Origin of the sequence: Streptomyces sp. NPDC046465 (genome assembly GCF_040646035.1) — a bacterium.
GTDB lineage: Bacteria > Actinomycetota > Actinomycetes > Streptomycetales > Streptomycetaceae > Streptomyces.
In genome coordinates this window covers 115344-171385 of the sequence record NZ_JBEYZK010000010.1, presented here as the reverse complement: position 1 = coordinate 171385, position 56042 = coordinate 115344, and the positions used below count along the sequence as shown (strand labels likewise).

The 56042-nt window shown below is 70.9% G+C and carries 52 protein-coding genes and 1 tRNA gene (1 of these 53 only partly in view); 24 read left to right on the top strand and 29 right to left on the bottom strand.

Going from position 1 to position 56042, the window contains the following annotated elements; all coding sequences use genetic code 11:
• Positions 1-299: 299 nt before the first annotated feature.
• Both ABZ953_RS17525 and clpS read right to left on the bottom strand, forming a co-directional pair.
• Positions 300-902, bottom strand: coding sequence for a DUF2017 domain-containing protein (locus ABZ953_RS17525; RefSeq protein ID WP_361723953.1), 603 nt, complete (start codon positions 900-902; stop codon positions 300-302).
• A gap of 11 nt (positions 903-913) precedes the next feature.
• Positions 914-1228 (bottom strand): ATP-dependent Clp protease adapter ClpS, encoded by a 315-nt coding sequence (clpS, locus tag ABZ953_RS17520; RefSeq protein WP_361723951.1) that lies wholly within the window; start codon positions 1226-1228, stop codon positions 914-916.
• A 91-nt stretch (positions 1229-1319) separates the two neighbouring features.
• Between clpS and ABZ953_RS17515 the strand changes: the two genes are divergently transcribed.
• Both ABZ953_RS17515 and ABZ953_RS17510 read left to right on the top strand, forming a co-directional pair.
• The gene (locus tag ABZ953_RS17515) at positions 1320-2648 is read left to right on the top strand and encodes a nicotinate phosphoribosyltransferase (protein WP_361723948.1); all 1329 of its coding nucleotides are present in this window, start codon (positions 1320-1322) and stop codon (positions 2646-2648) included.
• Between the two features lie 148 nt (positions 2649-2796).
• Positions 2797-3381 carry an isochorismatase family protein gene (locus ABZ953_RS17510; protein ID WP_361723945.1) on the top strand — a complete coding sequence of 195 codons (585 nt, stop codon included), beginning with the start codon at positions 2797-2799 and terminating at the stop codon, positions 3379-3381.
• A gap of 161 nt (positions 3382-3542) precedes the next feature.
• Here ABZ953_RS17510 and ABZ953_RS17505 read toward each other — a convergent pair whose 3' ends face one another.
• Positions 3543-3887, bottom strand: coding sequence for a hypothetical protein (locus ABZ953_RS17505; protein WP_361723942.1), 345 nt, complete (start codon positions 3885-3887; stop codon positions 3543-3545).
• 156 nt (positions 3888-4043) lie between these two features.
• Entirely contained in the window at positions 4044-6455 is a 2412-nt protein-coding gene (locus tag ABZ953_RS17500; RefSeq protein WP_361723939.1) for an immune inhibitor A domain-containing protein, read from the bottom strand.
• A 490-nt stretch (positions 6456-6945) separates the two neighbouring features.
• On the opposite strand from ABZ953_RS17500, the gene ABZ953_RS17495 reads away from it, so the two are divergent.
• Positions 6946-7266: a hypothetical protein gene (locus ABZ953_RS17495; protein ID WP_361723936.1), complete on the top strand. Its 321-nt coding sequence runs from the start codon at positions 6946-6948 to the stop codon at positions 7264-7266.
• Positions 7267-7355: 89 nt separating this feature from the next.
• On the opposite strand, the gene ABZ953_RS17490 is transcribed toward ABZ953_RS17495, so the two are convergent.
• Positions 7356-8042 (bottom strand): RDD family protein, encoded by a 687-nt coding sequence (locus ABZ953_RS17490; RefSeq protein ID WP_361723933.1) that lies wholly within the window; start codon positions 8040-8042, stop codon positions 7356-7358.
• Between the two features lie 66 nt (positions 8043-8108).
• The gene (locus ABZ953_RS17485) at positions 8109-9581 is read right to left on the bottom strand and encodes an RDD family protein (RefSeq protein ID WP_361723930.1); all 1473 of its coding nucleotides are present in this window, start codon (positions 9579-9581) and stop codon (positions 8109-8111) included.
• Positions 9582-9859: 278 nt separating this feature from the next.
• On the opposite strand from ABZ953_RS17485, the gene ABZ953_RS17480 reads away from it, so the two are divergent.
• Complete coding sequence (locus ABZ953_RS17480) at positions 9860-10339, top strand: SsgA family sporulation/cell division regulator (RefSeq protein ID WP_361723928.1); 480 nt, start codon at positions 9860-9862, stop codon at positions 10337-10339.
• 88 nt (positions 10340-10427) lie between these two features.
• Here ABZ953_RS17480 and ABZ953_RS17475 read toward each other — a convergent pair whose 3' ends face one another.
• Positions 10428-11798: an FAD-linked oxidase C-terminal domain-containing protein gene (locus ABZ953_RS17475; RefSeq protein ID WP_361723925.1), complete on the bottom strand. Its 1371-nt coding sequence runs from the start codon at positions 11796-11798 to the stop codon at positions 10428-10430.
• Positions 11799-11896: 98 nt separating this feature from the next.
• Here ABZ953_RS17475 and ABZ953_RS17470 point away from each other — a divergent pair, with 98 nt between their 5' ends.
• The gene (locus ABZ953_RS17470; RefSeq protein WP_361723922.1) at positions 11897-13465 is read left to right on the top strand and encodes a hypothetical protein; all 1569 of its coding nucleotides are present in this window, start codon (positions 11897-11899) and stop codon (positions 13463-13465) included.
• On the opposite strand, the gene ABZ953_RS17465 is transcribed toward ABZ953_RS17470, so the two are convergent.
• Positions 13445-13924: a MarR family winged helix-turn-helix transcriptional regulator gene (locus ABZ953_RS17465; protein ID WP_361723919.1), complete on the bottom strand. Its 480-nt coding sequence runs from the start codon at positions 13922-13924 to the stop codon at positions 13445-13447. The genes ABZ953_RS17470 and ABZ953_RS17465 overlap by 21 nt on opposite strands.
• A 36-nt stretch (positions 13925-13960) precedes the next feature.
• Here ABZ953_RS17465 and ABZ953_RS17460 point away from each other — a divergent pair, with 36 nt between their 5' ends.
• Complete coding sequence (locus ABZ953_RS17460; RefSeq protein WP_361723917.1) at positions 13961-14518, top strand: quercetin 2,3-dioxygenase; 558 nt, start codon at positions 13961-13963, stop codon at positions 14516-14518.
• 161 nt (positions 14519-14679) lie between these two features.
• Here the strand turns inward: ABZ953_RS17460 and hppD are convergent, their stop codons facing one another.
• Positions 14680-15828 carry a 4-hydroxyphenylpyruvate dioxygenase gene (gene hppD, locus ABZ953_RS17455; RefSeq protein WP_361723914.1) on the bottom strand — a complete coding sequence of 383 codons (1149 nt, stop codon included), beginning with the start codon at positions 15826-15828 and terminating at the stop codon, positions 14680-14682.
• A gap of 121 nt (positions 15829-15949) precedes the next feature.
• On the opposite strand from hppD, the gene ABZ953_RS17450 reads away from it, so the two are divergent.
• The 7 genes from ABZ953_RS17450 (at position 15950) to ABZ953_RS17420 (ending at position 21248) form a co-directional block, all read left to right on the top strand.
• Positions 15950-16420, top strand: a complete 471-nt coding sequence (locus ABZ953_RS17450) for an Lrp/AsnC family transcriptional regulator (RefSeq protein WP_361723912.1) — start codon at positions 15950-15952, stop codon at positions 16418-16420.
• Between the two features lie 60 nt (positions 16421-16480).
• A complete protein-coding gene (locus tag ABZ953_RS17445) occupies positions 16481-17128 on the top strand; it encodes an ABC transporter permease (RefSeq protein ID WP_361724347.1) in 648 nt (215 codons plus the stop codon).
• A gap of 145 nt (positions 17129-17273) precedes the next feature.
• Positions 17274-18482 carry a betaine/proline/choline family ABC transporter ATP-binding protein gene (locus ABZ953_RS17440; protein WP_361724344.1) on the top strand — a complete coding sequence of 403 codons (1209 nt, stop codon included), beginning with the start codon at positions 17274-17276 and terminating at the stop codon, positions 18480-18482.
• Positions 18479-19381, top strand: a complete 903-nt coding sequence (locus ABZ953_RS17435) for an ABC transporter permease (RefSeq protein WP_361723909.1) — start codon at positions 18479-18481, stop codon at positions 19379-19381. Before ABZ953_RS17440 ends, ABZ953_RS17435 begins: the two co-directional genes overlap by 4 nt.
• Positions 19378-20355 (top strand): glycine betaine ABC transporter substrate-binding protein, encoded by a 978-nt coding sequence (locus ABZ953_RS17430; RefSeq protein WP_361723906.1) that lies wholly within the window; start codon positions 19378-19380, stop codon positions 20353-20355. Before ABZ953_RS17435 ends, ABZ953_RS17430 begins: the two co-directional genes overlap by 4 nt.
• Positions 20356-20437: 82 nt before the next feature.
• Positions 20438-21028, top strand: coding sequence for a helix-turn-helix domain-containing protein (locus ABZ953_RS17425; protein WP_361723903.1), 591 nt, complete (start codon positions 20438-20440; stop codon positions 21026-21028).
• Positions 21029-21041: 13 nt separating this feature from the next.
• Positions 21042-21248, top strand: coding sequence for a hypothetical protein (locus tag ABZ953_RS17420; protein ID WP_361723900.1), 207 nt, complete (start codon positions 21042-21044; stop codon positions 21246-21248).
• On the opposite strand, the gene ABZ953_RS17415 is transcribed toward ABZ953_RS17420, so the two are convergent.
• From ABZ953_RS17415 to ABZ953_RS17390, 6 genes are all read right to left on the bottom strand, one after another.
• Positions 21178-21984 (bottom strand): S16 family serine protease, encoded by an 807-nt coding sequence (locus ABZ953_RS17415; RefSeq protein ID WP_361723897.1) that lies wholly within the window; start codon positions 21982-21984, stop codon positions 21178-21180. The genes ABZ953_RS17420 and ABZ953_RS17415 overlap by 71 nt on opposite strands.
• A 110-nt stretch (positions 21985-22094) precedes the next feature.
• Complete coding sequence (locus tag ABZ953_RS17410) at positions 22095-22736, bottom strand: helix-turn-helix domain-containing protein (RefSeq protein ID WP_361723894.1); 642 nt, start codon at positions 22734-22736, stop codon at positions 22095-22097.
• 316 nt (positions 22737-23052) lie between these two features.
• Positions 23053-24852 (bottom strand): DEAD/DEAH box helicase, encoded by a 1800-nt coding sequence (locus tag ABZ953_RS17405; RefSeq protein WP_361723891.1) that lies wholly within the window; start codon positions 24850-24852, stop codon positions 23053-23055.
• A 192-nt stretch (positions 24853-25044) separates the two neighbouring features.
• Positions 25045-26553, bottom strand: coding sequence for an MFS transporter (locus tag ABZ953_RS17400; RefSeq protein ID WP_361723888.1), 1509 nt, complete (start codon positions 26551-26553; stop codon positions 25045-25047).
• Between the two features lie 80 nt (positions 26554-26633).
• Positions 26634-26906, bottom strand: a complete 273-nt coding sequence (locus ABZ953_RS17395) for a DUF397 domain-containing protein (protein ID WP_361723885.1) — start codon at positions 26904-26906, stop codon at positions 26634-26636.
• The gene (locus tag ABZ953_RS17390) at positions 26903-27754 is read right to left on the bottom strand and encodes a helix-turn-helix transcriptional regulator (protein WP_361723882.1); all 852 of its coding nucleotides are present in this window, start codon (positions 27752-27754) and stop codon (positions 26903-26905) included. Before ABZ953_RS17390 ends, ABZ953_RS17395 begins: the two co-directional genes overlap by 4 nt.
• 157 nt (positions 27755-27911) lie before the next feature.
• Between ABZ953_RS17390 and ABZ953_RS17385 the strand changes: the two genes are divergently transcribed.
• Complete coding sequence (locus ABZ953_RS17385) at positions 27912-28361, top strand: ATP-binding protein (protein ID WP_361723879.1); 450 nt, start codon at positions 27912-27914, stop codon at positions 28359-28361.
• A 1059-nt stretch (positions 28362-29420) separates the two neighbouring features.
• Here ABZ953_RS17385 and ABZ953_RS17380 read toward each other — a convergent pair.
• Positions 29421-30434 (bottom strand): NADP-dependent oxidoreductase, encoded by a 1014-nt coding sequence (locus ABZ953_RS17380; protein ID WP_361723876.1) that lies wholly within the window; start codon positions 30432-30434, stop codon positions 29421-29423.
• A gap of 133 nt (positions 30435-30567) precedes the next feature.
• On the opposite strand from ABZ953_RS17380, the gene ABZ953_RS17375 reads away from it, so the two are divergent.
• Positions 30568-31128 (top strand): TetR/AcrR family transcriptional regulator, encoded by a 561-nt coding sequence (locus tag ABZ953_RS17375; protein WP_361723873.1) that lies wholly within the window; start codon positions 30568-30570, stop codon positions 31126-31128.
• On the opposite strand, the gene ABZ953_RS17370 is transcribed toward ABZ953_RS17375, so the two are convergent.
• Positions 31115-31657: a DinB family protein gene (locus ABZ953_RS17370; protein WP_361723870.1), complete on the bottom strand. Its 543-nt coding sequence runs from the start codon at positions 31655-31657 to the stop codon at positions 31115-31117. The genes ABZ953_RS17375 and ABZ953_RS17370 overlap by 14 nt on opposite strands.
• Before the next feature lie 252 nt (positions 31658-31909).
• Here ABZ953_RS17370 and ABZ953_RS17365 point away from each other — a divergent pair, with 252 nt between their 5' ends.
• Entirely contained in the window at positions 31910-32572 is a 663-nt protein-coding gene (locus ABZ953_RS17365) for a hypothetical protein (RefSeq protein WP_361723867.1), read from the top strand.
• 97 nt (positions 32573-32669) lie between these two features.
• Here ABZ953_RS17365 and ABZ953_RS17360 read toward each other — a convergent pair whose 3' ends face one another.
• Positions 32670-33332 carry a class I SAM-dependent methyltransferase gene (locus tag ABZ953_RS17360; RefSeq protein WP_361723864.1) on the bottom strand — a complete coding sequence of 221 codons (663 nt, stop codon included), beginning with the start codon at positions 33330-33332 and terminating at the stop codon, positions 32670-32672.
• A gap of 86 nt (positions 33333-33418) precedes the next feature.
• On the opposite strand from ABZ953_RS17360, the gene ABZ953_RS17355 reads away from it, so the two are divergent.
• The 6 genes from ABZ953_RS17355 (at position 33419) to ABZ953_RS17330 (ending at position 39082) form a co-directional block, all read left to right on the top strand.
• The gene (locus ABZ953_RS17355) at positions 33419-33790 is read left to right on the top strand and encodes a hypothetical protein (protein ID WP_361723861.1); all 372 of its coding nucleotides are present in this window, start codon (positions 33419-33421) and stop codon (positions 33788-33790) included.
• Between the two features lie 120 nt (positions 33791-33910).
• Positions 33911-33982 (top strand) — tRNA-Cys (locus ABZ953_RS17350).
• A gap of 200 nt (positions 33983-34182) precedes the next feature.
• The gene (locus ABZ953_RS17345; RefSeq protein WP_361724341.1) at positions 34183-37434 is read left to right on the top strand and encodes a S8 family serine peptidase; all 3252 of its coding nucleotides are present in this window, start codon (positions 34183-34185) and stop codon (positions 37432-37434) included.
• Positions 37435-37590: 156 nt separating this feature from the next.
• Entirely contained in the window at positions 37591-37830 is a 240-nt protein-coding gene (locus ABZ953_RS17340; protein WP_361723858.1) for a hypothetical protein, read from the top strand.
• A complete protein-coding gene (locus ABZ953_RS17335) occupies positions 37827-38414 on the top strand; it encodes a sigma-70 family RNA polymerase sigma factor (protein ID WP_361723855.1) in 588 nt (195 codons plus the stop codon). The genes ABZ953_RS17340 and ABZ953_RS17335 overlap by 4 nt, the downstream gene beginning before the upstream one ends.
• Positions 38411-39082, top strand: coding sequence for a hypothetical protein (locus tag ABZ953_RS17330; RefSeq protein WP_361723852.1), 672 nt, complete (start codon positions 38411-38413; stop codon positions 39080-39082). Before ABZ953_RS17335 ends, ABZ953_RS17330 begins: the two co-directional genes overlap by 4 nt.
• 66 nt (positions 39083-39148) lie before the next feature.
• On the opposite strand, the gene ABZ953_RS17325 is transcribed toward ABZ953_RS17330, so the two are convergent.
• From ABZ953_RS17325 to ABZ953_RS17300, 6 genes are all read right to left on the bottom strand, one after another.
• A complete protein-coding gene (locus ABZ953_RS17325; RefSeq protein WP_361723849.1) occupies positions 39149-41449 on the bottom strand; it encodes a molybdopterin cofactor-binding domain-containing protein in 2301 nt (766 codons plus the stop codon).
• Entirely contained in the window at positions 41446-43236 is a 1791-nt protein-coding gene (locus ABZ953_RS17320; RefSeq protein ID WP_361723846.1) for a (2Fe-2S)-binding protein, read from the bottom strand. Before ABZ953_RS17320 ends, ABZ953_RS17325 begins: the two co-directional genes overlap by 4 nt.
• Positions 43233-44138, bottom strand: a complete 906-nt coding sequence (locus ABZ953_RS17315; protein WP_361723843.1) for an FAD binding domain-containing protein — start codon at positions 44136-44138, stop codon at positions 43233-43235. The genes ABZ953_RS17320 and ABZ953_RS17315 overlap by 4 nt, the downstream gene beginning before the upstream one ends.
• Before the next feature lie 278 nt (positions 44139-44416).
• A complete protein-coding gene (locus ABZ953_RS17310; RefSeq protein ID WP_361723840.1) occupies positions 44417-46042 on the bottom strand; it encodes a beta-N-acetylhexosaminidase in 1626 nt (541 codons plus the stop codon).
• 120 nt (positions 46043-46162) lie between these two features.
• Positions 46163-46468, bottom strand: coding sequence for a DUF3039 domain-containing protein (locus ABZ953_RS17305; RefSeq protein WP_361723837.1), 306 nt, complete (start codon positions 46466-46468; stop codon positions 46163-46165).
• Positions 46469-46483: 15 nt separating this feature from the next.
• On the bottom strand, positions 46484-47689 hold the full coding sequence (locus tag ABZ953_RS17300) for an MFS transporter (protein WP_361723834.1): 1206 nt from the start codon (positions 47687-47689) through the stop codon (positions 46484-46486).
• 100 nt (positions 47690-47789) lie between these two features.
• On the opposite strand from ABZ953_RS17300, the gene ABZ953_RS17295 reads away from it, so the two are divergent.
• Complete coding sequence (locus tag ABZ953_RS17295; RefSeq protein WP_361723831.1) at positions 47790-48734, top strand: LysR family transcriptional regulator; 945 nt, start codon at positions 47790-47792, stop codon at positions 48732-48734.
• Here ABZ953_RS17295 and ABZ953_RS17290 read toward each other — a convergent pair.
• Positions 48707-49315: a YqgE/AlgH family protein gene (locus ABZ953_RS17290; protein ID WP_361723828.1), complete on the bottom strand. Its 609-nt coding sequence runs from the start codon at positions 49313-49315 to the stop codon at positions 48707-48709. The two genes, ABZ953_RS17295 and ABZ953_RS17290, sit on opposite strands and share 28 nt — an antisense overlap.
• 256 nt (positions 49316-49571) lie before the next feature.
• Between ABZ953_RS17290 and murA the strand changes: the two genes are divergently transcribed.
• Complete coding sequence (gene murA, locus ABZ953_RS17285) at positions 49572-50921, top strand: UDP-N-acetylglucosamine 1-carboxyvinyltransferase (protein WP_361723825.1); 1350 nt, start codon at positions 49572-49574, stop codon at positions 50919-50921.
• A 72-nt stretch (positions 50922-50993) separates the two neighbouring features.
• Here the strand turns inward: murA and ABZ953_RS17280 are convergent, their stop codons facing one another.
• From ABZ953_RS17280 to ABZ953_RS17265, 4 genes are all read right to left on the bottom strand, one after another.
• Positions 50994-51275, bottom strand: coding sequence for an HU family DNA-binding protein (locus ABZ953_RS17280; protein ID WP_016645140.1), 282 nt, complete (start codon positions 51273-51275; stop codon positions 50994-50996).
• 298 nt (positions 51276-51573) lie between these two features.
• Positions 51574-53004: an NAD-dependent malic enzyme gene (locus ABZ953_RS17275; RefSeq protein ID WP_361723822.1), complete on the bottom strand. Its 1431-nt coding sequence runs from the start codon at positions 53002-53004 to the stop codon at positions 51574-51576.
• 415 nt (positions 53005-53419) lie between these two features.
• Positions 53420-55822, bottom strand: a complete 2403-nt coding sequence (locus tag ABZ953_RS17270) for a UvrD-helicase domain-containing protein (protein ID WP_361723819.1) — start codon at positions 55820-55822, stop codon at positions 53420-53422.
• Between the two features lie 108 nt (positions 55823-55930).
• Positions 55931-56042, bottom strand: the end of a protein-coding gene (locus tag ABZ953_RS17265) for a zf-HC2 domain-containing protein (protein WP_361723817.1). The gene runs 683 nt beyond the window's last position; 112 of the gene's 795 nt are visible here — the last part of the coding sequence; the start codon falls outside the window, past its right edge — the gene reads right to left on this strand; it ends in the stop codon at positions 55931-55933.

Sequence of the window (56042 nt, the reverse complement as noted above, 5' to 3'; positions counted from 1 at the left end):
CGGATATGGATGGAGTGCTACCGGCGGTCTGCCGGCTGAAGCGCCCTCGGCGACATGGGTGGCGTCACCGAGCGGTCGTGAAGATTTATCACGGTGGCAACAGTGAGGGAATGAGCCACCTGTGGTGCAGACCACAGGAAGAAGCGGACAAAGCGCCCTTGACACCGCAAAAGCAGGCAACGCCTTGACGCGATCGTTATCCGGATTTGAGCATCCGCTGAGCGAACGGCCCATTCGGCGAACGGAACCTGTCTACTACATCAAACTTCGCTGCCGTCTGCACCGATTCTTGCCCGGAATCAGTCCAGCAACGTCCCGACCAGCGTTTCCTGTAGTCCGCCCAGCCAGAGGTAGGCCATCACCATTGGCTTGCGGGGGTCGGAGTCGGGGAGGCGGTAGAGCAGATCGGCGTCGTCCTCGTCGCTGACCTCCAGGCGCGTGCCGATCGCGAGCCGCAGGTCATTGAGGGCCGCCAGCCACTGCTGGGACTCCTCGACCGACAGTTTCAGGACAGCTCCGCCGTCGCCCGACGCCGCCATCGCGTCCAGCGAACGGATCACGACCAGCGCGTCGTCACGCTTCTTGGCCCGCAGGTCGTTCTCCGTGAAGCGCCGGAATTCCGCCGAATACGCCCGCGTCTCTTCGGGGTCGCCCGGCCCCTGCTCGCTCCCCGGGCCGCCGTAGGCGTCGGGCAGCAGGCGCTTCATCACCGGATCGGCGGGCGGCTCACTGGGCCCCTCGGCGAAAAGCTCCGCGAGCGGGTCGTCGGAGACCTCGCCGCCCGGCCCGGGGCCGATCAGCTCCAGGAGCTGCACGGCGAGGGAACGGATGATCGAGATCTCGACCTCGTCGAGTGCGACGGCGGCGCCGCCCCCGGGGATCGCTTCGAATTGTCCTGGCATCAGATGCGTCGCTACTTCCGGTCCTGCTGAAGGGTGGCCCACAGCCCGTACCCGTGCATGGCCTGCACGTCGCGCTCCATCTCTTCGCGGCTGCCGTTGGAGACGACCGCGCGGCCCTTCTGATGGACGTCCATCATCAGCTTCGTGGCCTTCTCCTTCGAGTACCCGAAGTAGCTCTGGAACACATACGTCACATAACTCATCAGATTGACCGGGTCGTTGTGCACGAGCGTGATCCAGGGGACGTCCGGTTCGGGGACGACGAGCGCCTCTTCGGCCGATTCCGGGCGGGTGATCTCTGCGGGAGCGGTACTCACTCGCCCCATGCTGCCACCCCGGAAGGGCCCCCGCACAAATGGCCTCCCGCGCGCCTCGCGAAATCGTCAGAGTGACGAGATAGGGGGTAGCATCCTTCATATGAACACAGCGGACCTTGGCCTGCCGGTGGATGTTCCGTCGACAGCGCTCTTCACGGACCAGTACGAGCTGACGATGTTGCAGGCCGCGCTGAAGGCGGGCACCGGCGACCGGCGTTCGGTCTTCGAGGTCTTCACCCGCAGGCTCCCCGAGGGCCGGCGCTACGGCGTGGTGGCCGGTACGGGGCGGGTCCTGGACGCCGTGGAGAACTTCCGCTTCGACGCCGACGTCCTCGGCTTCCTGCGCGAGCGCGGCATCGTCGACGAGGCGACCCTCGAATGGCTGGCCGCATACCGCTTCAGCGGCGACATCTGGGGCTACCCCGAGGGCGAGGTCTACTTCCCCGGCTCCCCCATCCTGCGCGTCGAGGGCTCCTTCGCGGAGTGCGTGCTCCTGGAGACCGTGATCCTCTCCATCCTCAACCACGACTCGGCCATCGCGGCCGCCGCATCGCGGATGTCCTCCGCCGCCGGTGACCGCCCGCTGATCGAGATGGGCGCCCGCCGCACCCACGAGCTGGCCGCCGTGGCCGCGTCCCGCGCCGCGTACGTCGGCGGCTTCGCGACCACCTCCGACCTGGCCGCCGGATTCCGCTACGACATCCCGACCGTCGGCACCAGCGCCCACGCCTTCACCCTGCTGCACGACAACGAACGCGACGCCTTCCAGGCCCAGGTCGACTCGCTCGGCCGCGGCACCACACTGCTCGTGGACACCTACGACGTGACCGAGGCGGTCCGTACCGCCGTCGAGGTCGCCGGGCCCGAGCTCGGCGCCGTCCGCATCGACTCCGGCGACCTGCTGCTCGTCGCCCACCGGGTGCGTCAGCAGCTGGACGAGCTCGGCGCGACCAAGACCAAGATCGTGGTCACCTCCGACCTCGACGAGTACGCCATCGCCTCGCTCGCGGCGTCGCCCGTGGACGCGTACGGCGTGGGCACCCAGCTCGTCACCGGCTCCGGGCACCCCACCTGCTCGATGGTCTACAAACTGGTGGCCCGCGCCCACTCCGCGGACCCGAAGGCCCCGTTGGAGCCGGTCGCGAAGAAGTCGCTCGGCGCCAAGTCCTCGCTGGGCGGCCGCAAGTGGGCGGCCCGCAGGACCGACGCGTACGGGGTGGCCGAGGCCGAGGTCGTCGGCACCGGGCCCGTGCCGACGGCGCTCGCCGACCGCCAGCTCCTGGTCGAGCTCGTCAAGGGCGGCGAGGTGGTCGCCCGCGAGCCGCTGGACACCGTCCGCGACCGGCACGCCGCGGCGCGTGCCGGGCTGCCCCTCTCGGCGACGCAGCTGTCGCGCGGCGAGGCGGTCATCCCCACGGAGTACGTCTGAGAGCCTGTCCTTGAACCCGGTCGGGAGCGGGGCCCGCACCGGCCGCCCGGCAGGTGCCCCCTCCCGCAACGGCCGTCAAGTCTCTACGCTCGGTTCATCCGGCCGAGTCCCCGCTGCCCCCGCCCTGCCGAGCCGAAGGACACCTCTCATGCGCCGCGCACTGATCGTCGTAGACGTGCAGAACGACTTCTGCGAAGGCGGCAGCCTCGCGGTGGCCGGTGGCGCGGACGTGGCCGCCGGAATCACCGAGCTGATCGGCCAGGCCCCCGCGGGCTACCGCCACGTCGTGGCCACCCGCGACCACCACATCGACCCCGGCGCCCACTTCTCCGACCACCCCGACTACGTGGACTCCTGGCCGCCGCACTGTGTGGCCGGTACGGAGGGCATCGGCTTCCACCCGAACTTCGCCCCCGCGGTCGCCTCCGGCGGGATCGACGCGGTGTTCTCCAAGGGGGCGTACTCGGCGGCGTACAGCGGCTTCGAGGGCGCCGACGAGAACGGGGTCTCCTTGGCGGAGTGGCTGCGGGAGCGGGACATCACCGAGGTCGACGTGGTGGGCATCGCCACGGATCACTGCGTTCGCGCCACGGCGCTTGACGCCGTGCGGGAGGGGTTCGGGACGACGGTGCTGCTCGATCTGACCGCGGGGGTCGGTGGGGCGACCACGGAGGCGGCGCTCACTGAGCTGCGCTCGGCCGGGGTGGAGCTCACGGGCAAGCCGGTCGTGTGACCTGCGGGACGCTGTGACCTGCGGGCCGGTGGGGGCTGGTCGCGCAGTTCCCCGCGCCCTTGACAGCACCTTCGGCCGGGCGGCAAGGAGGACCACTCAGGGGCGCGGGGAACTGCGCGACAAGCCACGACGCGCCCGCAGACAACAACGGCCCCGCAGCCTCAGAACCGCACCCCTGACCCGCTGGAGCGAGCCGCGCCCCGGCCCTGTCTCCGCAGCGCCCTGATCGGATGCCACAGCTCAAGGACGTCGTCCGGCGCCGTGCGCCATATCAGGCCGTCCGGATGGTGCAGCACCGCCGTGACCTCGTCCGGGGTCGGGGGCTCCGCGTTGCCCCGCAGGTACACCGCGCGCATGCCCAGATTGCGCAGCCGCGTCAGGGCCCTCGCCCGGTTCACGGCGTGCACGATCATCCTGACCGTGCCGCCGCCCGGCGACGGGCTCGGCAGGGTCAGCGCCACCACCACACTGCCGTTCGGCAGCTTGCAGAAACCTCCTGCGGACATGCTGGGTCACACCCCCGTGAGACGTCGCACGGTGCCCGGACTGGTCTTGGCCGGACCCCGCGTCAATAAGAAAGCCACAGCACGCACCTAAACACGATCGGCCGCCGCCCGCTAGAGGGCGACGGCCGATCATGGCTTGACCTGCGGAAACGCTAATTACTTCTTCGAGGGACCCACCTGGACCGTGATCGTCGAGCCATCCTTCGGCTGCTTGATGATCTTGATCTGAGTGTTGGTGTCAGTGACCTTCACACTTCCGGTGGGGTTTTCCTTGTACCAGTAGGTGCCCTTGTGGTCGTCGAAGACCGGGACGCCCTTCTGGGACTTGATCTTCAGCGCGACGTCCGCGTTGTGGAGCGTGAACTTGTCCGTCGCGTACGTGCTGAAGGGCGCGTCGAACGGCTGGATCTTGTTGCGCAGGACCGTGCCGTCCTTCCACTTCAGCGGCTTCGCGTGGGCGTCGACCGGCAGGATCAGACCCGAGCCGGGGTGGGCGCTCGTGTTGTTGTCCTTCTGCGAGGTGTCCCACTGCCAGACCATCAGGCCGGTCTGGTACGGGTAGTGCTCGACCCAGCCGGGGCGGACCTTCGAACCGAAGTTGTACGGGCCGACCTTGAGGGTCTTGTCGTACGACACGTACTGACGGTTCTCGGCGAGGTAGTACTGGTCGTACTTCTTGGTGAAGGACTCGCCGATGCGCGAAAAGCCCTTCGCCGTCCAGCCGTTGTCGTCGCCCTCGGCGCCGTCCTCGAACAGCTTGGTGCCGTCCGCGGTGACCGCGAGCGCGTCGGCCGCGAAGCCCTTGCCGCCCGCGCCGCCGTCCGTGGCGTAGCGGAAGCGGACGTCGATCTTCTTGCCCGCGTAGGCGTCGAGCGGGAAGGCCAGCTTCTGGTACTTGGCCGAGGCGCCGGTCAACGCGGGCTTGTCGCCGGCGTCACGAGTGATCGGCTTGCCGTCCGCGGTGCCGTCCACCGGCGTCCAGTTGGCGCCGTTGTCCGTCGAGACCTCGGTGTAGAGGTAGTCGTAGTTGGCCTCGATGTCCCACCAACCCTGCAGCGTGAGCTCGGCCTTGGACTTGCCGGTCAGGTCGACGGAGCGCGTCAGGGTGTTCTTGAGGTTGTCGCCCTGGTCGCTCCACCACTGCTTGGAGCCCTCGGCGGGCTTGGCGACGGTGGTGGTGACGGCCTTCTTCGGCAGGTCGACGACGAGCGCCTGGCGGTGCCGGGTGTTGTACTCCGAGACGCCCAGCTTGTGCTCGGACGTCGTCGCGGCCTTGGCCTTGGCGTAGTCGAGCCAGCCCAGCTGGAACTTGTCCCAGGCGGTCATGTCGCCCGGCATGTCGCCGATGGCTTCCTTGCCGGTGCCGAGCCAGGAACCGGCCGACATCAGCGACCAGAAGCCGACGGAGTTGTCGCCCTTGCCCGTGGTGTCGTACAGGTCGGGCAGGCCCAGGTCGTGGCCGTACTCGTGGGCGAAGACGCCGAGGCCGCCGTTCTCCGGCTGCATCGTGTAGTCGCCGACCCAGATGCCCGTGTCGCCGATCTGGGTGCCGCCCGCCTTGTTGTTGGCGGGGCCGGTCTTGCCCGCGTCGTTGCCGTACGCGTACCAGCGGTGCGCCCACAGGGCGTTGGTGCCCTCGGCGCCGCCGCCGGCCGACTCGTCCTCGCCCGCGTGCACGAGCTGGAAGTGGTCGATGTACCCGTCGGGCTCGTTGAAGTCGCCGTCACCGTCGAAGTCGTTGCGGTCCCAGAGGTCGTACTTGGCCAGGTCCGCCTTGACCTGCGCGTCCGTGCGGCCCTTGGCCTTCTGGTCCTTGGCCCAGGCGGTCACGCCGTCCTTGACCGCGTCCCAGACGTTCGGGCAGTTGGTGTCGCCGCAGTAATTCGAGCCGTAGCGGGCCTCGTTGTAGTCGACCTTGACCCAGTCGGAGACCTCGCCGTCGACCGAGTACCGGCCCGAGGAGGTCTTCTCGTAGTAGGTCTTCAGCGAGTGCTTCGCCTTGCCCTTGGCGTCCTTGCCCTTGCCGAAGTACAGGTCCTGGAAGTGCTTCTTGCTGTAGTCCTTCTGCCAGGCCGTGCTGTTGTCCTTGGCACGATCCGGCTTGGCTATCTTGTTGTGCATCGGGCCCGGCTTGCCGCCGTACTTCTTGACCGGCTGCTCGGGGCCCTCCGGGCCGTCCGGGTCGTACATGGTCGTGTCGTCGACCTTGTTCCCGAACTCCACCAGGATCGTGAAGATCTTGTCGGTCTTCTCCCGGCCGAGCTCGACGTACTTCTTGTCGTCGAGCTTGACGACCTGGGAGCCGCCCTTCTTCTGGATCTTGGCGTCACCGGCGATGACCTGCTGCAGGGCAGCCTTGCGCTGCTGGGCCTGCTGCTTGCTGAACGGACCGTCCAGGTCGTGGTCGACCTGCGCCTTGGGCCTCGACGGGTCCTGCCGGTCGATGGACGGTGCCCCGCCCGAGGCGCCGTCCTCGGCCGAAGCCGTCGTGGCCGAGTACGTCGCGGCGGCCGCGGCCACCGCCACGGCCACCGCGGTGGCTCTGAACGTCCGTGTTCTGACTGTCACTTGATGCTGTCCTCCCCCGCGCCCGCGCGAATGTGGCGGACCGAAATTCCCGGTCGGAGGAGGTCCGCGCGCGATGTACGCGTCACAAGTGACGACATTCGACCGGAAGTACAGGAGAAAAGACAGACCTTGACTTGGACAGGCCAAGTGCACTATGCAGACGCCCGGCACCGCTATCCGGACACGGAGCACCCCCTCACGGACCGGGCCGATCGGTGCGCCGCACCGTCCACTTGCTGGACGTCATGAACCCGTGCGCCCCCTGTGCTCCGGCACCGTGGGTTAGGTCACGCTTACCAACCGTTCCCGTCGGGCATGGTGCCGAATAGAGTCAATCGACGGTGCGCCACCGCGCGAGGCGACACATCCCAAGTCGCCGCCGTCGGGCCCCCTTTGATTCGCAAAGCCCTTCCCACATCCGCATTCGCCCCCGTGGTCCACAAGACGTGGGGGGATCACGCCGAGGACGGATCACGTCATGCCTCGTCCCATGCCACGTCCGACCACCGCACAGATCACCTACGGTGCGGTCACCGTCGTCTTCTCGACCCTCGCGATGCTGCTGCTCTCCCAGACCGGTACGGGAGTCGGCATCGCGGTGATAGCCCTGGCCGCGCTCGGCCTCGGCTTACTGGTCGCCATGACGGTGCCGTTGCCCAAACAGCCCGCGGCGCCTGCCGCCCGCCCCCTGCCCGCGGCCGCCTCGACGGAGGACCACGCCGAGGCCCGCGCCGAGGACCGTGCCGAGGCGCGCGTCCCCTCGCCGCGCCCCGTGCTCGCCGACTCGGTACGCGAACCAGCGGGCCCGTGAGTCACGAGCCCGCCGGATGAGGGTGCCGCCGCCGCAACCGGGCGCCACCTGCCCCGGGTGACCGGGGAGTTCAGCACGGTTCAGACGGATCAGACGCTGACCACCACCGTTTTGGCCGCCTTGTCGTGCAGGCCCTGCTTGTAGGGCTTGTCGAAGAAGCTCCAGCCGCCGCAGATGGCTGTCCAGATACAGGCGCAGCAGAACGCGAACGGCAGCCAGAGCACGGCCGCGCGGGCGAGCGCGGTCTGCATGCTGGGCGTGGCCCCGTCGTTGAGGTTCGCGACCCGCAGCCCCAGCCACTTCTTGCCGAGCGTCTGCCCGGTCTTGGCGACCATGAAGGTGTCGTACGCGATGTAGAGCACGGCGGCCAGCAGGGACTGGCCGAACGACTTGCCCGTGTTCACATTGTCCGGGTCGATGTCGTACTCCGCGGTCCCGAACGCCCACGACAGCAGTGCGACGACGATGCCCACCAGGACCATGTCGATGATGCGGGCGAGCACCCGCTTGCCGCTGTCGGCGAGCGGGGGCATTCCGGCGAGGGGATCCTGCCCGTTGTGGCCACCGGGTCCACCGCCGTACGGGTCGCCGCCGTAGGGCGGCGGCGGGGTTCCGTAAGGCGAGCCACCCCCGGGCGGCGGCGTCCCGTAGGGCGCGCCACCGCCCGGTGGCGGGGTGTCGTACGGGGAGCCGCCACCCTCCGGGGGCTGCTGCGGCGGCTGTTTCTTGAACGGGTCGTCGTCCGGGGGCGGGTATTGCGGCGGTTCGGTGCTCATGGCCCGAGTCGACCGCGACGGCCCCCGCTCCGCATCCGGCGAGCGGCTGACCGGGTTACCCGGCCGTCATCCCGCGACGAAGGTGCCCGCCGCCTTGTCGTGCCAGCACTGGCGCCACGGCCGGTCGAACACGCACCACAGCACGCCCACGACCCCGATCACCAGCAGCCCCGGCACGCTGTACACCAGCCAGCGCCGCAGCGCCGCCCCGAACGTCGGGCTCTCGTGCTCCTCGATGTCCCGCACCTCGATGCCGCACACCTTCTTGCCGAGGGTGCGGCCCCATTTGGCGGTGGGCAGCGCTTCGTAGACGACGCCGAAGAGCAGCAGGACGGCGAGGATGATGCCGAGGTAACCGGCGGTGGTGCCGTCGAGCAGCCAGACCGTGGTCTTCTCACCGGCGAGCTTCGCCGCGTCGATCTTGCTGTCGACGTGGTCGGCGGCCTTGGTGCCGAGCGGCAGCGCGACGGCGCCGGTGACGGCGGCGAGGGCGACGGTGTCGATGAGGCGGGCCGCCAAGCGCCTGCCGAGTCCGGCGGGGCGGGCGGCGGCCTGGTTCCGGACGAGCGCGGCGAACGGGTCCTCGGCGACCGGCTTCCACGGCAGGACGGGCTCTCCCTCGCCCTGTTGCGGGACGGCGGCAGGTCCCGGTGCGGGTGCGGGTGCGGGCTGGGCGAGCTGGTGCACCTGCTGGGCCCAGGAGGGCGAGCCGCCGCCGGGTCCTGAGGTGACGGGGCCGGGGATGCCGCTCTGCTGCGGGGCCTGCGGTTGCGGCTGGGGCTGCGGCTGCTGCTGCTGCTGCGGTACGGAGGGTTCGGCGGCGGCAGCCGTTCGGGCGCCGCGCTGCGCGGACTTCGGGCGGATCGCGCGGATCGACATGGTGCCGTCGGTGCCGGGCGAGGCGGCGGGCCGCACCGGCCCCGTCGGCCGACGGAACGTCACCGTGCCCTCGCCCGCGGCGGGCTTGGCCGAGCCCGGCTCGACGGCGCGGATGGTGACCGTGCCGGGGTTGCTCTCGTCGTGCGGGGGTTCGGGGGTACGGGGGCCATCGGGGGCTTCCGTGCGGGGTGCCGCCTCGCCGGGCACGCGCGGATCGGGCTGGCCCGGGTGGCCCGGCTGGCCCGGTTGGCCCGGGTGGCCCCAGGACACCTGCCGCTCCTGCTCGCCGCCGAGACCGGCCTGCCGTCCCGCGTCGGCTCCCCACGCGGATGCGGGCTCGGGCCGCGCGCCGTGCTGCCCGGCCGGATCGGGGTAACCGGCCGGATCGGCGTGGCCGGTCGGGTCTGCCTGCGGTTCCTCGTCGAAGAAGTGCGGACCCGTCTCCTCCACGGCGGGCGGCAACGCCCCCGGGTCGGCACCCGGGTCGGCGCCCGCGCCGGGCGGGGCCGGGAGCGGCTCGCCGTCGGACGGCGCGGGACGACTCGTACCGGGCACCCAGGCGGCACCGTTCCAGTACCGGACATATCCGGGAATGGACGGGTCGGGGTAGTAGCCTTCGCGCGGCCGGTCGTCGCCTGGGGCCGGAGTTGGGGCGCTCATGTCCGTCGTCCCGTATCTGCTCGGGGGTCTTCTGGGGCCTACACATCTATCAGACCTCCGTGTCCCACCGGGCGGGTCCCGCCCTACGGACCACTTTCCGGGCACGGTCCCCACACATCCCCCGCGTCGTCCACGCCCCGTCACGCCCCGTGCGGACACTTCGGGGACGCCGTCCGGAGAAAAGTTTTCCGAACCCGCGTAATGGAGCGGGGATCTCGCGCTCTCCACTCGTACGGGTCCGCTCCCAGGGCCCCTACAGGGATTGGAAGGGCATCGACATGCACTCCGTGGTGGAACGAGAACTCGAACTCAAACTCGTCCTCTCGCCGGAACGGGCCATCCCCGTCCCGGCCCGCCTCAGCTACCGCACCGACGATCCGTACGCCGTCCACATCGCCTTCCACGTCGGATCCGAGCACCCCGTGAACTGGACGTTCGCCCGCGAGCTCCTGGTGGAGGGGGTGTTCAGGCCGTGCGGCCACGGGGACGTGCGGGTGTGGCCGACGAAGGTGGAGGGCCGCAGCGTCGTCCTGATGGCGCTGAGCTCGCCGGACGGCGACGCCCTCCTTGAGGCGCCGTCCGCCGCCGTGTCCGCGTGGCTCGAGCGAACGCTGCGGGTGGTCCCTCCGGGTTCTGAGGCCGAGCGGCTCGGTATCGACGACGGCCTCGCCGAGCTGCTCGCGCCCGCCTCGGGCCGCTCCGACGAGCTGTGGCTGCGCGACCCGTGGCCCTCGGACGAGTCCAAGGACGGTGAGTGAGCTCCGCCGCCACGGGGGCGAACGCGGAGCGCGATCAGAACAGCCAGAGCAGTCAGAACAGCCAGACCAGCCATAACAGTCAGAACCGTCAGAACAGCTTGCCCGGGTTGAGGAGGGCGTGCGGGTCGAAGGCGGCCTTGATGGCCTGCTGCATCTCCACGCCGACCGGCCCGAGCTCGCGCGCCAGCCACTCCTTCTTCAGGATTCCGACGCCGTGCTCGCCGGTGATGGTGCCGCCGAGCTCCAGACCAAGCGCCATGATCTCGTCGAAGGACTCGCGGGCGCGCCTGCTCTCGTCGGGGTCTGCCGCGTCGAAGCAGACGGTCGGATGCGTATTGCCGTCGCCCGCGTGCGCGCAGACCCCGATGGTCAGGCCGTACTTCTCGGCGATGCGCTCGACGCCGTCGAGCATGTCCGCGAGGTTCGAGCGTGGCACGCACACGTCGTCGATCATCGTGCTGCCCTTGACGGCTTCGAGCGCGCTGAGCGACAACCGCCGCGCCTGGAGCAGGAGTTCCGACTCGGCGGCGTCCTCGGCCGGGACGACCTCGGTGGCCCCGGCGGCCTCGCAGAGCGCGCCGACGGCGGCGAGGTCGGAGACGGGGTCGGCGGTGTCGAAGGCGGCGAGCAGCAGCGCCTCCGTGGTCTCGGGCAGGCCCATGTTCGCGAGGTCGTTGACGGCCTTCACCGTCGTACGGTCCATCAGTTCGAGGAGCGAGGGGACGTGGCCGCCCTCCATGATCCTGCAGACCGCGTCACACGCGGCCTGCGTCGAGGGGAACTCGGCGGCGAGGACCAGCTGTCGGGGCGGCTCGGGCTTGAGCGCGAGGACGGCGCGGACGACGATGCCGAGGCTGCCCTCGGAGCCGACGAAGAGCCGGGTGAGGTCGTACCCCGCGACACCCTTGGCGGTGCGGCGTCCGGTGCTCATGAGCCGCCCGTCGGCGAGGACGACGTCGAGGCCGAGGACGTACTCGGCGGTCACCCCGTACTTCACGCAGCACAGGCCCCCGGCGGCGGTGCCGATGTTCCCGCCGATGGTGCACATCTCCCAACTGGAGGGATCCGGCGGGTAGTAGAGGCCGTGTTCGCCGACCGCGCGGGAGAGCGCGGCGTTGACGACGCCCGGTTCGACGACCGCGATGCGGTCGACGGGGCTGATCTCCAGGATGCGGTCCATCTTCACGAGGGACAGGACGACGCAGCCCTCGCTCGCGTTCGCGCCGCCGGACAGGCCGGTGCGGGCGCCCTGCGGAACCACCGGGACGCGCAGTTCGGTGGCGGTCCGCATGACGTGCTGGACCTGTTCGACGGTGCGCGGCAGGACCACCACGGCCGGTGCGCCCGCGTCGCAGAAGCTCGCCATGTCGTGCGCGTACGCGGAGGTGACGTCCGGGTCGGCGAGGACCGCCTCGGCCGGGAGACCCTCCAGGAGGAGTTCGATCAGGGTGCGGCTCATGATCACAGCCTTGCACCCGGGGCCATCGGTGTGAACCCGTGTGCGACGCCCTTCCACATGCCGGGATGTGCTCTTCGTATTGACGCACAGTGAACGCCATGAAGCCTTCGGTGAAGCGTGTGCTCGTCGCCTCTGTCGCGGGGAGCGTGGTGCTCGGCGGCGTGTTCGTGCTGCTGCCCCCGGACGGGAAGGACGCGGCGCCGCCCGCCCTCGGGCCCGCCGGGCGGGCGATGGCGGCCGTCGGGGCGGGTACGCCCGCCGCGCTGCCCGATCTGGCGGTGCTCATCGGCGAGCGCGAGGCGCATCTGCGGGCGCACCCCGGCGACGACCAGTCCTGGGCGGTGCTCGGCTCGGCATATGTGGCGCGGGGTGTGCGCACGTCCGACGTCGCGAACTTCCCGAAGGCCGAGACGGCGCTGAACACCTCGCTCCGGACGAAGCCCGAGAAGAACCCGGAGGCCCTGACGGGGCTCGCCACACTCGCCAACGCGCGCCGCGACTTCCGTGCCGCCAAGAAGTGGGGCGAGCAGGCGGCGGAGCAGGCGCCGAAGCGGTGGACGTCGTACCCCGCGCTGATCGACGCGTACACCGGGCTCGGTGACGCGAAGGGTGTCAGCAAGGCCCTGGAATCCTTGCAGGAGCTGGGCTCCGGCCTTGCCGTGCGGAGCCGGGCCGGGCAGGTCTACCGCAGCCGCGGCTGGCGCGAGAACGCGGGCGTCGAGCTGGCCGACGCGGCGGCGCTCGCCGAGTCCCCGGCGGAGAAGGCGGCCTGCCTGCACCGTGTGGCGGAGCTCGCGTGGGAGCGGGGCGAACCCGCGGAGGCGCTGCGCTTCGACGACGCGGCGCTCGCCGCCGACGCCGACCACCACCCCGCGATGGCGGGCCGGGGCCGCGCCCTGGCCTCCCTCGGCCGCTACTCGGAGGCGTTGCAGGCCTACCGCTCGGCGAGCACCAGGCAGCCGCTGCCCGAGTACGACCTCGAACTGGGCGAGCTGTACGCGGCGTTGAAGCTGAAGCCTGCCGCGCGGGCACAGTACGAGGCGCTGCGGGTGCACGTGAAGCAGGAGGAGGCGGGCGGCGTCAACAACGAGCGGCTCCTGGGCCTGTTCGAGGCGGACCACGGCGACGCGGACGCGGCGGTGAAGCGGCTCACCGCGGAGTACAAGCGGCACGGCAGTCCGGAGACGGCGGACGCGCTGGGCTGGGCGCTGCACCGGTCGGGGGAGAGCAAGAAGGGCCTGAAGCTGGTCACGAAGGCGATGGACAAGGGGCCGCGCAGCCCGCTGATCGCCTTCCACCGGGGCCAGATCGAGCGGGAGCTGGGCTGGGAGGGCGCCGCGCGCCGCCACCTGGGCGAGGCGCTGCGGATCAACCCGTTCTTCTCACCCCTCGGCGTGCCCGCGGCGAAGGCGGCGCTGGAGGAGCTGGGCGAGCCGTCGGAGGGCGGGCCCGAGGAGGTGTACGCGCCGAGTCCGGCAGCGCAGGGTCCGCAGGCGCTCACGCCCCGGCGGACGGCGCCGCGCGGGACGTCGCCTCGGGGCCAGTCGCCCCGGACGCAGCAGCCCCGGACGCAGCAGCCCCGGACCCAGTCGCCCCGCGGGACCTCCCCGCGGCAGACAGCGCCGCGTGGGTCATCGTCGCGCGGGTCATCTTCGCGCGGCGTCTGAGTCCGGGCCGACCACCGAGTCCGGTGCGGGCGGCGGGCCCCACGGGGCTTCGAGCGCCGCGCGCAGGGCGTCGACCGAGGCGCCGCCGATGCGCTCGGCGAGCCGCTGCTCCATCCGTGCCAGGACGGCCCCGGCGGCACCGTGGGCGCGCTCGCCCTCCCCGGTGCGCCGGATGAGGCGTTGCCGGGCGGAAGCGGGGTCGGGGACCTGTGCAAGGAGCCCGGCGCCGACGAGGCCGTGCACGGCCTGGTGCGCGGTCTGGCGGGTCACGCCCATGCGGCGGGCCAGCTCGGAGACGGTGGTGCCCTCGTCGTCGAGGACGGCGAAGAGCTGGACCTGTGTCGGGGAGACAGGGGTGGCCCCGGCGGCCTCCATGGCGGCGAGGAGCCCCTCCTCGAACCAGCGGCGGGCTTCACCCAGGAGTTGGGGGAGGTTGCGGTGGACAGGCTTCTCGGTCATTAATGTCAGGGTACCTGACATTAATGGAGGACCCCCATGACCATCGAGTACGCCACCCGCTACCGCCGCGCCTCCCGCATCCCCCCGGAGCCCGGCAAGCCCTACTTCATCGAGAAGGGCGAGGGCGACCGCGCCCACCTCTTCGGCGACCTCATCACCGTCTACGCGGGCGGCGAGCAGACCGAGAACACCTTCAACTTCTTCACCGTCGAGGGCCCCAAGGGCGACCTCATACCGGCCCACGTGCACGCCGACACCCACGAGGTCTTCTACGTCACCCAGGGGGCGGTCCGCCTCTTCGTCGAGGACACCGAGGGCGTACAGCAGGAGAAGCTGCTCACCCCCGGCGACTTCGGCTTCGTACCCAAGAACTGTCGGCACGCGTACCGCATGGAGCGCCACCACAGCCAGGTCGTCGGCGTCGCGGCGGGCCCCGGCGCCACCTTCGAGCGGTTCTTCGAGACCCTCGGCGCGCCCACCGAGCAGCACGGCCTGCCGCACCGGCCACTGATCCCCGAGCCCCACACGTTCGGAAGCGTCCCCGAGCAGTTCGACGTGAGCTTTTTGCCGGACCACGAGTGGCGGACACGGTAAGGGCTGTCGGCGACAAGGGCTGTCGGCGACAAGGGCTGCCCGGAGAGCACTAACCCGCGGAACGCGAAATCGCCGGACAGGGGGGAGCCTGTCCGGCGACTGGTCATGGAGCCTGTCCGGCGATTGAGGACGAGCTGGGCGCAGCCCGCGATGGCCTCCGCTTAAAGATTCCCTCGCTTCTCCTGCTCCCGCTCGATCGCCTCGAACAGCGCCTTGAAGTTCCCCTTGCCGAACCCCATCGACCCGTGCCGCTCGATCATCTCGAAGAACACGGTCGGCCGGTCCTGCACCGGCTTGGTGAAGATCTGCAGCAGGTAGCCGTCCTCGTCGCGGTCGACGAGGATCTTCAGCTCGCGCAGGGTGTCCACGGGGACGCGGGTCTCACCGGCCCACTCGCCGAGCGTGTCGTAGTACGAGTCGGGCGTGTCCAGGAACTGGACGCCCGACGCGCGCATCGTCCGCACCGTCTGGACGATGTCGTTCGTGGCGAGCGCGATGTGCTGGACGCCCGCGCCGCCGTAGAACTCCAGGTACTCGTCGATCTGCGACTTCTTCTTGGCGATGGCGGGCTCGTTGATCGGGAACTTGACCTTGAGCGTCCCGTCGGCCACCACCTTCGACATCAGCGCGCTGTACTCGGTCGCGATGTCGTCGCCCACGAACTCCTTCATGTTCGTGAAGCCCATGACCTTGTTGTAGAAGCCGACCCACTCGTTCATCTTGCCGAGCTCGACGTTGCCCACGCAGTGGTCGATGGCCTGGAAGGTGCGCTTGGCCGGCGGCTCGACGATCGGGTTCGCGGCCTCGAAACCGGGCAGATACGGCCCGTTGTAGTCGGTGCGCTGCACCAGCGTGTGGCGGGTCTTGCCGTACGTGGCGATGGCGGCGAGAACGACCGTGCCGTTGTCGTCCTTGACCTCGTACGGCTCCGTGATCCCACGGGCCCCGTTCTTGACGGCATAGGCGTACGCGGCGCGCGCGTCCGGGACCTCGATGGCGAGGTCGACGACGCCGTCGCCGTGCTCGGCCACATGGGAGGTGAGGAAGTGGCCCCAGTCCGTGGAGGGCTTGATGACGGAGGTGAAGACGAAGCGCGCTCCGCCGTTCGTGAGCACGTAACTCGCGGTCTCGCGGCTGCCGTTCTCCGGTCCGGAGTAGGCGACCAGCTTCATGCCGAAGGCGGTGGAGTAGTAGTGCGCGGCCTGCTTGGCGTTGCCCACGGCGAAGACGACCGCGTCCATTCCCTTGACCGGGAAGGGGTCGGCCTCGCGCGCGGTGTCCGGGGTGGTGTGGGTGGTGGTCTCAGTCATGGCTTGAGGCTCCCGCCGAACCACAAGGTGCGCAATAGTTCGCGTTTTCAGTGGTCAATCTGCACAGTGAGTGGCCAGTATGAGCGGGCTATCTGTACATCATGACCATCACGGAGGCGTCATGTCGATCGATCATCTGGACGGCCGGCTCATCGTGCTCCTGGCGCGTGAGCCCCGTATCGGGGTTCTTGAGGCGTCGCGCAGGCTCGGCGTCGCGCGCGGCACGGTGCAGGCGCGGATGGACCGGCTTCAGTCCAATGGAGTCATCCGGGGCTTCGGCCCGGAGGTCGATCCCGCGGCCCTCGGCTATCCCGTGACGGCGTTCGCGACGCTGGAGATCAAACAGGGCCAGGGGGCCGATGTACGAGCGCATTTGGCGACCGTCGCCGAGGTGCTCGAACTACATACCATCACCGGCCACGGCGATATGCTCTGCCGCCTCGTGGCCCGGTCCAACGCGGATCTCCAACGGGTGATCGACCGGGTCGTCGGCTTTGATGGCATCGTCCGGGCTTCCACGGCGATCGTCATGGAAAACCCCGTTCCGCTGCGGATCATCCCGCTGGTGGAGCAGGCGTCCGAAGACCCCTGAGTCACCGACCCGAGTCACCGACCTTGTGAGTACCTTCGGAAAGGCGAGGTGAGCACTTCAGTGAATTTCTGGGACTACCTCGGCAACCGCCACCAGCAACTGCTGACGGACGCGTACCAGCACGCGAGCGCCGTCTTCCAGTGCATGGTCGTCGCCACCTTCATCGGCGTATTGATCGGCGTCCTCACGTACCGCAGCGAATGGGCGGGCAATCTCGCCACGACCGTCACGTCCACCATCCTCACCGTGCCGTCCCTGGCCATGATCGGCCTGCTGATCCCGATCGTCGGGCTCGGCGTCGCGCCGACCGTCATCGCCCTGACCCTGTACGGGCTGCTTCCGATCGTGCGCAACGCCATCGTCGGCCTGCGCGGCGTCGACCCCTCGCTCATCGACGCGGCGAAGGGCATCGGGATGTCGCGGCTCGCCCGGCTCTTCCGGGTGGAGCTGCCCATCGCCTGGCCGCCGATCCTGACCGGCATCCGCGTCTCCACGCAGATGCTGATGGGCATCGCGGCCATCGCCGCATACGCGTCCGGCCCCGGACTCGGCAACGAGATCTTCCGTGGCATCGGCTCGCTCGGCTCCAAGAACGCGCTCAACCAGGTGCTCGCGGGCACGCTCGGGATCATCGTCCTCGCGCTGCTCTTCGACGCCGCCTACGTCCTGATCGGACGGCTGACCATTTCGAGGGGGATCCGTGCCTGACACCACCGCCAGCGAGAACGCGCCGAACGGCGGCGCGACAGCCCAGGGAGCGACGGTCGCGGGCGCGACAGCCAAAGGCGCGACAGCCGGAAGCGCCACAGCCGGGCGGGCCGCCGCCGCCTCCGTCACCGCCTCCGGGGCGACCATCGAGCTGGAGAACCTGACCAAGCGCTACGCGGGCAGCAGCGACCCCGCCGTGGACAGCGTGAACATGGAGATCAAGGCAGGCGAGATCGTGATCCTCGTGGGGCCGTCCGGCTGCGGCAAGTCGACCACCCTGAAGATGATCAACCGGCTCATCGAGCCGACCAGCGGCCGCATCCGTATCGACGGCGAGGACGTCACCGACATCGACCCGGTGAAGCTGCGCCGCAAGGTCGGTTACGCGATCCAGTCCTCCGGGCTCTTCCCGCACATGACCGTCGCCCAGAACATCGCCCTCGTCCCGAAGATGGTCGGCTGGGGCAAGTCGAAGATCAAGTCGCGGGTCGAGGAGATGCTCGACCTGGTCGGGCTCGACCCGGCCGAGTTCCACCACCGCTACCCGCGCCAGCTCTCCGGCGGCCAGCAGCAACGCGTGGGCGTGGCACGCGCGTTGGCGGCCGACCCGCCCGTCCTCCTCATGGACGAGCCGTTCGGCGCGGTCGACCCGATCACCCGCGACCACCTCCAGGACGAGCTGATCCGGCTCCAGCACGAGCTGCACAAGACCATCGTCTTCGTCACGCACGACTTCGACGAGGCCATCAAGCTCGGCGACCGCATCGCCGTGCTCCGGGAGCGCTCGCACATCGCGCAGTTCGACACCCCGGAGGCCATCCTCACCAACCCGGCCGACGACTTCGTCTCCGGCTTCGTCGGCGCGGGCGCGGCCCTCAAGCGCCTCAACCTCACCCGCGTACGGGATGTGGAGATCGCCGACATCCCGACGGTGACCGTCGACGACCCGCTGCAGGACATCTTCGACAAGCTGCGCGGCAGCGGCACCAACGAACTGCTCCTGCTCGACAAGCGCCGCCGCCCCTACAAGTGGCTGCGGCGCGGCGACCTGATGCGCGCCAAGGGTTCGCTGGCCCGCGCGGGCACCCTCGTCCACGACACCGTGACCCGCGACGCCACCCTGCGCGACGCGCTCGAAGCCGTCCTCACCGACAACGCGGGCCGGGTCGCGGTCACCGGGCGGCGCGGCGAGTACACGGGCGTCGTCGACATGGAGACGCTGATGAACTCCGTCCACGAGATGCTTGAGGCCGACCGGCTCGAAGCGGTGGAGCACCAGCACGATCTCGAGGAGCAGCGGTCCCGGCTGACCCATCACGAGCAGGAGGGCTACGGCGGGGAGGCGCAGGCGTGACAGGCACCGCCGGGGGCACGCCCCGGATCCCGGACCACAAGCCGTCCCCCAAGGAAACCCAGCGCCCCGAGGGCGAGCACGAGGTCAAGGGCCTCGCTTTCCGCGACGAAGGAGAGGCTGAGCTCGAAGCTCCTCCCACGGTGTTCGCCGCCAAGCAGCCGCGCAAGGTCACCTGGCAGAAACTGACCTTCCTGCCCGCCGTCCTCGCGGTGGTCCTGCTGGCCACGTGGTGGTGGTTCGAGCAGGCCGACCTCGACTCGATCTCGAAGAACGCGCTGGCGGACGGGAACGTCTGGCTCAGGCTGCGCCAGCACATCCAGCTCACGGCGATCTCGACGTTCTTCGTCCTCATCATCGCCATCCCGCTCGGCATCCTGCTGACCCGCAAGAAGCTGCGCAAAGGCGCCCCGGTCGCGATGGCCCTGGCCAACATCGGCCAGGCGACCCCCGCGATCGGCCTCCTCGCGCTCCTGGTGATCTGGCTCGGCATCGGCGAGAAGGCCGCACTGATCGGCATCATCATCTACGCCGTCCTGCCGGTCCTCTCCAACACCATCGCGGGCCTGAAGGCGAACGACCCGACGCTCCTGGAAGCGGCCCGGGGCATCGGCATGTCGCCGCTCGGCGTCCTCGGCAAGGTCGAACTCCCGCTGGCCGTACCCCTGATCCTCGCGGGCGTGCGCACGGCCCTCGTCCTCAACGTCGGCACGGCGACCCTCGCCACGTTCGGCGGGGGCGGCGGCCTCGGCGACCTGATCACGACGGGCATGACCAACCAGCGCATGCCGGTCCTCATGCTCGGCTCGATCCTGACGATCGCCCTTGCCCTGCTCGTCGACTGGCTGGCCTCGCTGGCCGAACTGTTCCTGCGTCCGCGCGGGTTGGAGGTGAGCTCATGAGGACCGGCCGGATCAGCCTGCGCACGACCCTCGTGGCCGTCCTCGGCGGCTCGCTGCTCGCCGGGTGCGGGCTCACCAGCGGCAGCCCGATGGTGGACGACGTCAAGCCCGGCTCCATCGGCAAGGGCCTGCCCCTGAAAGGTGCCGATCTCACCGTCACGTCAAAGGAGTTCACCGAGCAGCTGATCCTCGGCGCCATCATGGGCATCGCGTTCCAGGCGGCCGGCGCGGATGTGCTCGACCGCACCGGCATCCAGGGTTCGATCGGCGCGCGCGAGGCCGTCAAGGGCGGTGACGCGGACGCCATGTACGAGTACACGGGCACCGCCTGGATCACGTACCAGGGCAACAGCAAGCCGATCACCGACCCGCAGAAGCAGTGGCAGGCGGTGCGTGAGGCGGACCTGAAGAACGGGGTCACCTGGCTGGCCCCGGCCGCGCTCAACAACACGTACGCGCTGGCCATGAACGAGAAGAACGCGGCGAAGTACAAGACCAAGACGCTCTCGGACGTGGCCGCCCTCTCCAAGTCCGATCCGAAGGCCGTATCGCTGTGCGTGGAGAGCGAGTTCGCCTCCCGGGACGACGGTCTTCCGGGCATGCAGAAGGCGTACGGGATGAAGGTCCCCTCGTCGAGCATCACCAAGATGGACACCGGGATCATCTACACACAGGCGTCCAAGGGTTCGTGCACGTACGGCGAGGTCTTCACGACCGACGGCCGCATCAAGGCGATGAACCTGACGACGATGGACGACGACAAGCACTTCTTCCCCAACTACAACGCGGCCCCGGAGATCAACAGCAAGTCCCTCGAGAAGCACCCGGAGATGGCGGAGATCCTGGACCCCATCACGAAGAAGCTGAACAACAAGGTGGCGCGGGACCTCAACTCCAAGGTGGACGTGGAGGGCCAGGACCCGCACGAGGTCGCCAAGGAGTGGCTGATCGAGGAGGGCTTCGTCAAGGAGTAGCCCGGCTCTCCTTCAACAGTTACAAAGGCTCCGTTGCAAAGAAACCGTTGCAACGGAGCCTTTGCATGTCTACGGTGGGGGCATGAAGGAACAGCCGCAGCCCCCTGAGGTTCGTACGCTCGACGCCCGTTCCCTGCGAGGGCTCGCCCACCCGCTCCGAATGCGGTTGATGGCCTCGCTGCGGCTCGACGGGCCCTCGACCGCGTCCCAACTCGCCGCGCGCCTGGGGGAGTCCAGCGGATCCACCAGCTACCACCTCCGCCAGCTCGCGACGCACGGCTTCGTCGAGGACGATCCGGACCACGGCAAGGGCCGCGAGCGTTGGTGGCGCTCCACCCATCAGGGCACGCACTTCAGCGAGACGCTACGGCACGACCCGGACCCGGTGGTCCGAGGGGCCGCCAACCTGTACCTGCACGAGCACGCCATGTTCCACACCGAGGAACTCACCACGTATCTCGGCACACTGAACGAGTGGTCGGAGGAATGGACCGAGAGTGCGGACCTGAGCGACTTCACCCTGCGCCTCACGCCCGAACTCACCGCCGAGCTGCATCAGAAGATGCACGCCCTCGTCGAGAGCTACCGCGAGCGAGCCGTGGACGAGGACACCCCGGGGTCCGCCCAAGTACGCCTGCACACCCACCTCTTCCCGACCCGACCGACCGAGTAGGAGACCCCAGGCCATGCACTCCGACATCCACCTGGTCCTGCACAACGCCCGCGCGGCGGAGTTACACCGAGCCGCCCCCGCCCAAGGACCCCGGCCAAGACTCCGTACTCAACTGGGCTGGAGCCTCGTCGAGTTGGGCCTCCGTCTCATCAACAGCTCGGGACCTTCCCGCCCTTACCCAGGGCCCGCAGTGAGTCGACCGTTCCCTTCAGTGTCGTGATCGGCACCAGGCGCAGGCCCTTCGGCAGCTCCGCCTGAGCGTCCGAGCACTCGTCCTCGGGGACCAGGAAGACGGTCGCGCCGTCGCGCCGCGCGGCCTGCGTCTTCAGGGCCACACCGCCGACCGGGCCGACCTTGCCGTCGGCCTCGATCGTGCCGGTTCCCGCGAGCTTGCGGCCACCCGTGAGGTCGCCGCCGCTGCCGTCGCCGTCCAGCTTGTCGATGATGCCGAGCGAGAGGAAGAGCCCCGCGCTGGGCCCGCCGATCTTGCCGAGGTCGGCCTTGACCTTCACCTTGTCGGTGCCGTCGACACCGTTCGCCTTCAGATACCTCAGCGCCGCGTCCGTGGCCTCGTCCTGCGACTTCTTCATGTCGCCGAGGTTGTGCTTCTCGACTTCCTTCACGTCGTCGCCGACGGGGTAGACGGAGTCCTTGGGCATGACCGCACGGTCCGTACGGAACCAGCCGTCGACGACGTCGCTGAGGTAGTTGTCCATCTGCGGCCCCGTCGCGACGATCGTCGTCATGCGCAGCTCACCGCTCGTCTTGCGCGTGGGCACGCCGGAGACCGTGAGGACCGGCTTGCCCTCGTGCTCCCCGAGCACGTCCGCCGTGCTGCCGGGCTGCGCCACGGCGAACGGCAGCGGCGCGAGCGCGGTGACGGCGAGCAGCGCCACGACGGGGAGGGCGCAGACGGCGAGGGCCTGGGGGCGCGTAAACCGAGAGAACGAGAACACGGGATCAATCTACGTGAGGGTAGGCGGATCAAGCCCGTCCGGCGTTTGAGGACGAGCTCGGCGCAGCCGGCGACAGACCGAGCCCCGTGCGACCGGATGCCCGCGCGGCCTCAGCGCAACGCGTCGGCGACTTCCCGCGCCGCGTCCACCACCCGCGGCCCCACCCTCTCCGGCACCGAGTCCGCCAGCATCACCACACCCACGCTGCCCTCGAGCCCGGTCACCCCGACCAACGGGGCAGCCGCGCCGCTCGCGCCCGCCTCCAGCTCGCCGTGGGTGAGCGCGTAGCCGGGGTCGGTGATCAGGCTCTGGCGGGCGGCGAGTATCGCGCGGCCCGCGGCGCCCCGGTCCAGCGCGTGGCGGAAGCCGGTGCGGTAGGCGACGTGGTAATCCGTCCAGGTGGGCTCGACGACCGCGACCGCGAGGGCCTCCGTGCCGTCGACGAGCGTGAGGTGTGCCGTCGCCCCTATGTCCTCGGCGAGCGAGCGCAACGCGGGCAGCGCGGCCTCGCGCACCAGCGGATGCACCTGGCGGCCGAGCCTGAGCACGCCGAGACCGACGCGGGCGCGGCCGCCCAGGTCCCGTCGTACGAGGGCGTGCTGTTCGAGTGTGGCGAGCAGGCGGTAGACCACGGTGCGGTTCACCCCGAGCTTGGTGGACAGCTCGGTGACGGTGAGTCCATGGTCGGTGTCGGCCAGCAGCTTGAGGACACGCAGTCCTCGGTCGAGCGTCTGGGAAGTCTCCGCGGTCACGACGCCCACTCCTTAGGTGAGGGTCGGCGGCCCCCCTACGCGGCGGTTGCGTCGCCGGTCCCGTGGGCGACGCGCGTCAGAGGCCGCCGGTCGGAACACCGGCTGCGCTCCGCGGCGGCGCTGCCACGGGGCGTGTGCTTTGCGGGGACATTAGCGAGGCCGTCCCGCTCAGCGGAAGACTTCGTCCAGAATCCGGGCACCGGGGCGCCCCTAGCGCCCCCCATTGCCCCGTTACGCGGCGGCCGCCCGGGAGGCCCCGCACACCACCTCCGCACACGACCTCCCCACTCGGAACCCCCGGCTCCCTACTCGAACGTCACTTCATGCGGGTGGCCCACTCCTGGACCTTCTCGATGCGCTGGCGCAGCTGCCCCGCCGTGGCCTCCGCGCTCGGCGGCCCCCCGCATGTGCGCCGCAACTCGGTGTGGATCACGCCGTGCGGCTTCCCGCTCTGATGCACGTACGCGCCGACCATCGTGTTGAGCTGCTTCCGCAGCCCGAGGAGTTCCTTGTGCGAGACGACAGGGCGACGCTCGGCGGGCAGCTCAAGCAGGTCCGCCTCGTCGTCCGGCTTCTTCTTGCTGTGCGCGATCTGCCGGGCCTGCCGCTTCTGGAGCAGCATCTGCACCTGGTCGGGTTCGAGGAGCCCGGGGATGCCCAGGTAGTCCTGCTCCTCCTCGCTCCCCGGGTGCGCCTGCATGCCGAACTCGGCGCCGTCGAAAAGGACCCGGTCGAAGACGGCCTCGGACTCCAGCGCCTCGAAGGAGAACTGTTCCTGTTCGCCGGTGTCTTCGTCCTGCTCCTTGTTGGCCTCGTCCATCTCGGCCTCGGACTCGGCGTAGGGGTCCTCCTCGCCCTCCTTCTTCGGCTTGTCGAGGACGTGGTCGCGCTCGACCTCCATCTCGTTGGCGAAGGTGAGGAGGTCGGGGACGGTCGGCAGGAAGACGGAGGCGGTCTCGCCGCGCCGCCTGGACCGTACGAAGCGGCCGACGGCCTGCGCGAAGAAGAGCGGCGTGGAGATCGTGGTCGCGTACACGCCCACGGCCAGGCGCGGCACGTCGACGCCTTCCGACACCATGCGCACGGCGACCATCCACCGGTCGGTGCTCGCGGCGAAGTCGTCGATGCGGTTGGAGGCGCCGGTGTCGTCGGAGAGGACGACGGTGGCCTTGCTGCCCGTGATCTCGCGGATCAGCTTGGCGTAGGCGCGCGCGGAGTCCTGGTCGGAGGCGATGACGAGGCCCCCCGCGTCGGGGATGGCCTTCCTGACCTCGCTGAGCCGCTTGTCGGCGGCCTTCAGGACGTTCGGCATCCACTCGCCGCGCGCGTCGAGGGCGGTGCGCCACGCCTGCGAGACGGCGTCCTTGGTCATGGGCTCGCCGAGCCGCGCGGCGATCTCGTCGCCCGCCTTCGTGCGCCAGCGCATGTTGCCGGAGTACGAGAGGAAGATGACGGGCCGCACGACGCCGTCGCCGAGCGCGCTGCCGTATCCGTAGGTGTAGTCGGCGGAGGATCGCCGGATGCCGTCGTTCCCCTCCTCGTACTGCACGAAGGGGATCGGGTTCGTGTCGGACCGGAACGGCGTACCGGTGAGCGCGAGACGGCGGGTGGCGGGCTCGAACGCTTCGAGGCACGCCTCACCCCAGGACTTGCTGTCCCCCGCGTGGTGGATCTCGTCGAGGATGACGAGGGTCTTGCGCTGCTCGGAGCGGTTGCGGTGCAGCATCGGCCGTACGCCGACGCCCGCGTAGGTCACGGCGACGCCGTGGTACTCCTTGCTGAGCGGTCCCGCGCTGTACTCGGGGTCCAGTTTGATGCCTATACGGGCGGCTGCCTCGGCCCACTGCTTCTTCAGGTGCTCGGTGGGCGCGACCACGGTGACCTGCTGGACGACGTGGTGGTGCAGCAGCCAGGACGCGAGCGTGAGCGCGAACGTCGTCTTGCCGGCGCCGGGGGTGGCGACGGCGAGGAAATCTCGCGGCTGCTCCTGGATGTACCGGTCCATCGCACCCTGCTGCCAGGCACGCAGCTTGTTGGCGGTGCCCCATGGCGCACGCCCGGGGAACGCGGGCGAGAGGTGATGGGAGGAGTTGGCGGCGGCGCTGGTGGTAGTCACGGTCTCCGGGTTCGCGGGTCGGCGGCACGTATGACAACCGGGCCACCTTACCGGTGATGCGTTGACGTTCCACCGAGGGCGAGGCGGCGCGGGAGGCCGGTGCGACGGGTCTCACACCGGGTGTGCGGTCTCTCGCGGCCCGACGTGCCGGGCTCCCGCCCGGACGCGGGGCCCACCCGCCGGTGGCACGACTCAGCCGGAGGTGTCGGGGCGTACGTCCGTCAGCACGACCGCAGTCACCTCTGCCGCCTCCGGCACCTCCCCCACCCCCGGCTCGTCCATCACGGACACCTCCGGAACCGGTCCGCCGTGCAGCCGCGTCCCCACCCACGCCCCGACCAGGGCGACCGCGGCCATCGGCAGGAAGACGGCGACGAAGGCCGCCGGATGCGAGCCCGAGGCCTCCCCCGCCCCATGGGCGGCACCCACCGTGCCGCCGCCGAGCGCGGCGAACGCGGCGCCGCCCGCCGCGAGCAGGACGACGTTCGAGAGTCCGTCGGAGATCTGTAGCGCGGCCGAGTTGGACCCCGCGTCGGCGGGCGCGGAGAGCCGGAGCAGCAGCACGCTCGTCGAGGCGATGACCATGCCCATCCCGAAGCACCCGAAGCCCCACGCGACGCCCACGACCCACACGGGCACGGCCTCGATGAGGACGGTCGGCGCGGCGAGTATGGCCGCCGCGACGAGCACCATCCCGGAGGCGACGAGCTTCGACCGGTAGGGCTCCATGCGGGGCCGCGACTGGACGTAAGAGCCGAGCGCCCAGGTCGCCCCGCCCACCGCCAGCGAAAGACCGGCCATCGTGGGGCTCAGCCCGCGCTGGGTGACCAGCATCAGCGGTACGAAGGACTCGGCCGCGATGAACGACCCCGCCGCGACACCGCGCAGCAGCACGACGGACGGCAGCCCTCGCACGGCCCGGTACGTCCCCTTGGGCAGCAGCCCGAGCACCGCCGGAACGAGGACGGCTCCGCCGACGGCAGCGGGCAGCAGCGAGAGCCACCGCAGGTCCTGGCCCGCGTACTGGAGGAGCCCCGCCCCCAGCGAGATCCCCAGCGCCAGCCGGATGCGCCGCCGGTCGAACGCGGCGACGGGCGCGTCCGGGACCACCGGCCCCGACGCCGTCCGCCGTATCGCGGGCAGCGCGAGAGCGAGCGGCGCGGCCACGAGGACGGGGATGCCGACGAAGACCCAGCGCCAGCCGAGGTGTTCGGTGACCGTCCCGGCGATCAGCGGCCCCACCACGGACGGCACGACCCAGCTCGCCGCGAACGCCGCCATGATCGACGCCCGCAGGTGCTCGGGGTAGGCCCGGCTGACGATCACATACAGCCCGACGATGACCAGGCCACCGCCGAGCCCCTGCACGGCCCGCCCCGCGATGAACACCCACATCGACCCGGCGGTCCCGCTGAGCAGCAGCCCCGCCGCGAACAACGAGATCCCGGTGGCGACCGGCCCCAGCGGTCCCCGCCGGTCGGCCCACTGCCCGCTGAGCACCATGCCGAAGAGGCTGGTCGTGAAGTACCCGGAGAACGCGAAGGCGTACAGCGACACGCCGTCCAGCTCGCGCGCGGCCACGGGCATCGCCGTCCCGACGGCGGTCGCCTCGAAGGCGATCAGCAGCACGACGGAGACGATGCCGGTGCTCAGGGCGCGGTAGGGCTTGCGCAGGACGCCGTCGGTGTCATCGTCAGTCATGCACGCCAGAGTAAGAGGCGTGCGCCCGTTTTACCCCTGTCCAGGGGTGGGGGCTTGCTCGTCCCTTGGTCGTACGTCCGTCAGTCGCGCGAGGCGTACGTGAGGAACGTGGACCAGGTGGAGGGGGTGAGGGTGAGGTGGGGGGAGCGGGGGGTCTTTGAGTCGCGGATGTGGATGGTGGCCGGGGTGGTGGCTATCTCGACGCAGTCGCCGGACTCATTGCTGCTGCTGTAGCTGCTCTTCTGCCACTCCAGAGCGATCTCGACGCAGTCATCACCCTCGCTACTGCTGCTGTAACTGCTCTTGAACCAGTCGAGTCCAGAGTCGTTCCGGGCAGAAGCCTTGCGGATCATGTCTCTCCCAGCACTTGCTCGATGAAGGCCAGCGACTCCCGTGGCGTGAGAGCCTGGGCCCGGATCATGCCATAGCGCAACTCAAGGATCCTGAGCTGCTTCGGGTCAGAGACAGGATGCCCGCCGAACGCTCCGTCGGATCGCCCGACCGCTGTGCCATCGCGGAATTTCAACACTTCGATCAGGCCTCCCATTCCCGCGTGGCTCTCGCAGTCGAGTGGCATCACCTGGAAGGTGACACTGCGCAACTGGGCTACCTCCAGGAGGTGTTCGAGCTGTCGCCGCAGCATCATCGTTCCGCCGATGGTGCGTCGCAGAGTCGCCTCTTCTTGGACGAAGTGGAGAGCCGGTGCGGGATCGCGACCAAAGATCACCTGTCGGGCCACACGCCCGGCCACATCACGCTCCACCTGGTCCCGCGAGTATGCAGGCTGCCGCATCTCGAACAGTGCCCGCATGTGCTCTTCCGTCTGAAGCAGCCCATGGACGTTGTGGTTGCTGTACAGCCCGATCTCGACCGCCTGTGCCTCCAACTTCGCCAGGCCCCGAGTCTTCTTCGGATACCGGGCCTCCCGCATCTCCTTCTTCATCGCGGAAACCAGCCCACCCGCTCCCGTGACCTCATCGACCTTGTCCAGGTACTCAGGGCGGGGAATCCGCGCCCCGCGCTCGACCTTGCGGACGAGGTCCTCCCCGTACCCGATGGCCTCGGCGAACTCGGCGACCCGCATGCCCGTCGCCTCCCGCCGCAACTTCAACTGCTGGCCGACCATCTCCACGACCGCGCTGATCTCGTCCTCAGGATCAACGTCCCAGCCGGGTTCATCCACACCATCGTTACGCTCCACGCGCCCGCCCTCCGCCGTCCCGTACTAGCCCAACGCGCACCCGTACCCGAACAGCAACGGAGACAGCCAGGACAGGCCGGGACAAGCACCGGACAAATGCGGTACGCACAGCGCGCACCGCTACCCACCGTACGCACGGACCGCCACGCTGGGTGACGTGAACCAAGAAACCACTCGGGCTCAAACCCCCACACCCGTACACCAGTTCACGATCCTGCTTTCCGCGACGCGAAGAGGCGCACGCCTGGCCCGGCTCCTGACGAGGGAGCAACTGCACAGCTGGGAGCACCCGTTCGAGTCGGCGGAGCAGATCGTCGCCGAGCTGGCGAACAACGCCGTGCTGCACGGGCACGTGCCGGGCCGGAGCTTCCGCCTTGTGCTGACGCTCATCGCAGCGAACACGCTCCGTGTCGAGGTGACGGACGCGCGGGCCGACCGGAGCCCACCGTTGCACCCCCGGCGTCCGTCGCCCGAGGCGGAGTCCGGCAGGGGGCTGCTCCTGGTCGAGGCGTTGGCGGCGCGGTGGGGCACGGACTTGGGCACGTTGCCGTTGAGCCCCTGCAAGACGATCTGGGCGGAGATCGACGCGCCGCCGTGCCCTCTGTGACTTCGGTGGGCCGGGGCCTTTGATGGTTCCCGGGGCCGCCCGGCTTTTTGCGGAGTGTGGCGCCTCCGGGCCACCAGTAAAGGGCGCTCCGCTGCGCTCCACGTCGGCTGCGCCGATTCCGCTCCGCTCCACCCTTGACTGCCGTCCCTCCACCGCACGTGAACTTTGACCCGGACGCCCAGGGGTGGGGCCGACGGGGACGGCTGGGATGGGTCATCACCGTTCACTGCCGGGTGCGGACCGGCCCATCGTGGGCGCGGGCCCCGGAAGGCGCTCGGCCAGCCGCCCGGCTTCGCCGCTCGGGTCATCACCCTTCATCGCCGGGTGCGGACCGGTCCAACGTGAGCGCGGCTACGGTCTGAGCGCGGTCCCCGGCCACGCCGCTCGGGCCATCCCCGCCCGCTGCCGGGTGCGGACCGGCCCAACGTGGGCGGACGTGAGGGTCGAGGCACCGACGAGCAGGCTGGCCCCGCCCCCCGGACATCTACTTTGGGAAAGTTGCGAATGGATTCGCCGTGCGCCCCCCCGATCACTCCCCGCGCGCCCTCCCCGGCCGTCTTTCACGGGCCCGCACACCCGATGGCGAGGGGGCGCATTCCCTCCGGCGGGGGGCGCGCGGCGGTCTGCTTCGCAACTTTTCCAAAGTAGATGTCCGGGAGCGGCCGGTCTCGCCATTCATTCCGCGTGCCCGGCGGCGTCTCGACCGTGACGGGGACCCACGTTGGGCCGGTCCGCACCCGGCGATGAAGGGTGATGACCCGAGCGGCGAAGCCGGGCGGCTGGCCGAGCGCCTTCTGGGGCCCGCGCTCACGATGGGCCGGTCCGCACCCGGCAGTGAAAGGTGATGGCCCGAGCAGAGGAGTCCGCAGCCCCCACCCCTGGCCGTCCGGGTCAAAGTTCACGTGCGGTGGAGGGACGGCAGTCAAGGGTGGAGCGGAGCGGAATCGGCGCAGCCGACGCGACGTAGGAGCGCCCTTTACTGGCGGCCCGGAACCGCCACACTCCGCAAAAAGCCGGGCGGCCCCGGGAACCGTCAACGTCACCGGCCCAGCTGCCCACCTAGGCGACGGTGAGCACGATCTTGCCCTGGATGTGCCCTCGGGCAGCCCGTTCGTGCGCCGCCCGAGCCTCCGCGAGAGGAAACGTACTGTCGAGCGCGACCCGCACCGCGCCCGCGTCGAGCAGGCGGCCCAGTTCAGCGAGTTGCGCGCCGCTCGACCGGACCTGGGTGAGGGTGACCGTGATGCCCAGCTCGGCGTTCTCCTCGTCGTCGAACTCGCCGAAGTAGACCGGGTAGAGGGAGCCGCCGCGCTTGATGGTGCGCAGGAAGCGCCTGCTGTGGGGGCCTCCGACCGTGTCCAGGACGAGGTCGACGTCACGGACGACGTCCTCGGGGCGCTCCTTGGTGTAGTCGATGAACTCGTCGGCGCCGAGCTCGCGCAGGAACGCCTCGTGGGCGCCGGAGGCCACGGCGATGACGCGGGCCCCCTTCCACTTGGCCAGCTGGAGGGCGAGGTGCCCCACACCGCCCGCGGCCCCGTTGATGAGCACCGTGGTCCCGCTGTCGAGCGCGATCGGGCGGTGTGGGGCCTCCTGGAACGGAGAGGGATGGTCGTGCCCGAGCGCGATCAGGAACTGCCACGCCGTGAGCCCGGACATGGGCAGGCCGGCGGCGTGCGCGTGGTCGACGGAGGTCGGTTTACGGGCGAGGTCGGCCGCCGGAGCGGTGACGTACTCGGCGTAGGCGCTGCCCTGGAGAGCCGTGGGGAAGCGCAGGAGGCCGATGACTTCGTCGCCGACGGAGAAGCCGTCGGCGCCGGGGCCGAGGGATGCCACGACGCCCGAGACGTCGGTCCCCGGGATCAGGGGGAGGTGCACCGGGGGCTTGAGCTCGGCAGGCACGTCGGGCATCCCCTCACGGGCGTACCAGTCGGGAGGGTTGAGCCCGACCGCGTGCACGCGGACGAGCACCTCCCCCGGCCCGGGTTCGGGGATCGGCGCGTCCTCGTAACGCAGGACGTCAGGGGCGCCGAACTCGTGCAGCCGGATCGCCTTCATCATGTGGGTCGCCATCGCTTTTCTCTCCTGCTCGCACCGCGGGATACGCTCATCCGGACCAGCGATCCACATAAATGGACCACTGATCCGAATATATGGATCAGTGGTCCGGATAGTCAAGCAAGCGGGCAGGAAGGCAAGAGGACAGATGCGGGCCGATGCCAGGAAGAACCGTGACCACCTGCTCGCCGTAGCGGGCACCGCCATCGCCGAGCAGGGCGTCGACGTGGCCCTGCGCGACATCGCACGCAGGGCCGACGTCGGGCTCGCGACGCTGCTGCGGCACTTCCCGACGCGCGAGGCGCTGCTCGAAGCCCTGCTCCGCACGAACTTCGACGACCTGACGGCGAAGGCGGAGGAACTTGAGACGTCGAGTACGCCGGGGGACGCGCTCGTCTCATGGCTGCGCGACGGCGTCGCGTGGACGACGACGTACCGGGGCGTGACCGTGCTGATGGCAGCCGCCATCGAGGACACCGAATCCGCGCTCCACGCTTCGTGTGTGGGCCTGCGCGCGGCCGGTGCGCGGCTCCTCGCCCGCGCCCAGGCCTCGGGTGAGGCGCGCGGCGACATCGACGGCGCCGATCTGTTCGCGCTGGTGGCCATGCTCGCCTGGCTCGGCGACCAGCCCTCGCTCGCACCCCGCGCCGATCACCTCTTCGACGTCGTATCGGGTGCGGTGCTGACCAGCACGGTCAGCCCATGCTGAGGGCGCCGTCCAGGGACTCGCGGATGATGTCCGCGTGCCCCGCGTGCTGCGCGGTCTCGCCGATGACGTGCAGCAGTACGCGGCGCGCGGACCACCGGCCGCCGGGCTCGAACCACGGGGCGTCCGGGAGGGGATGGGACAGGTCGAGGTCGGGCAGTCCGCGCACCAACGCGTCCGTTCGGGCGGCGACTTCCTCGTAGTCGTCGAGGACGCCCGCCAGCGTCTCGCCGGGCAGCATCCGGAACTCGTCGGCCCGCTGGGCCCAGTCGTCGTCGGTCATGTCGGTGACGGAGCCCAGCGCCGGAAGGCCGCCCTCGATGAAGGCGACCCACACCCTCTCGACCGAGGTGACGTGCTTGACGATGCCGCCCACACACAGCGCGCTGGCGGTGGTGCGAAGGCCCGCCTGCTCGTCGGTGAGGTCGCGGGTGGTGCGGCGCAGCATGGTGCGGTGATGGGTGAGCGCTTCCAGCAGGTCGGTGCGCTCGCCGGTGGTCATGTCATCGCGGGTCTTCGTCGTCTCGCTCATCGTGGTTTCGACCTTCCGTTGCCGCTGCTCCGTCGGACAGGCGTCACGCTAGAACCCCAATAGGACAGGTATTGGCCTAGTGGACCCCTGACGTACACCCGTGCGGTGATCTACGGGCGACCGTTACAAGACCGTCAACCGGTCGCAATGGTGGGTGATTTACCTTTATTCCGCACCCGCCGGACGACTGAGGGCAAAAGGTCGGTACCGCACGGGAGCACACCATCGCATCGTGAAGGGGAACACGCCGTTATGCGCACCATCACCCACCGCCGCAGCGCCCTGCGTACCGCCGCCGTCTCGGTCATCGCCGGTACGGCCCTGCTGGCCCCGGCCGCCGCGGCCCTGGCGAGCTCCCCCGCCCCCGCGCGCCCCGCCGCCGCGCAGCCCGCCGCCGCGAAGACGACGAAAATCGACATCGGCGCGGGCGTCACCATCACCGTCAAGGACGGCAAGCCGTACTACGACGGCAAGGTCATCAAGCCGGGCCAGACCGTCGACGACGGCATCTACGTGCACCTGAGCGCCGACGGCAAGCGCCTGTACAGCAAGACGCAGGGCGGCGGCACCCCGTACGCGATCTGGGACGTCAGGACCGGCAAGCTCCTCGGCACCCAGAAGAACAGCCCCACCGCGAAGGTGAAGGCCGCGCTGACCGCCAAGCCGTCCGCGACCTCCGTGAAGGCCTGGCAGGAGCTGCGCGTCGGCGGCAAGGCGACGGGCATCAAGGCCGGCAGCAAGGTGACCCTGCAGCAGAAGCAGCGCGGCACGTGGAAGTCGCTGCCCGCCGGTACGAGCGTCAACAAGTCCGGCGCGTACTCGATGCGCGTCAAGCTCGGCCTCAAGGGCAAGAACGAGCTCCGCGTGAAGAGCGGCGCCACCCTCTCGCCGGTCTTCAACGTCACGGTGCGCTAGCGCCGGGTGTAGACCGCGCCTGCGTACGGGCCGTACCTGCCGATCGGCGGGTACGGCCCGCTGTGTTTTCGCTGGGCACTCGTGACGTGGACCGGATCTAGAGGCGGCAGCTGATCTCCATTCCGTCCTCGACGGGGAACGTGACGCTCTGGTAGCCGTTCTGGGGGTCACGGACGTAGTCGAGGTAGGGCGCGAGGTCGTCCAGGTCGACGTCGTCGGCGACGACGAGGGTGCCGGGCGCGAGGCGGGGTTCGAGGAGGCGCAGGACGGGCAGGCACAGGTCCTTCCAGCCGTCGAGGAGGACGAAGTCCGCGGGCCCGTCGAGTGCGGCGAGGGTCTCGCGGGCGTCTCCTTCGAGGACCGTGATCAGGTCGTCGAGGCCCGTCTCGGCGAACGTCCGGCGGGCGGCCGCGGCCTTGGCGGCGCTCAGTTCCGTACTGATCACCCGCCCCGTCCCGTTGTCGCGCACCGCGGCGGCGAGGTGGAGCGTGGAGATGCCGAAGGACGTGCCGAACTCGACGACGGTGGCGGGGCGGATGGCCCGGATCAGGTTGTAGAGGAGACGGCCGCCCTGGGCGGAAATCGGCATGTACACCTCCGCTTTGGCGTCCGCCTGCTCCTGCGGGCCGAGAGACGCGAAACCCTGGGGCCACGCCTCCCGGACCCGCCTGCTGGTCGCCTCGTCCTGCTCGGCGTCCCGGAACATCCGGTCGAGGGCGGAGGTGACGCGGGGGTCTTCGAGGGTGTTGGTGAGTGTCATGGACCTAGGCTAGACGCACCGTTGCGTAACGTCTAGAGGTTCTGGCCTACTCTGGACGCAGCCGACGCAGAAGAGATGGGAAGCAGATGACTCTGAAGGAAGGCCAGCGAGTGGTGCTGGCAGCGGACACCCGGCTGACCGATTCGGCCGAGGCGTCGGGGGTCGTCATCGGGTTCCTGTCCCTGGCGGCGGGCACCGGCGGGACCGTCGAGCAGGTGGTCGGCCACCAGGACGAGAGCGAGGACGTACGCGAGTACGAGCGGCTCAAGTCGCTGCTCGACGCCTTCGGCGGCGAGATGCCCGCGGAGAGCAGGAAGCAGCTCGAAGAGAACGTCGCCTCTCTGGAACCCGCCTGGACCGCCTTCCAGGAACGGGCGCCTCGCGTGACCGTACGGGTCCGCTTCGACAACGGCTTCATCCTCGACGGCGCCGACGAGGCCGTCTTCGCCCCCGCCTGAGCACACAGATACGCCCGCCCCCTTCATGAACGCCATATGGCAGTCCCATTGCGGCACCCCCTGATCACTTGAGACCGCCCCACAGCCGCCGCTACCTTCAAGAAGTCAGGTCAACGACTTGGCCGTGTGCCCGAGAGGCTCAGGGGCTGGACTGCAAATCCAGTAACGCGGGTTCGAATCCCGCCACGGCCTCTTGGTACGCAGCAACTCACTTCACGTTTGGTTCCTGTAACAGGCCTCGGAATACGCCTAGTTGCACCGACATACTCCCGGAACAGGACTCGTGTCACACGAGTTCACAGATTCCACACGGTGACACGCCGTTCCAGGGAGGAAACTTGCGCGACCACGTGAAGAGAGCATGCGCGGCGACCGTCGCCACGGCCGCCGCCATGGCCCTCACGGCGGGCATGACCAGCCCAGCGACGGCCGGAACGCAGAGCAGCGGCACGCAGGGCACGCCGCACCACCGGCTCACCCTCATCACCGGCGACCACGTCACCGTCGACGCAGAAGGGCGCGTCACGGGCTTCGCCCCGGCCGAGGGGCGCGAGCGCGTCCCCGTCCGTACGCTCCGCTCGCCGAGCGGCCACACCCTCGTACTCTCAGCGGATGCCCAACGCCTGATATCCGACGGTCGGGTCGATCAACGGCTGTTCGACGTCACGGAGTTGAACAAGAAGCGCAACCGCACGGCCCAGGAAAAGGGTCTGAAGGTCATCGTCGGTTATGAGGGGGTCGCCGCCCGCGCCAAGGCAAGCGTCCGGGGCGCCGGTGACACCACCGTCCGCAGGTCCCTCAAGACCCTCAACGCCGACGCCGTCACCACCCCGCAGCGGGACGCGGGCGACCTGTGGAAGGCCCTGACCGACGGCTCCGGGCAGAAGGACATCGATCGCGTCTGGCTCGACGGCAGCCGTAAGGCCACCCTCGACAAGAGCGTCAAGCAGATCGGCGCCGACAAGGCGTGGGACGCGGGGTACGACGGCAAGGGCGTCAGGATCGCCGTGCTCGACACGGGCGTCGACGCCACCCACCCCGACCTCAAGGGGCAAGTCGTCGCCGAGAAGAACTTCTCCGGCTCCCCCGACACGAAGGACCGCTACGGCCACGGCACCCACGTCGCGTCCATCGCGGCCGGTACGGGCGCCAAGTCCGGCGGCAAGTTCAAGGGCGTCGCCCCCGGCGCCAAGCTCCTCAACGGCAAGGTCCTCGACGACGACGGATTCGGCGACGACTCCGGGATCGTCGCGGGCATGGAGTGGGCGGCGGCCGAAGGTGCCGATGTCGTCAACCTCAGCCTCGGCGGCGGCGACGCCCCCGGCACCGACCCGCTCGAAGCCGCCGTCGACAAGTTGTCCAAGGACAAGGGCATCCTCTTCGCCATCTCGGCGGGCAACGACGGCAGGCCCGGTTCCGTCGGCTCGCCCGGCAGCGCGGACGCCGCCCTGACCGTCGGCGCGGTCGACGACAACGACAAGCTCGCGGACTTCTCCAGCCAGGGTCCGCGCGTCGGCGACGGTGCGATCAAGCCCGACGTGACCGCGCCCGGCGTGGACATCACGGCCGCCGCCGCGCCCGGCTCCGTCATCGAGAAGGAGGTCGGCCAGAACCCCGAGGGCTATCTGACGATCTCCGGTACGTCGATGGCCTCCCCGCACGTCGCGGGCGCCGCCGCCCTGCTCAAGCAGCAGCACCCCGACTGGAAGCAGCCCGAGCTCAAGGGCGCCCTCACCGGCTCCACCAAGGCGGGCGACTACGCGCCGTTCCAGCAGGGTTCGGGTCGCATCGCGGTCGACAAGGCCATTGAGCAGACCGTCATCGCCGACCCGGTGTCGGTGAGCTTCGGCACGCAGCCGTGGCCGCACACCGACGACAAGCCGGTCACCAAGAAGGTGACGTACCGCAACCTCGGCAAGGACGACGTCACCCTCGACCTGACGGTGACCGCCACCGACCCGAAGGGCCGTCCGGCCCCCGCCAGAGCCTTCACCCTCGGCGCGGACAAGCTCACCGTCCCCGCGGGCGGCACCGCCTCCGTCGACCTCACCGCCGACACCAGGACCGGCGGCACGCTCGACGGCACGTACTCCGCGTACGTCGTGGCGAACGGCGGGAACCAGTCCGTACGCACCGCCGCCGTGATCGAGCGCGAGATCGAGCGGTACGACGTCACGCTGAAGTTCATCGGCCGCGACGGCCGGGCCGCCGAGAACCACTCCTCGTCGTTCTCGGCGCTCACCGGGGCCGACAAGGGCCTCAACCTCTTCCCGGACGGCTCGGCAGGAACCTTCAAGGCCCGGGTCGCCAAGGGCAGTTACCTGCTCGACTCGGCGATCTACGTCGACCCCGAGGACGGTGACAAGGGCGTCGACTGGCTCGCCGGGCCGAAGCTGGCCGTCGACAAGGACATGACGGTGACCGTCGACGCCCGCACGGCGAAGCCGGTCGACATCACAGGCCCCGACCCGGCCGCCAAGCTGACCTTCATGGACGGCCGGTACACCTACCAGGGGTACGAGCTCGGCGCCCTCAACGTCACCTCCTTCCAGAGCATGCGCACCGCCCACCTCGGTCCGAAGGTCTCCGAAGGCCTCGGCCAGCAGTGGCTCGGCACCTGGCTGAAGGGCGCGAACACCCGCTACGACATGCTGATCGGCGGCAGCGTCAAGAAGCTCGCGACCGGCTACACGCGGCACCTGAAGCGCGGCGACTTCGCCACCCTGAAGGTCGGCATGGGCGCCTCGTCGCCCGGCCGCTCGGGCTCCCTGGGCGTCGCCGGGTACCTGCCCCTTGCGGGCGGCATCTCGCCGATCCTGCCCGCGCAGAAGCTGCCGCGCACCCAGACCGTGCACGTCTCCGCGCTCGACGGCACCCTGTGGGGCGTCGACTTCCAGCAGTACGGCGACAAGGACGCGGACGGCGACCCGGTCCTTGAGGGCTCGTACTCGATGGCCCCCGGGACCTTCAAGGCGGGCCGTACGTACGCCAGGACGTTCAACACCGGCGTCTTCGGCCCCGCCCTCGGCAAGGGCATGGGCCTCTTCCGCGAGGGCGACAGGATCGGCGGCCGACTGCCCGTCGTCGCCGACGGCAAGGGACACCGGGGCTGGAGCGCGTACTCCTCGGCGAAGTCGGCCCTGTACCGCGACGGCACGAAGATCGCCGAGAACGACGACCCGGTGACCGGCTCCGAAACCTTCACGGTCCCGGCGCAGGACGCCGAGTACCGCCTGACGGCCTCCGTGCGGCGCGATGCGAAGGTGGCCGCGACCTCGTCGCGGGTCGACGCGAGCTGGACGTTCCGCTCCAGGAACGTCGGCTCGGCGGAGGTCCGGCTCCCCGCCTCCACCGCCCGCTTCACCCCGAAGCTCGACCTGACGGGCCGCGCCCCCGCGGGCGCCACCCAGTCCTTCCCGGTGAAGGTCCAGGGCTCGGCGGCAGGCACCGGCAACCTCAAGTCCCTTACCGTGTACGCCTCCTACGACGGCGGCAGGACCTGGCAGAAGACGCGGGTCCGGGACGGAAAGGTCGCCGTGAAGAACCCGGCGAGGGGCAAGGGCGTCGCCCTGCGCGCCAGGATCACGGACAAGGACGGCAACAAGTCGACGCTGTCCGTGTACGACGCGTACCGCGGCAAGTAGTCCTGCGCCTGCTCCGCACCTGCCCCACCCCTGTCCCACCCCGCGCGGCCCGTCGGAACCTCCGTTCCGGCGGGCCGCGCGCCCGTGAAAAGAAACCCGTACGGGTAGTACCCGTTTCTGGTGCGCCGACGGACGTATGGGGTGACGGAGTTCGGCGTGAGACGAGGATGGTGGTTCCACGTGCTGGAATCGGTGGGCCCCGGCGAGGCCGCTGCCGCGGTGGCCGCACTGGCGGGGCTCTGCGCGACGGTGGTCCGTGGCCGGGTCGCCCAGGCCAGGGAGCGGCGCCGGGCGATGGCCGAGATCGCCAAGGCCTTCTCGGCGGGCGGCGGCCCCGCTCGGGTGCGCCAGGAGATGCGCGGCGACCAGTGGTCCCTCGACCTGGACCGCGAATGAGCGGCGGCGGGCCACCCGACGACGGGGGCGACGGGGCCGCCGGGGCCACCGATGCCCGCGCCTTCTACGACAGGCAGCAGCCCAAGCTCCTGACGTTCGTGGCCCGCCGCATCGGGGACGCCGAACAGGCGCAGGACGTCTGCCAGGAGGCCTGGAAGGCGTACTTCGTGGGACTGCGGCGGCGCGGCCCGTGGCAGAAACCGGTGGGCGTGCTCTTCGCCATCGCCAAGAACAAGGCGAGGGACTTCTGCGAGCGGCGCGGCAGACTTCCGGCCCCCATGGAGGGCGAGGACCTGACGACGCTGGCCCACTGCATGGAGACCGGGTCCGACGGCCGGCACGACGCCGACCGCAGGGTGGACCTGGAGAAGGCGCTCGCCACGCTGACCCAGCGGCAGCGCGAGGCGCTCCATCTGCGTTTCGTCGACGACCTCACGGTCGCCGAGGCCGCCGAGATGATGGGCGTCACAGCAGACGGGGTCAAGCGGCTGCTGCGGCGGGCGCTGGACAGACTGAACCGCACACCCTGCTTGGACTCCTACCGGCCGGCGACCCCCGCCGAGCGCCAGGAGGTGGGCAAGTGAAGCGCAACCGTGAACTGCACGACCACGAGGCCCCGACGCGGAGGGAGCTCGCCGCGGGCTTCGACGCGGTCATGGCCGACCTCGACCGCGCGCCCGCCCACGAGCTCGACGCACTCGCACGTGCGGCCGAGCGAGTGGAGATCGGCCTCTCCGCGTACGAACTGGGCATGGAGCACCTGGCCCAGGGGGCCCGCGGGACGGCACTGCACTGGCTGGAGACGGCGAGCCGGTACGACGTGACCAGCGCCGAACGTGTCCTTGAAGACGTCCTCTGCGACCGGGACGTCGACAAGGATGTCGACAAGGACATAAATATCGACCGGCCGTCCCCGGCACCTGCCGAGAACGAGGCCGCGGCGATCCGGGACGCGGCGCTGAAGAAGGCCGAGCAACTGCTCGCGGCGGTCGAGCGGAAGAGGGAGGTCATGCTCGAAGAGGCGCACGCCGAGTGCGCCGATATCCGGCGGGCAACCGTCTCGGCAAACGAGAAGCTGCAGGAGGTCCATCGGGAGCTCGACCTGCTGACGCGGCGCCGCGAGGACATCAACTCCGAGATCACCCGCGTCCAGGACGTACTGGAAGCCCTGGAGTCCTTCGAGGCGCCGACCGGCACGGGCAGATCCGGGGCCGAGGCGAGCGAGGCGTCGGCCACGGGTACGCGGCGCTAGGCGCCGTCGCCTCCCCCGCTCCCGGTCGCACTCGTGGACCGGGGGCCGGGGCCGGGCGGGCGCGCGTCACGTCGCGACGGCCGCCTGCGGGCGGATCGGCAGGCGGTTGACCGGGCGGCCCGTCGCCGCGCGGACCGCCGAGGCGATGGCCGCGGGGGACGTCACGACCGGGGCCGCGCTGGCCGCCTTCGCGCCGAAGGGGGCCACGACGTCCCGCTCCTCGACCAGCTTCACGATGCGGATGTCGGGGGTGTCCAGGGCCGTCGGCAGCGCGTACCCGGTCAGGTCGGGGTGGCGGACGATGCCGCGCGGGGTGCGGAGGTTCTCCGTGAGCGCCGCGCCCACGCCCTGCGTGACGCCCGCCTCGATGCGGGACCGCAGCTGGGCGGGGTTGAGGATGCGGCCCACGTCCTGGGCGACGGCCAGCTCCACGACCCGTACGGAACCGATCTCGATGTCGACGTCCACGACCGCGCGGATCGCGCAGAACGCCATGCCGACGAAGGCGTCACCCTGCCCGGCCTCGTCGAGCGGCTCGGTCGGATGGGGGCGGCACTGGGCCGTGGCCCACAGTTCCTTGCCCTCCAGGGCCTCGGTGACGGTCGTGGAGAGCACACCGTCGTACGAGGTGATCTTGCCGTCGGTGATCTGCAACAGCTCGGTGGACATTCCGAACTTGTGGGCCAGCGGCTGGAGGAGCTGCGTGCGGACCATCTTCGCGGCCCGCTCGACCGCGCCGCCCGACACCCACGTGTGACGGCCGCGGCAGCTCGGCCCGGCAGGCGGCTGGTCGGTGTCGACGGGGGCGACCCGCACGTCGTCGATGCCCAGCGTCTCCTGGACGATCTGGCGGGCCAGCGTGGTGAAGCCCTGGCCGGTCTCGACGGCCGCGCAGATCACCGTCGCCGTGCCGCCGTGCACCTTCACCGTGGCCGTGGAGACCTCGTCCGTGCCCTCGGCGCCCAGGAGCTGGACCATGCCGAGGCCGTAGCCGACGCCGCGGCGCACCGCGGCCGGGTCACCCGCACCCTCGGGCCCGCCGGGCAGCAGCCACTCGTCCTCGGGGGTGTCCTTGGGCAGGTCGGGCAGCGGGAAGTCCCGTACGGCGGCGAGGAGTTCGGCCACCGGAGCGGGGCAGGTCACCGTCTGTCCGGTGGGCAGGATGTCGCCGGTCGCCATGGCGTTGCGCAGCCGCAGCTCCGCCGGGTCGACCCCCAGCTTCTTGGCGATCTTGTCCATCTGGGCCTCGTACGCGGCGCACACCTGGAGGGCGCCCTCGCCCCGGACGTGGCCGGACGGGGGGTTGTTCGTACGGACCGCCCAGCCCTCGATGAAGGCGTTCGGCACGATGTACGGGCCGCAGGCGAAGGAGACGGCCGCGGCCAGCGCCTCCGACGACGTGTCCGCGTACGCGCCCGCGTCGAGCAGGATCTGCGCCTCGACCTTGACCAGGCGACCCTCGGCGTCCGCGTGGTGGCGGTAGCGCAGGAGCGTGGGGTGGCGGTGGGCGTGGCCGAGGAAGGACTCCTCGCGGGTCGCGGTGAGCTTCACCGGGCAGCCGGTCCGCAGCGCGAGGAGCCCGAGCGGGAGTTGGAAGCTCGCGTCCTCGCGGTCGGCGGTCGCGCCCGGCACTCCCGTGACGACGACCTTCACGTGGTCCGGGGCGATGCCGAAGCAGGCGGCGGCCCGGTCGCGGTCGGCGTGCGGGTCGGTGGAGGCGATGTACAGCTCCACTCCCCCGTCGGGGCGCGGCACGGCGAGGCCCGCCTCCGCGCCGATCGGCGCCGGGTCCTGGCGGCCGATGCGGTACAGGCCCTCGACGACGAGCTCGCCCGCCGCCTCCGGGTCGCCGTGCCGCAGCGGGATGTGCCGGATCAAGTTGCCGTCGGGGTGCAGGGGTTCGGCCTCGAAGGCCTTCTCCGGGTCGGTGACCGGTTCGAGGACCTCGTACTCGACGATGACGGCGGCGGCGGCCATCCGCGCGGTGTCGGGGTGGTCGGCGGCGACGGCGGCGATGGCCTCGCCGTGGTGGCGTACGACATCGGAGGCGAAGACCGGCCGGTCGGCCGTCCGGCGGCCGTGCAGCGCCTCGCCCGGCACGTCCTCGTGCGTGACGACCGCGTGCACGCCCGGCATCTCCAGGGCGTGGCTGGTGTCGATGGAGACGATGCGGGCGTGCGCGTGCGGGGAGCGCAGCACCGCCGCCCAGAGCAGGCCCTCGGCCCACAGGTCGGACGCGTAGGGGAAGGTGCCCTCCGCCTTGACCCGGGCCTCCGCGGACGGCAGCGACGAGCCGACACCGTGCGGCGGCTCGGCCCCCTCCGGGGCGGCGGGCGTCGTCGCGGTGGTGGTGGCTTCGGTGCTCACGCGTGGCCTCCGTCCTGGCCGTAGGGGCCCTGCGGTGCTTCGAGTCCGGGTCCGGGTCCGTCGTACGGGCCCGCCTGGTGCGGGATGCGGGGTGTGCCGCCGTGCTCCTCCTGCGGGGCGCGCGGGGCGGGCGCGGCAGGCGCGGCGGGCGCGGCGGGCGCGGCGGGTTCCGCCGCGTTCGCGGTCGCCTCGCGCTCGGCGACCACCTCCTGCACGGCGTCGAGCACACCGCGGTAGCCGGAGCAGCGGCAGAGGTTGCCGCACAGCGCGCGGCGGGCCTCCAGGTCACTGGGGGCGGGGTTGCCCTCAAGGAGGTCGTGCACGGTCATGGCCATGCCCGGTACGCAGAAGCCGCACTGCACGGCGCCGCACGCGGCGAGCGCGCGCTGCACGTCGGACGGCCTGCCGTCCTCGGCAAGGCCCTCGACGGTACGGACCTCGCTGCCCGCGGTGGTCGCGGCCGGAACCAGGCAGGACGCGACGAGCCGACCGTCCACCTGGACGTTGCAGGCCCCGCACTCGCCCTGCGAGCAGCCGTCCTTGGCACCCGCGAGACCGAGCCGCTCCCGCAGGACGTAGAGCAGGGACTCGCCGATCCAGGCGTCGGTCACGGGGCGGTCGGTGCCGTTGACGCGGAGGACGTAGGAGACGAGGGGGTGGTCGTCGTGGAGGGGCGTGGGCATGGGGGCGGGGACGGGGGCGGGCTCGCCCGGGTCGTCGGCGTCGAGGGCGGCTGCGACGATGACGTCGGCGGGCTCGGGGGCCTCGGGGATCTCGGGGATCTCGGGGATCTCCGGTGCCTCATCGACTTCTTCGGCCTCTGCCGTCTCTACGGCCTCAGGGACCTCGTCGACCTCTTCGACCTCGGGTGCCTCGGGTGCCTCGGGTGCCTCGGGTGCCTCGGTGATCTCGGCTACGTACTCTTCGGCAGGCTCGTCCGCAGGCTCAGCCTCCGCGACGGGTTCCTCAACGGGCCCGTCCTCGGAAGGCAACCGGATCGCCCGCAGCAACTGCGTCTTCTCGAACCGGCTTTCGGGCTCGGAGGGCTCTTGGGGCTCCAGGGACTCCTGGACAGCGCTCTCCGGCGGAGCCGCAAGCAGCGCTTCCTGCGCCTGCGCCCCCCAGGGCGCACCGGCCCCCGCACCCGTCGCCCACGGCGCGGGCGCGCCGCCCGGCAGGGTCGCGGGGGGCGTGCCGCCCCACTGGGAAGCGAGCGAGGAGGCGGTGAACTCGCCCGACTCGTCCGGCAGATCGCCGTCGGCGACCGGGATAGACCACTGACCGGTGACGTCGGAGTGCTGCGGCTGGTGCGACTGCTGGTGCGGCTGCGGCTGCTGCTCGTACTGGTGGCCGTAGTCCCGCTCGTACCCCTGCCCCTGCCCCTGCTCGTACCCCTGCCCCTGCCCGTACATCGGCGGCTGCGCCGCTTCCGCCTCGGGGAAGCTCCACTGGCCGGTCGCCCGCGGGTCGTACCCGTGGCTCTCCGGCCCGGGGCTCTGCTCGTGGGCCGTGCCCGCCTCGGGCCAGCGCACCGCGCGTCCGCCGCCGGGCGCTCCCGTCACCTCGGGCGGCATGACCCACGCGCCGGTGGCCGCCGGGTCGGTGGCGTCGGCGGTGGTGGGGCTGACCGTTATCTGCGGCGGCACGTAGCCGTGTCCCGGCGCGGCGAGCGGGGCGTCCAGCATGCCCTCGGGGAGCTGCACGAACGCCGTGGCGTCGGAGTCGTACTCGCCCTGCGGGTGCGGCTGCCAGCCGCCGCCGTTGTGGGTGTTCTGGTCGTCGCTCACGACAGCGCCCTCCCCAGTGCTCGTCGGGCCAGCGCGGCGACGGTGCGCCGCAGGTGCAGTACGGCGGGCGACAGCGGGCGTTCGGTGCCGTCGGCCGCCGGGGGCTGCTCGGGGATGCAGGCGGTGGCGACGTACTCGCCGAAGGCGGTGACCGCCTCCGGGACGAGGCTGCCCCGCTCGCCGTCCCAGTCGATGAGGGAGGCGACCCACTCCTCGGCCTCCAGGGGCCGCAGCGGCATCGGCGCGATGGCGCCGACCGCGCAGCGCACGCCGCGGCGCGCCGGGTCGAGGACCAGCGCGACGGAGGCCGTCGCCCGGCCGGGGCCGGTGCGTCCGGTCGCCTTGAGGAAGACCTGGGGGGCGTGCAGGAGCGGTACCCGCACAAAGCCGATGAGCTCGCCGGGGCGGAGCATCTCCCGGCCGGCGAGGAGGTGCGATACGGGGACGTCACGGCGTGCGCCGCCGGGTCCCGCGATGATCAGGACGGCTTCGAGGGCGGCGAGGACGGGCAGCGCGTCACCGGTGGGCGCGGCCGACGCGATGTTGCCGCCGAGGGTGCCCGCGTTACGGATCTGGGGCGGGCCCGCGGCGCGCGCGGCGGCGGCCAGGGCGGGGATCAGCGCGGCGAAGTCGGGGCGGCCCATGCGGGCGTGGGTGAGGCCCGCGCCGAGCAGGGCGTGGCCGTCCTGGTACTGCCAGCCGCGGATCTCGCTGATGCGGCCGAGGCCGACGAGGGCGGCGGGGCGAAGCTGTCCCGAGTTGACCGAGGCCATCAGGTCCGTGCCGCCGGCGACGGGCACGGCGGCGGGCATGGCGGTGAGCGCCGCCACCGCCTCGTCCAGCGTGGCGGGCAGCTTCACCGAATGCGGTGTCTGTGCCGCCTGCGGTGCGTGCGTGCTCAAAACCGGCTGCCCCTTCCCGATGTCCGGCCGCCTGCTCCACGTACGACGTGTATGTGAAGTGCTCGCCGTTTCGCGACGTGTCACCGTTACGCCTGTTCCGCCGTACGGTACGTGCTCACAACCCGGACGTGGCAACTCTGGCACATCTTCGCAGGGCCCCGACGCGGGGGTCCGCTAGGAGGCATTCGTCCATAGTCCGGGGGGATGTGCCGGTTTCGGAGGCCCGGCGGCCCACGCTCGTGGCGCGGGCCGCCGGGAACACCCGGCCGGAGGGTGTCTCACACGTTCGGGGGCGCCCCCTCGATCGGGCGTCCGAGCACGCCGGGACGCTGCTGGCGCGGCAGAGGACCGCTCGGCGGGCGGTAGTCGACGCCCAGTGCGTCAAGTCGCGGGTAGTGCGCGGCCATTCGGCGCTCGAACTCCGCGAAGTCCCGCTCGGCCGGTGCGGGCAGCTTCCGCCACGCCACCTCGCAGAACGCGGCGAGACGCGGGAACACCTGGTAGTCGACGCGTTCCTGGTGCTCCATCACCTCGGTCCAGACGTTGGCCTGGGTGCCGAGGACGTGGGCCGCCTCGTCCTCTGTGAGCTCGGCGGGGATGGGCTCGAAGCGGTAGACGTCCTCCAGGGTGCGGATGAAGCCGATGGGCATCGGCTCGTCGGGGCCGCCGTGCTGCCGGTGGTCGAAGTACACCTGCTGCTCGGGGCACATGACGACGTCGTGGCCGGATTTGGCCGCGGCGACACCGCCCCGGTAGCCGCGCCAGGACGCCACGGTCGCGCCTTCGGCGAGGCCGCCCTCCAGGATCTCGTCCCAGCCGATGAGCCGGCGGCCGCGGGCGGTGAGCCAGCTGTCGAAGTGCCGGATGAACCAGCTCTGCAGGCCGTCCTCGCCGTCGACGCCCAGTTCCTTGATGCGGGCCTGCGCGGTGGCCGACGCCTTCCACTGGTCCTTGGGGCACTCGTCGCCGCCCACGTGGATGAAGGTGGAGGGGAAGAGGTCGATGATCTCCTCGAAGACCCCTTCGTAGAAGCGGAGTACGTCCTCCGTCGGGGCGAGGACGTTCGGGCTGACGCCCCAGGTGTCCCAGACGGTGAGCGCCTCGGTGTCGATGACGTCGGCGTTGCCGAGGTGCGGGTACGCGCTGATGGCGGCCTGCGAGTGGCCCGGCAGGTCGATCTCCGGGACGACGGCGATATGCAGGGAGTCGGCGTACGCGACGATCTCGCGGATGTCGTCCTGCGTGTAGTGACCGCCGTGCGGGCGCTCCTCCCAGAGGGGCGAGGCGCGGTGGCCCCACTTGGAGCGGGCCCGCCACGAGCCGACCTCGGTGAGCTTCGGGTGGCGCTTGATCTCCACGCGCCAGCCCTGGTCGTCGGTGAGGTGGAAGTGGAAGACGTTGAGCTTGTGCGCGGCGAGCAGGTCGAGGTAGCGCAGGACGCCGTCCTTCGGCATGAAGTGCCGTGACACGTCGAGCATCATGCCGCGCCAGCCGAAGCGGGGGGCGTCCTCGATGACGCCCGCGGGGACGGTGTGCTCGGCGCCGGGCCGCAGCTGCGAGCGGCGGTACGCGTCGGGGCCGAGGAGCTGGCGCAGCGTCTGAGCACCCCAGAAGACACCGGCGCTCGCACCGCCCCGGATCTCGACGCGGTCGCTGTCGATGGTGAGCCGGTATGCCTCCGGCTCCAGGGAGTCGTCGACGCGCAGGGAGAGGGAGTTGGCCGCGCCCTCGGTGCCGCCGGGGAGCGGCAGGCCGAGCGCGGGGCCGAGCGCGGCGCGCAGCCACCGTTCGGTGGACTCGGTGCCGGGACCGCCGTGGAGGGTGGTGGAGGCGTCGATGACGAAGGAGGAGCTCTGCGTGGCCTCGGCGCGTGCGGGCGCCGGGATGAGGTGCTCAAAGGTCATGAAACCGTAGGCTGTCACGCGATTGCACAACGCAAAAGGGGCGTTGCGGCAGGCGCAACGCCCCTCGGGCGAAGAGGTCTCGCAGGAGACCGAAAGGCCCCCACAGGGGACCGAAAGGGATTACTTGTTGCCGCCCTTGCCGTCCTTGCCGCCCTTGTCCTTGTCGCCTCCGGCGCTCATGGACTCGTAGATCTCCTTGCACATGGGACAGACGGGGTACTTCTTCGGATCGCGGCCGGGGACCCACACCTTGCCGCAGAGCGCGACGACGGGCGTGCCGTCGAGCGCGCTCGCCATGATCTTGTCCTTCTGGACGTAGTGCGCATAGCGCTCGTGGTCGCCGTCACCGTGCGACACCTGCGGCGTCGGCTCTACGAGGGTCCCCGTACCTGCCCCGCGCTCGGGCTCGGGCTCTAGAGTGCTCATAAGCGCCAAGGGTACTCACGCGCGCCGCGCCCCGGCAGCGGCAGGCTCACGACGGCCGGGACCGCGCCCGCCCCACCTGCCTCGCCCGCCCCGTCCGCCCCGCGTGGCGCACAGGTGCAGCACGAGCCCCGCCCCCGCCACCGCGGCCGCCGCCCACGGCAGATCGCGCGGCGCGAGCCCCGCGGAGAGGGCGAGCCCGGCCACCGCGGAGCCGACCGCGCTGCCGAGATAGAGCGCGGAGTTGTTGAGCGCGAGGGCGACCGTGCCGCGCTCGGCGCGCAGGGCCAGGAGGCGGTGCTGCTGCGGGACTTGGAGCGCCCAGCCCGCGGCGCCCCACAGGACGAGCGCGGGGAAGGCGGCGGCGCCGAGCAGCGGGAGCGCGCCGATGGCGAGGGCCAGGGCCGCCATGAGCCCGCCGACCAGGGCGACCGCCTTGCCCGTACGGTCCACGAGCGGGCCCGCGAGGACGCTCCCGATGACTCCGCCGATGCCCCAGGCCCAGAGGTAGGGGGCGATGTCGCCCTCCCCCACGCCGCCCGCCGATTCGAGGACCGGCGCGAGGTACGTGTACAGGCCGAGGCTCGCGATGGCGCCGAGGAAGGAGACGCCGACGACGGGGAGGACACCCCGGTCGGTGAGCGCGGCGAGCCTGGCCCGCGCGGGCACCGGCGGGTCGGCGGGCACGGTCGGCAGCCACACGGCGAGCCCCGCGAGGGCGAGCGCCCCGAGCCCGGTCACGCCCCACATCGTGGCGCGCCACCCGGCGCGCTCGGCGAGCAGCACACCGATCGGCACCCCGAGCACCGTGCCCGAGCTCATGCCGCCCATCACCAGGGCGAGCGCGCGGCCGCGCCGCTCCCGGGGCACGAGGGCGGCGGCGGCCGCGGTGGACAGCGCGGAGTAGACGCCCGCACCCGCGCCCGCGACGGCCCGGGACAGGAGCAGCACCGCGAGGCCGGGCGCGAGCGCGGTCAGGGCGTTGCCGAGGGTGAAGACACCGAGCGCGCCGATGATGAGTGCGCGGGGGCGTACGCCTGAGGCCATCCCCGCGACGAGGGGCGCGCTCACCGCGTAGGCGAGGGTGAAGACGGTGACCATCTGCCCCGCGAGGGACACGGTCGTCCCCAGATCCTCGGCCACGACCGGCAGCAGTCCGGCCATCACATAGGCATCGAGCCCCAATGTGAAAGCCCCCAACATCAGCAGCCACACCTTGCGCACGCCACTCAGCTCCCTCGTCCGTTCCGTCTGGAGAAGGAAACGTAGGGAGCCTCCGCATCCCGGGGGAAATGCCCCCGGCGCCCATTTATGCTGAGGCGGCATGGATCAAGAACGCGCCCCGGCGGACCACGAATACGCCCCGCAAGGCGCCCCGGCACCGCTCCTCGACGCCGTCGAGCTGCGCCACCTACGGGGATTCGCCGCCGTCGCCGACGAGCTGAGCTTCACGCACGCCGCCGACCGGCTCCGCATCGGCCAGCCCGCGCTCACCCGGACCGTGCGCGCCCTGGAGGAGGCCGTCGGCACCCGGCTCCTGGAGCGCACCACGCGCCGCGTCACCCTCACGGAGGCGGGCCACCGGCTGCGCGACGACCTCGCCCCGCTCCTCACCCGCCTCGACGCCGCCCTGCGCGCGACCCGCGCCGAGCCGCCCCTGCTCCGGCTCGGCTTCACCTCCGTACTGCCCGAGGCCTGCGTCGGCCTCACCGCCGCCTTCAAGGCGGCGACCGGTGCGGGCGTGCGTCTCGTGCGGCGCGACGCGCCCCTGGCCGGGCTCGCGTCGGGCGCGTGCGACGTCGCGGTCGTCCGGGGCGACCCGCCGTCCGGCGCCGCGGCCCGCACCCGGCTGCTGCTGCACGAGCCGCGCATCGCGGTCGTCGCGCGCGGCGCCGCGGAGCTCGCGGGCCGCCGCGTCGTGGACTGGTCGGAGCTCGCGGAGTTCCCCCTGGTCGTGAACACCGTCACCGGCACGACCCGCCCCGACCTGTGGCCCGCCGCCCGCCGCCCCCGCCTCGCCTGCACCGCCGACAACTTCGACGAGTGGCTGGAGGCGGTCGCGGCGGGGCACGGGATCGGCGTGGCCCCCGAGCCGGTGGCCCGCAGGCACTCCCACCCCGCCCTGCGCCACGTACGCCTGAAGAACGCCCCGCCCGTCGCCGTGCACCTGGCCGTCCCCGCGCGGGACGCCCATCCGCTGGCCGAGCGGTACCTCCGGGAGGCCGATCAGTTCAGCGCCGATCAGTTCAGCGACGCGTCGTCCGGATAGGTGGCGACCATCGCGAGATCGCTGCGCTGGCGCCTGAGCACCGCGCGCCACAGCCGCTCGGGGTCCGGGGACGAGACGTCGCCGGGCTCGGACTCGACCACGTACCAGGCGCCGTCCACCAGCTCGTCCTCCAGCTGGCCCGGTCCCCAGCCCGAATAGCCCGCGAAGATCCGCAGGGAGCCGAGGGCCGCGGCGAGGAGCTCCGGCGGGGCTTCCAGGTCGACGAGTCCGATCGCGCCGTGCACGCGCCGGAATCCGACGGGGTCCTCACCTCTCGCGCGCGAGAGGGCGCCCTGCGCGGCTTTCTCGTCGCCGGGGATCACCGCGATCCCGAGCGCCGAGTCCAGCGAGACGGGTCCGCCCTGGAAGACGACGCCCGGCGCGCCCGCCAGGTCTCCCCAGCCCTCCAGGATGTCGGCCACCTCCACCGGGGTCGGGCGGTTCAGGACCACGCCGAGCGAGCCCTCCTCGTCGTGGTCGAGGAGCAGCACCACCGCGCGGTCGAAGTTGGGGTCCGCCAGGGCCGGTGTGGCCACGAGCAGCCGCCCTGTGAGCGAGGACACCTCGGTCATGGTGCACATGATCCCGCATCTTTGCCCTGCGCGGGGAGCCAATACGCATACCGGAGTGAATGCGGCTCGGATGCAGCTCAGGGGCCGAAGGGGCAGGTCGAGCGCCCGGAAAGGGCAGTGACCCGGAGTGCCCGGTTCCGCACGGTTCGTATTGTCGCGAACTCCTGACCCGTTGTGCACGCCCTTGGCCTTACGGAAGGGGGGTACACGGCCATTACGCTTGGCCCTTTGGTCCCCCTGTCCATCCAATCGGAACGCGAGATTCATGACCGTCACCGGCACCGAAGACGTACTGCTTGTCCATGGCGGAACCCCGCTGGAGGGCGAGATCCGTGTCCGCGGCGCGAAGAACCTCGTGCCAAAGGCCATGGTCGCCGCGCTGCTCGGCAGCGCTCCGAGCCGGCTGCGCAATGTCCCCGACATCCGGGACGTCCGCGTCGTACGCGGCCTGCTGCAGCTGCACGGCGTGACGGTCCGCCCCGGTGAGGAGCCGGGCGAGCTCATCATGGACCCGTCGCACGTCGAGAGCGCGAATGTCGCCGACATCGACGCCCACGCGGGCTCGTCGCGCATTCCGATCCTCTTCTGCGGCCCCCTGCTGCACCGGCTCGGCCACGCCTTCATCCCCGGTCTCGGCGGCTGCGACATCGGCGGCCGGCCGATCGACTTCCACTTCGAGGTGCTCCGCCAGTTCGGCGCGACCATCGAGAAGCGCGAGGGCGGCCAGTACCTGGAGGCCCCGCAGCGGCTCCGCGGCACGAAGATCAAGCTCCCGTACCCCTCCGTCGGCGCCACCGAGCAGGTGCTGCTCACCGCCGTCCTCGCGGAGGGTGTGACCGAGCTCTCGAACGCCGCGGTCGAGCCGGAGATCGAGGACCTGATCTGCGTCCTGCAGAAAATGGGCGCGATCATCGCCATGGACACCGACAGGACCATAAGGGTCACCGGTGTCGACAGCCTCGGCGGCTACACCCACCACGCCCTCTCGGACCGCCTGGAGGCCGCCTCGTGGGCTTCCGCGGCCCTGGCGACCGAAGGCAACGTCTACGTCCGCGGCGCCCAGCAGCGCTCGATGATGACGTTCCTGAACACCTACCGGAAGGTGGGCGGTGCCTTCGAGATCGACGACGAGGGCATCCGCTTCTGGCACCCGGGCGGCTCGCTCAACGCGATCGCCCTGGAGACGGACGTGCACCCCGGTTTCCAGACGGACTGGCAGCAGCCGCTCGTCGTGGCCCTGACGCAGGCCGCGGGCCTCTCCATCGTCCACGAGACGGTCTACGAGTCGCGCCTCGGCTTCACCTCCGCGCTCAACCAGATGGGCGCGCACATCCAGCTCTACCGCGAGTGCCTCGGCGGCTCCGACTGCCGCTTCGGCCAGCGCAACTTCCTGCACTCGGCGGTCGTCAGCGGCCCCACGAAGCTGCAGGGCGCCGATCTGGTCATCCCCGACCTCCGCGGCGGCTTCTCGTACCTCATCGCGGCCCTCGCGGCGCAGGGCACGTCCCGCGTCCACGGCATCGACCTGATCAACCGCGGCTACGAGAACTTCATGGAGAAGCTCCAGGAGCTCGGCGCGAAGGTCGAACTCCCGGGCAAGGCGGCGCTCGGCTAGGGAGAGAAAGCCCGACACACGAAGAGGGGCGGCCACCCAACCGGGTGACCGCCCCTCTTCGGCTGCTCGGGGCTACTTGCCCTTCGCCGCTTCCTTCAGCTTGGAACCAGCCGAAACCTTGACGCTGTAACCGGCCGGGATGTTGATCGGCTCACCGGTCTGCGGGTTGCGGGCGGTGCGAGCGGCACGGTGGGTGCGCTCGAAGGTCAGGAAGCCGGGGATGGTGACCTTCTCGTCGCCCTTGGCAACGATCTCGCCGACGGTCTCGGCGAACGCGGCCAGCACGGCGTCGGCGTCCTTGCGGGTCACCTCTGCGCGGTCGGCCAGCGCGGCCACCAGCTCACTGCGGTTCATGTTTGTACTCCCGTGTTCTTTTGCCGTTGAGGCGTGCCACGCGGCAGGGCCGCATGATGGGCACAGCGAAGACGATGCTGCCAGGGTCCTCGGACAGTCCCCGGACCCGGGTCTGACGTCAGACCCTCGCGCCCGATTACGCATCCTGCCCCCACCTGCGGCGGGAAAGCCAATCCGGCGCCCTGGGGGGTCACACGAAAAGCTTCCGCCGCCCCTGAATGGCGGGGGCCGGGGGGCTTGCTGCCAAGCCACCCTAGAGGGGCCTTTCCGGCCCGGGTTCTGCGACGCGCCGTGGGCGTCAGGCCGTGGCACCCGTCACAGCGGCTCCCGCGGCCTTCGCGGCGGTGCGCACGGCACCGGCCACGGCGCCCGCGACCTTGTCGTTGAAGACGCTGGGGATGATGTAGTTCCGGTTCAGCTCGTCCTCGGCCACGACGTCCGCGAGGGCGCCCGCGGCGGCCAGCATCATCTCGGTGTTGACCGTGCGCGACTGGGCGTCCAGGAGGCCGCGGAAGACGCCGGGGAAGACCAGGACGTTGTTGATCTGGTTCGGGAAGTCCGAGCGTCCGGTGGCCACAACTGCCGCCGTCTGGCGAGCGATTGCCGGGTCGACCTCGGGGTCCGGGTTCGCGAGCGCGAACACGATGGCACCTTCGGCCATGGCCGCGACGTCGTCGCCGTTGAGCACGTTCGGGGCCGACACGCCGATGAAGACGTCGGCGCCGACGACGGCCTCCTTGAGGGTGCCGGTGAGGCCCTCGGGGTTGGTGTTGTCGGCGATCCAGCGCAGCGGCGAGTCCGCCTCGTGGGAGACCAGGTCCTCGCGGTCGGCGTGCACGACACCGTGGATGTCGGCCACGACGGCGTTCTTGACGCCGGCGGCGAGCAGCAGCTTGAGGATGGCCGTGCCGGCCGCGCCCGCGCCCGACATGACGACGCGCACGTCACCGATGTTCTTGCTGACCACGCGCAGGGCGTTGGTCAGCGCGGCGAGGACGACGATGGCCGTGCCGTGCTGGTCGTCGTGGAAGACCGGGATGTCGAGGGCCTCGCGCAGCCGGGCCTCGATCTCGAAGCAGCGGGGCGCCGAGATGTCCTCCAGGTTGATGCCCGCGAAGCCGGGGGCGATGGCCTTGACGATCTCGACGATGGCGTCGGTGTCCTGGGTGTCCAGGCAGAGCGGCCAGGCGTCGATGCCCGCGAAGCGCTTGAAGAGGGCCGCCTTGCCCTCCATGACGGGCAGCGCGGCCTTCGGGCCGATGTTGCCGAGACCGAGCACGGCCGACCCGTCCGTTACGACCGCAACGGAATTACGCTTGATCGTGAGGCGGCGCGCGTCCTCGGGGTTCTCGGCGATCGCCATGCAGACCCGGGCGACGCCCGGGGTGTAGATCATGGAGAGGTCGTCACGGTTCCTGATGGGGTGCTTGGACGCCATCTCGATCTTGCCGCCGAGGTGCATCAGGAACGTACGGTCGGAGACCTTGCCGAGGGTGACGCCCTCGATCGTGCGCAGCTGCTCGACGATCTCGTCGGCGTGCGTGGTGGAGGACGCCGCGATCGTCACGTCGATCCGCAGCATCTCGTGGCCGGAGGCCGTCACGTCGAGGCCGGTGACCGAGCCCCCGGATGCCTCGACGGCCGTGGTGAGCTGGGAGACCGCGGTTCCGCTCGCGGGCACCTCCAGTCGGACCGTCATCGAGTAGGAGACGCTGGGCGCCGTTGCCATGGCCGACTTCCTCTGCTTTCACCTTGTAGCTCTTGCCGTCCGATGGTCGCACCTACCGCCGAGTACGTGGTAGCCGCCCCGGATTGAGAACGTTTTGTTCACCGGCCAGTGCGCTGCATTTTTGGAAACTGGTTTCCACCATACGAGAAGTTGAACGAAACAGAAAGAGGCCCACGTCACTCGGTGACGTGGGCCTCTCTCGTACGTTAGTGACACCGACCCGCCATGCTCGCCTCGCGGCAAGTGGTCGCTCGTAGCGACGAAGGTTGGGCCCGGGGGCTTGGATCGGGCCGGTGCCACATCCAAGGTAACAAACGATCCCCGTAAGGCAATTCCCGTCCCGCGAAGCCGCTCAGGTCAATCTCGCGGCGGCTCCGCGACCGGGCCACGGAGCCGCTCCCCCGACCGGCCCGGATCAGTCCCGGAGCAGATCCGCGACCCCGTCCGCGTCCGGCTCGTCCCGCTCCCCCGACAGGACCGTGAGCTGCTGCGTCGCCCGCGTCAGCGCCACGTACAGGACGCGCAGGCCCGCCGGGGACTCGTCGGCGATCTCCGCGGGCGAGACGACGAGCGTCGCGTCGTACTCCAGACCCTTGGCCTCCAGACTGCCGAGCGCCACGACCCTCCCACCGAGCCCCGCGAGCCAGCGGGCCGCCTGCTCGCGCCGGTTCATGGCCACGACGACGCCGACCGTGCCGTCGACCCGCTCCAGGAGCCGGGCCGCCTCCTCCCGCACCGACGCGGCGAGATCCCCGTCCCGTACGGCACAGAAGCGCGGCCGCACGCCGGTCGAACGCACGGCCGACGGGGACTCGGAGCCCGGCATGGCCAGCGCGAGGACCCGGGCGGCGACCTCCGCGATCTCGGCCGGGTTGCGGTAGTTGACGGTGAGCGTGAAGCGGCGGCGCGGGCGGCTGCCGAGCGCCTCGTCGCGGGCCTCGGCCGCCTCGTCCGGATCCGACCAGGACGACTGGGCCGGGTCGCCGACGACCGTCCAGGTGGCGTGCCGACCGCGGCGGCCCACCATCCGCCACTGCATGGGGGTGAGGTCCTGCGCCTCGTCGACGATGACGTGGGCGTACTCGGTGCGCTCCGCCGCGAGGCGCTCGGCGCGCTCGCGCTGGGACTCCTCGCGCTGCGGCATCAGCTCTTCGAGGCCGGTGAGCAGGTCGAGCGGGTCGAGCTCGCGCTTCTTCCTCGGCCGGTGCGGGGTGCCGAGGATCGCCTGCAGCTCGTCGAGGAGCGCCACGTCGTGCACGGACAGGGCGTCGCGCTTGAGGGAGCGGGCGACCTTGCGGACCTCGCCGGGGTTCAGGACGCGGCGGGCCCAGCGGCCGAGGCGCCGCTCGTCGCCCATCGCGGCGAGCACCCCGCGCGGGGTGAGCTCCGGCCACCAGGCATCGAGGAAGTGGATGAAGTCGTCCTCGGACGAGACGTCCTCGTCGAAGGAGGAGCGGAGCTCGGCGGCGAGCTCGGGGTCCGTGTGGCGGCCCGCCGAGCCCGACTGGGACCACAGGGCGTCCAGGAGGAGCTTGCGGGCGCGCGGGCGCAGGAGGTTGACGGGGGCGGTGCCGCCGAGGGCGTTGCGGCGGATGCGGTTCAGGTGGCCCGCGTCGAGTTCGAGGCGGCGCCCGAAGGCGACGACGCGGAGGCGGGTGGGGGCTCCGTGAGCCTGCCCCGTAACGGTTCCGGTGCCTCCCTCGTCACCCTCATCGCCCGCGTCGTCCCCGTCGCCCGCGTCGCCGAAGGAGAGCTGGCCCTCCGGCTGTCGCGAACGCTCCCGCGGGGCAGGCCCCGACCAGCCCTCCAGCGCGCCCCGCGCCGCCTTCCGCAGCACGTGCAGCATCCGGGACGAACCCTTGACGCGGGCCACCGCCGGGGAGTCGTAGACATCGGCCTCCACCCCGTCGACCAGCGAGCCGACCGCGCGGATCGCGACCTGGCCCTCCTCGCCGAGGGACGGGAGCACGCCCTCCGTGTAGGCGACCAGGAGCGGGGTCGGGGAGACGATGAGGATGCCGCCCGCGTACCGGCGGCGGTCCTGGTAGAGCAGGTACGCGGCGCGGTGCAGGGCCACCGCCGTCTTGCCGGTGCCGGGGCCGCCCTCCACGTACGTCACCGACGCGGCGGGCGCCCGGATCACCATGTCCTGCTCGGCCTGGATCGACGCCACGATGTCCCGCATCGAGTGGCTGCGGGCCTGGCCGAGCGCGGCCATCAGGGCGCCGTCGCCGATCACCGGGAGCTCCTCGCCGTCGAGGCGGGCGGTGAGCTCCGGGCGCATCAGGTCGTCCTCGACGCCGAGGACCGTACGGCCCTTGGAGCGGATGACGCGGCGGCGCACGACACGGCCCGGGTCGACGGGGGTCGAGCGGTAGAAGGGCGCGGCGGCGGGCGCGCGCCAGTCGATGACCAGCGGGGAGTAGTCCGCGTCGAGGACGCCGATACGGCCGATGTGCAGCGTCTCGGCGATGTCCGCGTGCTTGCCGCTCTCGTCCTCCCGGACGGCGCCGTCGGCGGGCTCCACGGCCGTGTAGGCGCCGTCGGGGCCCTTCTTGCCGTCCTTGCCCTGGAGCAGGTCGATACGGCCGAAGAGGAAGTCCTCGAACTCGTTGTTGAGCCGGTTGAGATGAACACCCGCCCGGAAGACCTGCGCGTCGCGCTCGGCGAGCGCACCCGGCGTACCGACCTGGGAGCGCTTGGCGGCGTCGTTCATCAGGAACTCGGCCTCGTGGATCTTCTCTTCGAGGCGCCGGTAGACCTGGTCGAGATGGTCCTGTTCGACGCTGATCTCGTGGTCGCGTGTGCCTGACGGCATTACTGCGTTGACGTCGGCCACCGAGGCCCCTTTCGCACCGTGCTGCTGCCCGTACGAGCAGCCGTCCACCTTAGGCGAAAGGGGCCCCTCCTGTGCACTTGTCGTGCGCTACACATCCACCTCGACCAGGCGCTTGCCGTCGAAAGTGGTCACCTCGAAGTGGTCGATGTCGTTGCGGTCCATGGCGGCGCCCCCGTGGACGTACAGCGGGCTGCGTGCC

Excerpts from the sequence above, each read along its gene's own strand:
- ABZ953_RS17355 (WP_361723861.1), top strand. The coding sequence starts at position 33,419 with ATGACTCTGAAGGAAGGCCAGCGAGTGGTGCTGGCAGCGGACACCCGG.
- ABZ953_RS17280 (WP_016645140.1), bottom strand. The coding sequence starts at position 51,275 with ATGAACCGCAGTGAGCTGGTGGCCGCGCTGGCCGACCGCGCAGAGGTG.
- ABZ953_RS17420 (WP_361723900.1), top strand. The coding sequence starts at position 21,042 with ATGCACTCCGACATCCACCTGGTCCTGCACAACGCCCGCGCGGCGGAG.
- ABZ953_RS17460 (WP_361723917.1), top strand. The coding sequence starts at position 13,961 with ATGACCATCGAGTACGCCACCCGCTACCGCCGCGCCTCCCGCATCCCC.
- ABZ953_RS17430 (WP_361723906.1), top strand. The coding sequence starts at position 19,378 with ATGAGGACCGGCCGGATCAGCCTGCGCACGACCCTCGTGGCCGTCCTC.
- murA (WP_361723825.1), top strand. The coding sequence starts at position 49,572 with ATGACCGTCACCGGCACCGAAGACGTACTGCTTGTCCATGGCGGAACC.
- ABZ953_RS17370 (WP_361723870.1), bottom strand. The coding sequence starts at position 31,657 with ATGAGCGAGACGACGAAGACCCGCGATGACATGACCACCGGCGAGCGC.
- ABZ953_RS17395 (WP_361723885.1), bottom strand. The coding sequence starts at position 26,906 with ATGATCCGCAAGGCTTCTGCCCGGAACGACTCTGGACTCGACTGGTTC.
- ABZ953_RS17290 (WP_361723828.1), bottom strand. The coding sequence starts at position 49,315 with ATGTGCACCATGACCGAGGTGTCCTCGCTCACAGGGCGGCTGCTCGTG.
- ABZ953_RS17470 (WP_361723922.1), top strand. The coding sequence starts at position 11,897 with ATGAAGCCTTCGGTGAAGCGTGTGCTCGTCGCCTCTGTCGCGGGGAGC.
- ABZ953_RS17335 (WP_361723855.1), top strand. The coding sequence starts at position 37,827 with ATGAGCGGCGGCGGGCCACCCGACGACGGGGGCGACGGGGCCGCCGGG.
- ABZ953_RS17510 (WP_361723945.1), top strand. The coding sequence starts at position 2,797 with ATGCGCCGCGCACTGATCGTCGTAGACGTGCAGAACGACTTCTGCGAA.
- ABZ953_RS17515 (WP_361723948.1), top strand. The coding sequence starts at position 1,320 with ATGAACACAGCGGACCTTGGCCTGCCGGTGGATGTTCCGTCGACAGCG.
- ABZ953_RS17495 (WP_361723936.1), top strand. The coding sequence starts at position 6,946 with ATGCCACGTCCGACCACCGCACAGATCACCTACGGTGCGGTCACCGTC.
- ABZ953_RS17425 (WP_361723903.1), top strand. The coding sequence starts at position 20,438 with ATGAAGGAACAGCCGCAGCCCCCTGAGGTTCGTACGCTCGACGCCCGT.
- ABZ953_RS17305 (WP_361723837.1), bottom strand. The coding sequence starts at position 46,468 with ATGAGCACTCTAGAGCCCGAGCCCGAGCGCGGGGCAGGTACGGGGACC.
- ABZ953_RS17400 (WP_361723888.1), bottom strand. The coding sequence starts at position 26,553 with ATGACTGACGATGACACCGACGGCGTCCTGCGCAAGCCCTACCGCGCC.
- ABZ953_RS17480 (WP_361723928.1), top strand. The coding sequence starts at position 9,860 with ATGCACTCCGTGGTGGAACGAGAACTCGAACTCAAACTCGTCCTCTCG.
- ABZ953_RS17310 (WP_361723840.1), bottom strand. The coding sequence starts at position 46,042 with ATGACCTTTGAGCACCTCATCCCGGCGCCCGCACGCGCCGAGGCCACG.
- hppD (WP_361723914.1), bottom strand. The coding sequence starts at position 15,828 with ATGACTGAGACCACCACCCACACCACCCCGGACACCGCGCGCGAGGCC.
- ABZ953_RS17295 (WP_361723831.1), top strand. The coding sequence starts at position 47,790 with ATGGATCAAGAACGCGCCCCGGCGGACCACGAATACGCCCCGCAAGGC.
- ABZ953_RS17485 (WP_361723930.1), bottom strand. The coding sequence starts at position 9,581 with ATGAGCGCCCCAACTCCGGCCCCAGGCGACGACCGGCCGCGCGAAGGC.
- ABZ953_RS17450 (WP_361723912.1), top strand. The coding sequence starts at position 15,950 with ATGTCGATCGATCATCTGGACGGCCGGCTCATCGTGCTCCTGGCGCGT.
- ABZ953_RS17360 (WP_361723864.1), bottom strand. The coding sequence starts at position 33,332 with ATGACACTCACCAACACCCTCGAAGACCCCCGCGTCACCTCCGCCCTC.
- ABZ953_RS17270 (WP_361723819.1), bottom strand. The coding sequence starts at position 55,822 with ATGCCGTCAGGCACACGCGACCACGAGATCAGCGTCGAACAGGACCAT.
- ABZ953_RS17375 (WP_361723873.1), top strand. The coding sequence starts at position 30,568 with ATGCGGGCCGATGCCAGGAAGAACCGTGACCACCTGCTCGCCGTAGCG.
- ABZ953_RS17345 (WP_361724341.1), top strand. The coding sequence starts at position 34,183 with ATGGCCCTCACGGCGGGCATGACCAGCCCAGCGACGGCCGGAACGCAG.
- ABZ953_RS17490 (WP_361723933.1), bottom strand. The coding sequence starts at position 8,042 with ATGAGCACCGAACCGCCGCAATACCCGCCCCCGGACGACGACCCGTTC.
- ABZ953_RS17275 (WP_361723822.1), bottom strand. The coding sequence starts at position 53,004 with ATGGCAACGGCGCCCAGCGTCTCCTACTCGATGACGGTCCGACTGGAG.
- ABZ953_RS17380 (WP_361723876.1), bottom strand. The coding sequence starts at position 30,434 with ATGGCGACCCACATGATGAAGGCGATCCGGCTGCACGAGTTCGGCGCC.
- ABZ953_RS17465 (WP_361723919.1), bottom strand. The coding sequence starts at position 13,924 with ATGACCGAGAAGCCTGTCCACCGCAACCTCCCCCAACTCCTGGGTGAA.
- ABZ953_RS17365 (WP_361723867.1), top strand. The coding sequence starts at position 31,910 with ATGCGCACCATCACCCACCGCCGCAGCGCCCTGCGTACCGCCGCCGTC.
- ABZ953_RS17475 (WP_361723925.1), bottom strand. The coding sequence starts at position 11,798 with ATGAGCCGCACCCTGATCGAACTCCTCCTGGAGGGTCTCCCGGCCGAG.
- ABZ953_RS17505 (WP_361723942.1), bottom strand. The coding sequence starts at position 3,887 with ATGTCCGCAGGAGGTTTCTGCAAGCTGCCGAACGGCAGTGTGGTGGTG.
- clpS (WP_361723951.1), bottom strand. The coding sequence starts at position 1,228 with ATGGGGCGAGTGAGTACCGCTCCCGCAGAGATCACCCGCCCGGAATCG.
- ABZ953_RS17525 (WP_361723953.1), bottom strand. The coding sequence starts at position 902 with ATGCCAGGACAATTCGAAGCGATCCCCGGGGGCGGCGCCGCCGTCGCA.